Raw genomic sequence first — 57671 nt, 5'->3', positions numbered from 1 at the left:
GTCATCTCTCAATCATGAAAGGTCTGCAAGGGCCGAACATCGCTGTGACGACCGCCTGTACCACTGGTACCCATGCCATCGGCATGGCTGGCCGGATGATCGCTTACGGTGATGCCGACGTGATGGTCGCCGGCGGTGCCGAGAAAGCTTCCACCGCGATGGGGATGGGTGGTTTTGCTGCCGCCAAGGCACTCTCCAACCGCAACGACGAGCCGCAAAAAGCGAGCCGCCCGTGGGATAAAGATCGCGACGGTTTTGTGCTGGGTGACGGTGCCGGGGTACTGGTACTGGAAGAGTACGAACACGCCAAGGCCCGTGGCGCCAAGATCTACGCCGAGCTGGTCGGTTTTGGCATGAGCGGTGACGCGTACCACATGACTGCGCCTCCCGCAGATGGCAACGGTGGCGCTCGTGCCATGAAAAATGCCATCAAGGATGCTGGCATTACCCCCGAGCAGATTGGTTACATCAACGCGCACGGTACCTCCACCCCGCTGGGGGATGTGGCCGAACTGCGTGGCATGAAGTCGGTGTTTGGTGAGCACGCCAAATCTTTGATGATCAGCTCCACCAAGTCCATGACCGGTCACCTGCTGGGCGCCGCCGGTGCCATCGAGGCGATCATCACTGTGTTGGCCCTGCGTGATCAGGTGGCTCCGCCTACCATCAACCTGGACAACCCGGATGATGAGTGCGATCTGGATCTGGTGCCCCATGTGGCCAAGTCAGGCAGCTTCGAGTACGCCCTTTCCAACTCGTTTGGTTTTGGCGGCACCAATGGCTCACTGATCTTCAAACGCGTATAATTTGCCGCAGGGCAAAGACACAGGCCCGATACTGCCGGTATCGGGCCTTTTTTATCGGAGGGATCCCTTTGCTTATCAATGGAATGAAGCTTGATACCATCTCGGCCCATGATCGAGGGCTGGCCTATGGTGATGGTCATTTTACCACCATGGCGGTCAGGGAGGGTCGCGTGTTGCAGTGGCCTGCCCATCTGGCACGGTTGCAGCTGGCCAACAACCGGCTGGGATTGGTTGAACCGGACTGGGATCTCTTGACCCAGGAGGTTGAAGAGATGGTGGCCGAGCAGCCACAATGCGTGGCCAAGGTGATCCTGACCCGCGGTGAGGGGGGGCGGGGCTATGACGGCAGCGGATGTCAGCACACAACCCGGATTGTCACTCTGGCGCCATTTCCGACTCACTATGGCCAGTGGCAACAGGAGGGGATCGAGATGGTGGTGTGCCGCCAGCGGATCGGTGATGCCCCCATGCTGGCCGGGCTTAAAACCTTGAATCGTCTGGAGCAGGTATTGCTGAAAAGCGAACTTGTCAGCCGAAATGCAGTCGAAGGGATAGTGCTTAACAGTCGCGGTTTTCTCATTGAAGGGGTCAGTGCCAATCTGTTTTGGCGTCGGGGCAAGACGGTGTTTACGCCCGATCTCGCCCGCGGTGGTGTCGATGGCATCATGCGTCGCCAGGTGATGGCGATGTTGAAACAGATGAGTATTGAGTTGCGTGTGGTAGAGGCTCCGCTGGAGTCACTATGGCAGGCGGAAGAGGTGTGGCTCACCAATACCCTGATGGGGGTCGTGCCGGTCAATGGCATCGAGGATATTCATTATCCCCCAGCGGTATTGAGTCGCCGTTTACAGGAGCGTTTGGTCATTGAAGTTTAATCGGCTTTACACCCTGCTCGCGGGGGCGGCGCTGACGGTAGCCGCTGCCGGGGCCTATGTACATTACAAATGGCAACAGGTAGAGACGCTCACCAACAAGGGGCCTACCCGGCTCTTTACGGTGGAGAAGGGCGCCCATGCGGCGCGCCTCATCGCCGAACTGGGTGAGGGGGAAACCAGCCCCTGGGCGGTGCGGCTCTGGCTGCGCAGCCATCCCGAACTGGTGGCCATCAAATCGGGCACCTATGAAATCAAGGAAGGTGCCCCCCTCAAGGAGACCCTTTCCCTGTTCGCATCGGGCAAGGAGTTTCACTTCAGCCTCACCTTCGTCGAAGGTTCCCGTTTCGAGGATTGGCAGAAGCAGCTCTCCAGCGCCCCATATCTTGAGCGGTTGACCGTCGAGCAATCCGAAGCCGACCTGGCGCAGGAACTCGGCATCGAGAATGGCAAGCTGGAGGGGTGGTTCCTGCCGGAAACCTACGCCTATACCACCCATGCCAGCGATCTCTCGATCCTGCGTCGCGCCCATCAGGATATGGAGACCTTCCTGCAGCAGAGCTGGGAAAAACGTCAGGCTAACCTGCCTTACAAAACGCCCTATGAGGCGCTGATCATGGCCTCCATCATCGAGAAAGAGACCGGCCAGCCGGACGAGCGGGCGCAGATCGCCTCGGTGTTTGTCAATCGACTGCGTCTGGGTATGAAGTTGCAAACTGATCCCACCGTCATTTACGGGGTGAAAGATCGCTACGATGGCAATATTCGCCGCAGCGATCTGACCGACAAGAATCCCTACAACACCTATGTGATCGACGGCCTACCGCCCACGCCCATCGCCATGCCGGGCAAGGCCTCCATCGAAGCAGCGCTCAACCCCAAATCGACCGACTATCTCTACTTTGTCGCCAAGGGGGGCGGTGCCCACTATTTCTCCAAGACCCTCGATGAACACAATCGGGCGGTTCGCGAATACATATTGAAGAAACCCTAATGTCTAAATTTATTGTGATCGAAGGATTGGAAGGGGCAGGGAAGAGCTCGGCCGTTCGTTATGTGACCGACTATCTGCAGCGCCACGGCATCAACCGGATCGAGTGCACCCGCGAGCCGGGTGGTACGCCACTGGCCGAGCGGATGCGGGCCATCGTCAAAGAGGTGCACGACGAGCGCCTCACCATCGAGGCGGAATTGCTGCTGATGTATGCCTCCCGGGTACAACTGGTGGAGACCCGCATCAAACCCGCACTGGCCGACGGTGTCTGGGTGGTGGGGGATCGCCACGATCTCTCCTCCCAAGCCTATCAGGGTGGTGGCCGTGGTATCGATGCCCAGCTTATCGGTGCCATCAAGCAGGCGGTGCTTGGCAACTTCAAGCCGGATCTCACCCTCTATCTCGATATCGATCCCGCCCTTGGCTTGCAGCGTGCTCGCCATCGCGGCGAGCTGGATCGCATCGAACTGGAGCAGCTGAGCTTCTTCGAGCGTACCCGAACTCGTTATCTCGAACTGGCCGCCAAGGATGATTCCATTGTGGTGATCGATGCGGCGCAAACGCCGGAACAGGTCAAAGCTGCCATCGAGCGTGCATTGGATCACTATCTGTCGAACGAGCCGCTATGTATCCCTGGCTGATCCCCGACTGGCATGCCCTGAGCCAGACGGCCCAGTCCGGTCGTCTCGGCCATGCCTGGTTGTTGCTGGGCGATCCCGGTCTTGGCAAGGAGCAACTGGCCGAGCGGCTGGCACGTTTGCACCTTTGCCAGCAACCGGATCGCGGAGAGCCGTGCGGCCACTGCCACTCTTGCCAGCTGTTTGACAAGGGCAACCACCCGGATCTCGGCACCATAACGCGCGACAGCAAGACCATCGGGGTCGAGGCCATTCGCGAGATCTGCACCCGGCTGCAGGGCTCTGCCCAGCTCGGCCGTGGCAAGGTGGTGATCATTCCTGATGCGGAGCGGATGACCGAATCGGCAGCCAATGCCCTGTTGAAAACCCTGGAAGAGCCGGCCGGCGACAGCTTGCTGTTGCTGATCGCTTCCCAGGTGTCCCGGTTGCTTCCCACCATTCTCAGTCGCTGTCACAAACATGTCTGTCAGTTGCCTGCGGAAGGGGAGACAGTACGCTGGTTGGCCGAGCAGGGTCATCAGGCCACTCTGGCTCAGGTGCGGATCTGTCAGGGGGCCCCGCTGCGGGTACTCGACTATATCGAGCAGCAACAGGACGGTACTCGCCGCGAATTGCTGGAACAGTTTGTCGCCCTGAGTCAAAGTCCGGTCAAGGCGACGGCACTGTGCAGCCAGCTTGGTCAGGAGATGCAGGTCAGGTTGCACTGGTTGCAGCTCTTCTTGTGCGATGCCCTGAAAACCCAGGCTGGCTGTGGTCACCATCAGCTGGCCATGCCTGATCTGGCCATCTTGAGTCAACGGTTGGCGGAGCAGCACTCCAGCGAAAAACTGCTGGAGGCAGAACAAGATCTGGTAGCCCTGAAAGCGGCATGCCAGCCGGGCCAGCTCTCCAATCCCACCATCCATCTGATGAACTGGCTCAGTCGCTGGTTATAAGTACCGACAAGCAGAAAGGTTTTATATGTTACTCGTTGATTCCCACTGTCATCTCGATCGCCTCAGCTATGGCAGCAAGCAGACCAGCATGGCTGATGTACTTGTCAAGGCCGCGAAACTGGACGTGGGATATTTTCTCTGTGTCAGTGTGACTCAGGCACAGTTCCCGACCATGCTCGAGGCGATCGCTCCCTATCCCCAGGTGTTTGCCTCCTGCGGGGTACATCCGCTCAATCAGGAACCCGGTGTGGATGCTGCCTTGTTGCTGACCCAGGCGGCGGACGAAAGAGTGATCGCCATCGGCGAAACCGGGCTCGACTACTTCTACTCCCCCGAGAACAAAGAGATGCAGCAAGCCTCTTTCCGCGAACATATCCGGGTTGCCCGCGCGCTGAACAAGCCGCTGATCATCCACACTCGCGATGCCCAGCAAGATACCTTGCAGATCATGCGCGAAGAGGGAGCGGAGCAGGTAGGTGGTGTGCTGCACTGTTTCACCGAATCTCTCGAGATGGCGCAAGCGGCGATGGCGATGGGGTTCTATATCTCCATCTCGGGGATCGCTACCTTCAAAAATGCCTCTGCACTGCAAGATGTGGTCAAGGCTCTTCCCCTCGACAGATTGCTGGTCGAGACCGACTCCCCCTATCTTGCACCCGTGCCGCATCGGGGGAGGGAGAACGAACCCGCTTTTGTGCGAGACGTTGCCCAGTTTATTGCCGACCTGCGCCATATACCGCTCGCTGAATTGGCAGAAGCGACCAGCCGGAATTTCTTTGAACTGTTCAAACTGGCGAAAAAATAACACAGGAGCCCCGTTGCTCGGGGCTTTTTATATTTCAAATACCAAGCGGATTGCCCACCTGAATATCAACATCGCACCGTGTTATCTCTCACTGGCCCCAGACAATGTAACCTGTTCATACATACAAACTGGAGTCGAATGATATTCCGATGTTTCGTTTATCAAATGAGGCCAAAGGGTATAAAAACATCAGGCTATAAGTATCGATAATATTCATTATCGATACTTGATGTATGGGAAGGATCCTGTAAGATCCTCTCAAACTTCATATGAATCATATAGTTCCGTGGCATATCCATCCTTGTCCAATCCAGCTCATCAATCACTGCAGACTGTTTTCGATGCACAGCTTAATAGTCGGGCACGCCGCTTTTTGCGCAGTGCAAAAGCGGATTCCACCCTCAATGCCTATCAGGCGGATACCCGTATTTTTGTCTTCTGGTGCCAATTGCACGGGCTGGATCCGCTGCAAACGACCCATCACGACATCATGAACTTTCTCGCAGATCAGGCTGACGGCGTATTGGCCGACTGGGTATGGCTGGATAAAGAGGAGGGGAAGGGGGAGCTGCGTAACGGTGAACCTCGTAAACCGGCAACCCTGGTGAGACGTTTGGCGGGGATCCGCTATGCCTTCAAGCAGAAAGGGATTCACCCCATGCCCACCGAACATCCCGAAATCAAGGAGATGATGCGCGGTATTGTCAGGTTGGGGGATAACCGCAAACGCAAAACCGGTGCCCTGACGCTGCAACCTTTGACCCAGGTGCTGGATGGCATCGACACCAATGACCTCGCGGGTTTGCGTGATCACACCCTGATACTGCTGATGTTCAGTGGCGCCTTGCGCCGTTCGGAAGCGGCCCGAATTGAGGTGAGCGATCTCGATTTTATGGGGCAGGGGATCCGCCTTCGCCTCAAACCGAGCAAACATCAGCTGCATGAAACCGAGATCGCCCTGATCCCGGGCAAGCACTACTGTCCCGTGTCGGCACTGCAAAAGTGGCTACACAAAAGTCGGATCAGCGAGGGGCCGCTATTTCGGCGCATGAATCGTTGGGGTCAACTGATGGCCGAACCACTCGGCCCCCAGGGCATCAATCTGATGATCAAACGCCGAACCGGTCAAACCATCGACGATCTTTACGTCAGTGGCCATAGCCTGCGCCGTGGATTTATCACCTCTGCCGTGACTGCCGGCAAACCTATGAACAAGATCATTGAGGTGACGCGCCACAAGGATATGCGAACCCTGCAGGAGTATTTCGATGACGCCCATAAATTCTCCGATCATGCCCTTGATGGCTTGCTCTGATATAACTGCGCCACTGAATTATTTATGTTAAATGATATCCTGTTGATCTAATGATATATTTGTCGCGTAGCCAGCAGCCCAAAGGGGAAGGGCATCTTCCAATGGATAATGGCATGAGATGAGAGATAACAAACTCGGAAACGTAATATCGCAAGGACATATGAGCCAAGAAATGACAGTGCGTGAAGAGCAAGAGGCGGGACCCCAAAACAATGCCGAGCGGCAGCGCCAACATGTAAAACGCAAGCAGGAGACCCATACCCGGCTGCAATGCTGGATCAGCAATCGCCACGCAGAGCGATTGGCCGCACTGGGTCTTCATCTCGAAGACAGTCAGGCGTCACTCATCGAGCAGGCGATCGATCTGCTCTACCAACATGAGCTGGGTAGAGAACCTCCGTTTGAAAACAGAGTCGCCATACAGGTCGAAGAGACTGTTGAATAGACACAAAAGTGAAGTAACAGCGATAGGTGAAGAGATAAAAAAAGCCAGGTACGAATTCCTTGTACCTGGCATAGGGGAATTGGCTCCTTGCAGAGCCGTGCGCTAACTGGTGTTCGGATTGCCTTAAGCTTAGACAAGGCTCAAGGCTTTTCAAGATCCGAAGAAAAGTTCAACCAGAGTGTGGGTATTTCAGACTCGTTCAAGTGCTGATGCACCGAAAGGCCCACTACGCATTGAACAGATTGTTGTCACGCACCAGCTCGCGGGGGAGGGCATTCTTGACCCGACTCCCCACCCATTTCCCCATGCCCAGGGTATGCCCCTGATAGCGGACGATCACCTCGCCAGTGCCAGCATCCTGTTCTGGCCAGACATCCCGCCCCATCATGAATTCCCGCGCATTGGCGCTATCCAGCTCGACTACGCCCTTGCTCGCTTTATCGCCATAGGCCAATGCCCACTCATGAGTGAGGCGATAACCTTTCTTGAAGGTTTCGGCCAACTTGATGCCGATGCGATCGAAACGCAGCTTGCCCTGCACCTGATCAAACTGCTGGGGAAAGAGCCAGATCTCGTCATTGCGGCCAAACAGCTGACCCTGCGGTGCCACCCCGAAGTTGGCTTCAATCTCGCGCAACATGGTTTCAGCCTCTTTGGCAGGAAGCGGCGCAAAGGGGAATTTACCCAGCTTGCCCGGCTTGAACATGGTGTTGGGCACCGAGTGATGCTTGCGCAATCTGGCGACGAAAAAGCCTTCACTGTCGAAGATTTGGGGCCAAACGTGCAGGTATCCCTCGGATGTACAAGCTTGCTCTGCATGAGGGAACAGGTCAGCCAGCGAGTCAAAACTCAAGGCGTCGCCAAACTTGTCCAGCAGGGATTGGCAGACCGCCTGATTCTCCTGCTCACTCAAGGTGCAGGTGGAGTAGACCAGCACACCACCCGGTTTCAGGGCATGGAAGGCGCTCTCCAGCAACCCTTGTTGCACTGCCGCAATCTCGTCGATGCTCTCGATGCTCCAGTTGCGCAGCGCATCTTCATCCTTGCGCACCGTACCTTCACCGGAGCAGGGGGCATCGAGCAGGATGGCATCGAATGTCTCCGGCAACCACTGGCCAAATACCTTGGCATCAAAATGGGTCATACCTACATTGGTCACGCCGCAGCGCTGGATATTGGCGCTGAGCACTTTCAACCGGCTGCTGGAAAACTCGTTGGCAACCAGCATCCCCTGATTGTTCATCAGGGCGGCTATCTGGGTGGTCTTGGAGCCGGGGGCCGCCGCCGCATCCAGCAACATGCCATCCGCTTTGATCTTGTCGCTGGCAAAGAGTGCCGTCACCGGCAGCATGGAGCTCGCTTCCTGAATGTAGAAGAGCCCGCTCAAGTGCTCGGCGGTGTTGCCAAGGGGGACAGTTTCATCGCTGCGGGTCAGCCAGAAGCCGGTATCACACCAGGGCACAGGGTCGAGCTGCCAACCCAGTGGCTCCATCAGGGCGACGAAATCCGAGACGGCTATCTTCAAGGTGTTGACCCGAATGCTGCGGCGCAGCGGACGTCGACAACTGGCCACAAAGTCTTCCATCGAGAGATGGGCCGGCATGATGGCCGCAATGTGGCGTAAAAAGTAATCGGGAAGGAAGGTGTTGTCGTGCACTGTGCCGTCTCGTTGACCGAAAAAGAGGGGCGATATCCTACCACAAGGCTAAGAATATTCTGAATCTGAACCCTATCAACAAGCACCGGAATATAAAAAAGCCCGGCACAGTGCCGGGCTTTGATGAGATACAAAGTGAAGAGATCAGGGCTGGATACGCGGACTCCACTCCAGCCACTCTTTCTCGGCCTTGCCGTAGAGCGGATAGCTGTGTCCTGCCTTGACGGTTGGACCCATTTCTCTCTCCGGCGTATTGAAAGCAATGCCGCCAGCCAGCAGGCTCTGCACCGTCTCCACTTCGATGGTGCCGCCGGTCAGCCCGATATCCGCCTTGACCCCGGAGACATTCCAGAAACGGGAGTTGGCCCGCACCAAATGGGCATACTCCTGATCCACGTTAACGTCGATCACCACCTCGCTACCATCCCGAGCCAGCGCCACCTTGGTGACACTGCCCACAACCATCTTGCGAAACAGCAGCGGGCTGCCGACGCTCAGGCCATTGACGGAGGGGCTCTTGAGGGTCAGGGCCAGACCCACCGGGCCGACCTGACTCAAGGGGAAGCGATTTTTGCCAGCGCCTTTACCGGGTTGTGCCTCTACAAACGCCCCCTTGATCAGGGTGTCGAGGTGAGCGACACCGCCCAGCCCCAGCTTGGCCTGCACCAGAGTAAAGCGGGCACCGGACTGCAGGAAACGCTCGGCATAGTGGCCATCTAGTTCGGCCTTAAAGATCACCTGACCCAGAGACGGCTCCAGCTCGATCTCTTCAATTTTGCCGATATCGACCCCACGATAGCGGATCGGGCTGCCAATCCCGAGCCCCGGATTGCTCTCTGCCACCAGTGACAGCTGGCGCACCTTGGCCTTGGCTTGCTCCCTGGAATCGAACAGTTGATGGCTGCTGCGGCCATTGGCCAACCGATCGAACTCGATGGCGCCGCGCAGCAGGGTACCGAGGTTGCCCACCTTGACCTGCACCCCATCGACCCGCACCTTGGTGTCGATGGCCGGTTTTTTCCAGAATTGGGGTTGCTGGGCGAGGAGGGGAGCATAGACTCCATCAATCTCGAGTTCGATCTCGACCCCCTCTTTGGCGGCGCGCAGCTGTTTGACCTTGCCCGCTTCCAGCCCCAGATAAAGCACTGGCGAGCCAATGCCAATGCCATCGGCCTGATCTGCTTTGAGCAACCAGCGCTGCGGCTTGGCATCACGGGTGCCGAGCAGTGCCAGCTCCTGACTCGGGTAGAGACGATTAATCCGCTCGCCACTGCTGGCTTGCACCAGCTTGATCCCGCCCCCCAGCCAAGCACTGGCCGGACTGGTTTCTACTTTGATGCCACTCAGATCGGCATCAATCTGCAGCGGCGCGGCGCGATAGAAGCGGGCACGATTGAGCAGGTGACCATAGTTTGGCGCCATCACCAGCTCGACGCTGACATTACCGCGTGCATCCAGGGTGAGCTGGCTGATACGGCCCACCTGCAATCCCTTGTACCAGACAGGTGCATCCTGATTGAGCCCCGCCAGATCGTCAGCCTGCAGCGTTACCTTGGTGCCGCTCTGGGGCGCGCGATCGGTCAGGGTCATCTTCTGTACCGGTTTACCCGCCACATAGTCGAGGCGAATGGCCGGGCCTGAGAGCAGGCGATCTGCATGCTGCACGCCGGTCGCGGAGAGGGAGATGCTCTCCCACACCAGTTGACTCTTGTCGGTAATGCGATAAGCCTGCTCCGGGTTGATCAGCGCTGTGACTACGCGGCCTTTGTCGGTAAGGCGAATGGGGTCGACACGACCAATCTCGATCCCCTCATAGAGGATGGGCATCCCCTCCTTGACCGGAAGATCGCCAGCCGAAATGTCGATACGCTCGCCGCGCGCTGCTTCCGCCAGCCCTTTATAAAGGACGAAAGTCTGTCCCTTCTCCGGCTCCGGTGAATCTTTGGGCGAGTCAAAGGCAATGCCGCCGCTCAGAATGGAGGTGAGGCTGCCAGCCTCCACGCTCACCCCGGCCAGACTGAAGGAGCCCTTGATGCCGCTGATATTCCAGAAGCGGGTATCGGCTTTGACCAGATGTTCGAAACGTGGCTCGATCACCAGATCCAGAATGACGTTCTGGTTGTCCTGACCCAGACGGGTATTGATGACGCTGCCCACCTCGATACCGCGGAAATAGAGCTTGGCGCCAATCCCAACCGCACCCAGCGAATCGGCGGTCAGGTGCAGCATGCGCCCCTGAGCCTGATAGCCGGGAGGAGGGCCCTCCAGTGCATCGAAGGTCTCCTCCAGCGGATTGCTTTCACGCCCCGGTTGCAGGTTGATGTAGTTGCCGGAGACCAGGGTATCGAGGCCGGAGATCTCGGTGAGCGACGCCTTGGGGCTCACCAGCCAGAAGTCGGATCCCTTGCGGATAAGCGGTCTGGCACGGCTGTCAATCTTGGCCATCACCGCAATCTTGCGGCCATCTTCAGCCAGCTCCAGCTCTTGCACCACGCCGATGGCCACCCCCTGATAACGAACCTGGGTTTTACCCGGCAAGATGCCGTTGCCCTGGGCGAAGTTGATCTGGATAAGCTGGCCACGGCTCAATACCTGCTGATAGAGAAAGCCACCTGCCAGCAGCAGGGCTATCAGGGGTAACAGCCAGACCGGCGATAACCAGCGGCGCTTTTCGATGACGGGTTCAGCCCCGATCATAGTGACTCCTTATTGGCTGGATTAAACAGCACATCAGACAAAAACAGAGAAATCATCAACGGGCCGCCTTGTCCCACAGTAAACGGGTATCGAGCATGCGGGCCGACATCATGGTCAGCACCACCACACCGGCAAAGGCGGTGGCCCCCGGGCCTGCGCGGACACTCAGCAGCACACCCCGATCGACCAGTGCCACCATCAGCGAAATCACGAACAAGTCCAGCATTGACCAGCGACCGATAAAATCGATCACCCGATACATCACTAGCTGGCGCTTGCGCCGCACCGGTTTGGCCCGCTGCAACTGCCAGCAGATCCAGCCCAACCCCAATATCTTGCCCACGGGTACCAGTATGCTGGCGGTGAGGACTATGGTGGCAATCCCGCTCATCTTGCTGCGATAGAGCATCATGATACCGCTGAAGATGGTATCTGACTGCAGTAACCCCTTGTTGTAGAAATGGGTAATGGGCAACAGATTGGCAGGTAGCAACATGAAGGTGGCGAGCGCCAGCAAGCCCCACGACCAGGCGAGGGAACGGGGAATGCGCACCTGCAATTTGCTGCTGCAACGGGGGCAGACTGCCCCGGCTTGATAGCGCACCAGCAAACCACAGGTATGGCAGCGGCAGAGTCCCATCTCACGGGCGCTGGTCATGTTCCGGCTCCTTTAACGGGATCCGCGCCCAGTAGGGGGCGGGGTCAAACAGGATCAGCAGGGTCATGTTGAGCAGCATCAAAATACCGAGGCTGAGCAACCCGCCACCGAGGCGCACATCGGCGATGTCGATCAGTTTGAACAGGGCAACCAGCAGGCTGACGATATAGACCTCCAGCATGGCCCAGTGGCGAAACACCTCGACCAGCTTCAAGGTGACGGGAAGAATGTGCCAACGTTTGGCCAGACCCGAAGCCAGCACAAAGATCCCCGCCAATAATCCTACCGGTGCCAGTACGGCGCACCAAAGCACCAAAGAGGCCACCCAAAACTCACTTTCGCCAAACAGCACCAGGATACCGCGCAGCAGGTCGGCGTCGGTGTTGACCCCAGCCAGCCGCAGATAGATCAGCGGTTCAAAAAAGGCGGAGGGTAGCAGCAGAAATCCGGTGATGGTCAGGGCCATCAACTGGGAGGGACGAAAGGCATAACGGCCATAGAGATGTTGGTGACAACGCGGGCAGTGGGCATGGCGACGCAGCGGCAGTGCTTTGCGCTGGATCAGCAAGTCGCACGCCGGACAGACAATTACGGAACCGGGCTCCATCATACAATTCAACCTGTTGAAGGAATTGGTGAAATTTACCCTAAAACCGGTTTCCTGTCTTGCCTGCAGCCGGAATGTTACGAAAGTATAATTGACGTTAACGTAAACGTGATATTAGATAGCCAGACTAGACAGGTGAAAGGAGTCATGATGTCCAGTTTGTCCCCCTCGGCAGGCCTGCGCTTTCGCACCGCCCTTGCCAATGAACATCCCCTGCAGATCGTCGGCACCATCAATGCCTATATGGCGCTGATGGCCGAGCGCAGCGGTTTTCAGGCGCTCTACCTCTCGGGTGCCGGAGTCGCCAACGCCTCCTACGGTTTGCCGGATCTCGGCATGACCTCCCTCAACGACGTGCTGACCGATGCTGAGCGGATAACTGCTGCCACCCGGGTGCCGCTGTTGGTCGATATCGATACCGGCTGGGGCGGGGCATTCAACATCGCCCGCACCATCCGCGCGTTCGAGCGGGCCGGAGTGGCAGCCGTGCACATGGAAGATCAGGTGACTCAGAAGCGTTGTGGTCATCGCCCCAACAAGGCGGTGGTCACGCTGGAGGAGATGTGCGATCGCATCAAGGCAGCGGTGGATGCCCGCGAGAATAGCGAGTTCGTCATCATGGCCCGCACCGATGCACTGGCGGTGGAGGGGATGGAGTCGGCTCTTGAGCGCACCGCTGCCTATGTGGCCGCCGGTGCCGACATGATCTTCGCCGAGGCGGTGACCGAGCTGGCCCAGTACGACCAGTTCAAGCTGGCGGCCAACGTGCCGATCCTCGCCAACATGACCGAGTTCGGCAAAACCGCGCTGTTTGACAAAGAGCAACTGGCCGCCCACGGGGTCGACATGGTGCTCTACCCCTTAAGTGCCAACCGCGCAGCCAATCAGGCCGCCCTCAACGTCTATCAACATATTCGCCAGGATGGCCATCAAAGGGCTGTCGTGGAGACCATGCAGACCCGGGAGTCGCTCTACGACTTCCTCGGATATCACCACTACGAGCAGACCCTGGATCGTCTGTTTACAGCCAAGGAATAGGAGGCAGCTTATGGGACAGCAAAAACCGTTGGGCGGGGCCGGTCTGCGCGGTCAAAGCGCAGGGGAGACCAGCATCTGCACCGTGGGCAAGAGCGGCACCGGTCTTACCTATCGCGGTTACGACATCAAGGAGCTGGCCGACAGCGCCCAGTTCGAGGAGGTCGCCTATCTGCTGCTCAAGGGGGAGTTGCCCGGTGAGCAGCAGCTTGACGCCTACAAGCGCGAGCTGCGTCACCTGCGCAGCTTGCCCCAGCCGCTGTTGGAGGTACTGGAGCGCATTCCCGCCGATGCTCACCCCATGGATGTGCTGCGCACCGGTTGCTCCATGCTCGGCGATCTGGAGCCGGAAGATGGCTTCGAGCATGAGCATGAAGTGGCGGATCGGCTGCTGGCCGCCTTCCCGGGCATTCTGATCTACTGGTACAAGTTCAGCCACGAGGGCGTACGCATCGCCCTCGATACCGATGAAGAGTGTATCGGTGGCCACTTTCTGGCGCTGCTGCACCAAAAAGCACCGAGCGAGCTGGAGCGCCGGGTGATGCATGTCTCCCTCATCCTCTACGCCGAGCATGAGTTCAACGCCTCCACCTTTGCCGCGCGAGTTTGCGCCTCAACCCTTTCCGACATGTTCTCCTGTATCACTGCCGCCATCGGTACCCTGCGCGGCCCACTCCACGGCGGAGCCAACGAGGCAGCCATGGCGATGATCGAACACTGGCAGGATGAAACGCAGGCAAGGCGCGAACTGCTGGCCAAGCTGGCGGCCAAGGAGAAGATCATGGGCTTTGGCCACGCCATCTACCGCACCTCGGATCCGCGCAACGTCATCATCAAGGAGTGGTCGGCCAAGCTCGCCGAGGCGGTGGGGGATGATCGCCTCTATCGCGTCTCCTGCGAGGCGGAGAAGGTGATGTGGGAAGAAAAAGAGCTCTTTCCCAACGCCGACTTCTTCCATGCCAGCGCTTATCACTACATGGGGATCCCGACCAAGCTGTTCACGCCTATCTTCGTCTGCTCGCGGGTCACCGGCTGGTGCGCCCACGTGATGGAGCAGCGCGAGCACAACCGGATCATCCGTCCGAGCGCCGATTATGTCGGCCCAGCCCCCCGTCACTTTGTCTCTCTACAACAACGATAAGGAAGTCACGATGTCCGCCAACGTCGACGTCAACCACAGACCAGACCCCGATCAGGTGCTGGTCGATATTGCCGATTATGTCTGCAACCACCCCATTACCAGCAAGGCGGCTCTCGACACCGCCCGTTACTGCCTGATGGATACGCTGGGCTGTGGCCTCTTGGCTCTGCGCTTCCCCGAGTGCACCAAGCACCTTGGCCCCATCGTACCGGGCACCCTCGTGCCCCATGGTGCCCGGGTGCCCGGTACCCAGCTCTGCCTCGACCCGGTCAAGGCAGCCTGGGACATCGGCGCCATCATCCGCTGGCTCGATTACAACGACACCTGGCTGGCCGCCGAGTGGGGTCACCCCTCCGACAATCTGGGCGGTATTCTCGCCACTGCAGACTGGCTCTCCCGTACTCGCGTCGCCGATGGCAAGGCACCGCTCACCATGGCCGATGTGCTGGTGGCCATGGTCAAAGCCCACGAAATTCAAGGGGTGCTGGCGCTGGAGAACTCCTTCAATCGGGTCGGTCTCGATCACGTGGTGCTGGTCAAGGTCGCCAGCACCGCCGTGGTGACTCACATGCTGGGTGGCACACGCGACCAGGTGATTGATGCGGTCTCCCAGGCCTGGGTCGATGGGCAAAGCCTGCGTACCTACCGTCATGCCCCCAATGCGGGGTCGCGCAAGAGCTGGGCGGCGGGGGATGCCACCTCCCGCGCGGTGCGCCTCGCCCTTATCACCATGAGCGGCGAGATGGGCTATCCCGGTGTGCTGAGCGCCCCCAAGTGGGGCTTCTACGATGTGCTGTTCAAGGGCAACCAGTTCGCCCTGCATCAGGGGTACGGCAGCTATGTGATGGAGAACGTGCTGTTCAAGATCTCTTATCCCGCCGAGTTCCATGCCCAGACCGCGGTCGAGTGCGCCATGAAACTGCACGGTCAGGTGAAGGGGCGGCTGGATGAGATCGACCGCATCGAACTCACCACCCATGAGTCGGCCATTCGCATCATCAGCAAGGTGGGTGCCCTCAATAACCCGGCCGATCGGGATCACTGCCTGCAGTACATGGTGGCGGTGCCGCTGATTTTCGGTCGCCTTGTCGCCGAGGATTACGAGGACGATGTAGCCGCCGATCCCCGTATCGACGGGCTACGCGACAAGATGGTGGTGCAGGAGGACAAACTCTACAGCCGTGAATATCTGGAGGCGGACAAGCGATCCATTGCCAACGCCATCCAGATTTTCTTCAAGGATGGCACTAACACTCCTAAGGTCGAGGTGGAGTATCCGGTCGGCCATCGTCGCCGGCGGGAGGAGGGGATCCCGCTGTTGGTGGAGAAATTCCAGCACAATCTGGCCACTCGCTTCCCGGCCAAACGGGTCCGCGATATTCTCGCCCTCTGCCAGGATGGCAAGCAGCTGGCCAGCACACCGGTCCACGCCTTTATGGATCTGCTGGTGATCTGACCAATATCTACCGGCAAACAGCGATAAACGAACAGCGGGCCCATCGGCCCGCTTTGTTATTCTGGCGGTTTATCCCTCACCGCAACACTACGTCAGCACACTGCTGTCGCCGTTAAAGAGCGCCGTCATGATCGCCGTCTCACGACTGGCGATGGTCTCGAGAAACTCGTTGGCGCGCCCCATCTGATGGCAGACCCGATAACCCCGCTCGACAAAGGAGAAGAGTTCACCAAGCCCCGCCAGATGGGCGGGCCCTGACACCAGCTTGAGGGTTGCCCCCAGCAGCGGTTTTCTCGCCAGCCTGTCCAGCGTCATGCCAAGCTCGCTCACCAGAGCAATCTGATGTTCCCGGCGCGCCTGCTCGCCTACGGCACGATAGGCGATGGTGTAGTGGTCCGGCGTGATGGGAGCTATGCCATCAATGCGCCGTAGCGCCACCACCATCAAGTAATCGAGCTCTTCGGAGAGAGCATCAAGCTCGATCGCCTGCGCCAGCACCTTGAGACCGGACTCCGGCAACAACCGCTCGGCGGTCGGCATCACCCGCATCACGTCCGCATCGCGGCGGGCACAATCCCCCGGGCCATAGAGATCGGTCAGGAAAAACTCGGCGGCAGGGCCGTAGCGGTCACTCTCCAGCAGATCACGATGGGTTCGCCCCAACCGGTCGGCCTGCCACTGGCGTAGCCGATCCCGATCCTGCTGATCTTCCGGGTGGGCACGCATCTGCTCGCGCAAGGCTGCAACCCGCTTGAGCTGGCGGTATAGCCGACCCAGGGTGCTATCGTCGTCGTGGGCATGTTCTTGATGCGTCATCTACAGCTCTCTGGCCTTGGGCCCATTGATGGGAATTGGGTGATACGAAGATACAAGTGAATGAAAAACAAGCAGCTTTTGCTGACCGTTCCGTGACAAGTGTAGCGCGCACGGGGGAGGGAATAAATGCCATGCCCCGCTGATGGCCTGCATCCCTCTCGACTCTGTTAAGTGAGCCCCATTTATGTGAACCATCCTTTCATTTTTTGTGAACATGTGTTTAATATCAATAACTAACTTATGACCCAGAGTAACGACCATGTTCTTCAACTCGCTCGCTGGCAGCAGCGCACTCTCTACCATCCAGATCAGCCGTCAGCATCCGCTGGGATTGGCCGCCGCCCGGATCGCGGCTGAAGCCATTGCCGCGGACATGAGCGAGAGCTATCAACTCGATTGCGAATGGGCAGATGAAGAGGAGACCGAGCTTCGTTTTCGCGGCTCAGGGGTACATGGCACTCTCACCCTGGACGAAGATACCCTGGAACTGGAAGTGCATCTTGGTTTGATGCTGTTGCCTGTACGCAGCGTACTGGAGCAGGAGATCCTCGATTATGTCGACAATCGCTTACCTTGCCCCAAACGTGTTTGAAACTCTTCGTTGCACTGGTTTTAAATAAACCAGCTGTAAACGATGGCTGTTTGAAATAAGTTGGCAAGCCATATAGTTTGTCAGATTTATTATTCGGCGAGGTCTCAATTCTATTTTTTAAGTAATCTTTCATCTTTATTTCATATTTCGAGTCGGCACTCATTAATGTCATTCTGATTGCATCAAGTCTTCATCCGGATATGAGGGCAGGAGCAATTTGCCGCCTCGGTAAATTCATTTTGTAGGGAAACAACCATGCCACTGAGTGAATTTATCTCCTGCGTCGATACCGCCTGGTTACGCATGGACAGACCCAACAACCTGATGCAGATCATCGGTGTCCTGATGTTTGAAGGAGAGCTTGATGAAGCGCGTCTGCGGGCCGGATTGCGCCACACCATTTCGGTGCAACCCCGCTTCCACCAGCGGGCCGTGCTGGAGGGGGGCTCCTACTACTGGCGCCATGATCCCGATTTCGATCTCGATCAGCACCTCAAGCGAGTGATCCTGCCGGGTGAAGCAGGCAAGCTGGAGCTGGAGAAGCTGGTGGCCGATCTCGCCTCGACGCCGCTCAACCACCAGCGCCCCCTGTGGGATATGCACCTGACCGACACGTCGCTGGGTGGGCAAGCGCTGGTGGTGCGCATTCACCACGCCATGGGCGACGGCTTCTCGCTGGTGCGGGCCATGCTGACCATGATGGATAACACCCCGGAAGGGGCGCCGCGACCACCGTCACCGGAGCCACTGGATGACAGCGATGACGAGGATGAGGAGGATTGCCACCAGGGCAGCCGTCTGGTGCGGGCCGGTCTCAAGCTGACCGGTAGCCTCTGGTCCAAATATGTCGAAGTGGTCACCCATCCCACCAAGGCGGTGGATTACCTCAAGACCGGGCGGGATGTGGCGAGCGAGCTGTGCAATATCGCCACCCTCGGTGATGATTCACCCTGCCGCCTGCGGGGCAAGACCACCAGCACCAAGCGGGTGGCCTGGTCGGAGCAAATTGATCTGCCGGATATCAAGGCAGTGGGCAAGGTGCTGGGCTGCTCGGTCAACGATCTGCTGATCGCCGCCACCGCAGGGGCGTTTCGCCACTACCTGCAGGAGAAGGGGGATGATGCCAACAAGGTCAAGATCCGCGCCCTGGTGCCAGTCAATATGCGTGCGCCGGACGATGAGGGTGCGCTTGGCAACCGCTTCGGGCTGGTGGCCCTGGACTTGCCACTGGATGTTGAACACCCGTTGCAACGGCTCTATACCGTGCGTGACCGGATGCAGGCGCTGCGCACCTCGCTACAACCCGTGGTGGTGCTCAACTTGTTACATGCCCTTGGCATGGCACCCAATGCGGTGCAGCAGCAGGCAGTCGAGCTGCTCACAGCCAAGGCCAGTGCAGTGATCACCAATGTACCCGGCCCGCAGCAGACCCTCTATCTGGCCGGTGCAAAACTACGCCAACCACTGTTCTGGGTGCCGCAATCGGGGGATATCGGCGTCGGCGTCTCCATCCTCTCTTACGATCACAAAGTGCAGCTGGGCCTTATCACAGACAAGAAGCTGGTACCGGATCCGGATCGGGTGGTCGAGCGGTTTGCGGTGGAGTTCGAACAACTGCTGTTGCTGGTGCTGATGGAGCCGGAGCTGTTGTTTGACCCCAACGGACTGGATGCGCTGCTCGGTTGAGCGTGCATTTGATAGACCGGTGGCGGCGTATTCCAACCGGTCAGAACCCATCATAAAAGAGGCCAACCCGCGGGTTGGCCTCTTGTTTTGTTATCTATCAGTGGCAAGAGTGGCGGTTAATCCTCCAACTCTTCCCGCGCCGCCTCCACATCGAGGCGCTCCATGGCATCCATGGGTTCGCACTCGGCCGCTTCGGCATAGATGGCTTCGGCGGCTTTCAGGCGGCTTTTGCCGTGCAGCATCACCTGAGCGTTGGCGTACTCCATGCGGGCGATAGCCGAGTCGGGGATCAGCGCCAGCGCTTCCTTGAAGTGACGCTCGGACTCTTCCTTCTTGGCGCCATAGGTAAGGCCACCGATCATGGCCCCCAGCTTGTCGACGATCTCCGCGTGCCAGGCGCCAAAGGCAATATGGGCCTCGGCGTGATCTGGCGCCAGCTCCAGCGCCTTCTCAAGGCTTACCTTGATCTTGTCGCCAATTCCTTGCGAGAGGGCCTTGGAGATGGAAATGACCTGACTGTAGCGCCCGAGGGCCAGCGCGTGGAAATACCAGGCGTTGGCGTTCTTGGGCTGGCTTTTTTGCAGCTTCTCGGCATGACTGGCCGCCCGCTCGAAGGCGGCGCGCTTGGCATACTTGTCTTCCAGCAGATAGCTGGCATGGATCACCAGCGCTTTGTTCGCCACATTGAGGCCCGCCTCACCGGCCGCTTCGCCAAGGGCGACGGCCTGGGCAAAATCCCCGGCATGATAGGCCCGCCAAGCATCCTGTACCTGTTCATCCTCGGGCCAGGGTTCGGCATCCCCCTGATGGAGTCGATCCCAGTTGTGCGCCAGCTTCTGGCCGGCATAGTCATAGGCCGCATCCGCGTAGGGGAAGGGGACAAATTCGAGTTGTGAAGTGGTCATGCTTGTTCTCCCTGTAGCATGTGAATCAAACCTTGTCGGTGTAGTGGTGGGCGAGGGCGCCCAGATGAGCGCGGACATCGGCCCGCAAATAGGGTGCGACCAGCTGCATGACCTGAAAGACGCCGAGGGCGATATCGGCGTCCGCCTTGGGGTGCAGTGCCCGCTGGTAAGAGATCCAGAATGTGCCCACCAGCGCCACATTGGCTGCCAGCGTGCGCATCTGTTGCGTCGTGCCCTCCATCAGCCCGACCGTTTGCAGATGGTTGCAAATGGCGATGGCGGTCTGCTCCTTGCGGCGCAGCAGGGCGGAAAAGCGCTGTTCCACCTGATGATAACCACTCATCAGGGTCGCGATATCGTAGTAGAGGAAACGGTACTGCCAGATGGCTTCAAACATCAGGTGGAGGAAGAGCCAGATATCTTCGGGCTCATCGGACGGGGAGCTGACCGCCTCCAGCAGGCGATCCATCTGCTGTTCAAATTCGCAGAACAGGGCGTTGACGATCTCCTCCTTGTTGTGGAAGTGGTAGTAGAGATTGCCCTGGCTGATCTCCATCTCGGCCGCAATAGCCGAGGTGGTGACGCTGGGTTCCCCTTGTCGATTGAAGCAGGCGAGGGCAGTGGTCAGGATCCGCTCCCGGGTACGACGTTTGGGTTTGCGATCCATGCTACTCCTTTGGTGATGAACGGCGCACGCCGTGGCGATAGCGTTTGGCAAGCCAGTGCTGCAACTGCTCCAGCGACTTGTCGAGGGCGGCGACCGAGCCAATGCCGGGGGCCAGCAGGGTGCGATCTTCATCGGCCAGCGCGGCCAGATTGAGCTCGAGGCCATGCTTGGCCAGCACCGGCGCCAGCTCGTCACGACGCAGCCAGAGATCGCGGCGGGTATGCTGGTAAGCGTGCTCGCAGAGGCGGCGACGATCCCGGTAACTGAACACATTGGTGAAGAACATCTCGCCATCGGCAGAAGAGGGCTCAAACAGCAGGGCGTCGGCGTCGGGATATTGGTGCTTGTAGCGATCCATCCCCACATGCATGCGGGAGTGGATGATGGCGCGAAAAGTCTGGGCCAGCACCACCGGCAGACCGCTGTCCACCAGATTGGTCGGGGTGCCGTCGGCCATGTCCGCATCATAGGGCACCAGCGGATTGATGCAGAACACCAGATCCGCTCCCTCTTCCAGCGCTACCGAAGCGTGCAGAGTCTTGATCAGCGCCCCGTCCACATAGTAACGCCCGTTAATCAATGAAGGGGGAAAGAGGCCGGGCAGGGCGGCCGACGCCTGTACCGCCGCCGAGATGGGCACGTCATCGAGCCCTGGGCTGCCGAAGGCAACCGGATGACCGGTGTCGAGTTCGGTGGCTACCACAAACAGTCGACTGCGCAGCTGGCGGAAATCGTTGCTGCGGCCGGGGCGAGAAAAAAACTGGGTCAGGGTGCGATCCACCCCGCGATTGTCGAACAGTCCGGTCGGAATGGCCTTGGAGAGTCCCTGCAGCGATTCAAACAGGCTGCGCTTCCAGGGCGCCGCCAGATAGTAGGTCAGGCTCTGCCACGCCAGTGGCGGGATCGAGGTCAGGCGGTCGGCATATTCACGAAAAGCGGGTCGCAGCAAGGTGGCCGGGTCAAACATCTCCCCCGAATCATCGCTGAGCAGGATCCGCACCAGCTTTGCCGGCGAGATGCCGTTGGCCAGCGCCGACGCCACCACGGCCCCCGAACTGACGCCAACATAAATATCGGCATGGTCAAGGCGCAAGCCGTTGATGCTGTCAGAGAGGGCTGCGCAGGCACCGATCTCGTAGATGCCGCCGAGCGGCCCGCCGCCAGCAAGGGCAATTGCGATGGTACTCATAGCGTCGCCTCTCTATCCATGACATTCACCATGACAAGACCGGCCCAGCGCAGGGCATGGGCCGGTATCAATCACCTTCCGTCACCGCGAGGGATCAGGGCAGGACGCTCTCTGCTTTGGCCTTCACCTCTTTCACCGCATCTTCAGCGGCGGAAAGGAGATCGGCGGCCTGCTCAACCACGGCCTCTTTGGCCTTGGCTACCGGAGCCTTCTTTACCGGAGGCTTGCGGGCAACGGGCTTTTTGGCGGCAGCCGGTTTGGCTTCAGCGGCAGGGGCCTCCTCTTCCTGCGCATCCAGCAGTTGCTGGACCACGTCGGTCAGCTCGGCCATGCGCTTGGAGAGCTTGTCGATATCCTTGCGGGTCGGAATGCCGAGGCTGGCCACAGCGCGGGCCACGCGATCTTCAAAAACCTGCTCCAGACGGCCCCAGGTATTGGCGGTCTTGTCGGTCACAGCTGCAATCTTCTCATCTGCGCTCTGACGGGTTTTTGCTTGCAGCGCTTCACCTTCCTGCACCAGGGCTTCAAAGATCTTGCCACCCTCTTCCTGCGCCTTGGCATAGGCGCCCAGACCGGCCAACCAGATCTGCTGGGTAGACTCCTTGATGGTGGAGGTGAGTTGGTTGTCGGTCACTGACCCTGCCAGCGCTTTCAATTTCTTAGCCATGATCTTCTCCTTGAATAACGACTGTTAAATGTAATGGCGACAACGAAACTGCAATCGGGTTGTGGCATTACTGATTTTTCGACTTCAGTCTAGGGACAAAAAATAGAGGGTTCTACCTAATAACGGAACAGGCACACCACCGAAATTAGGGTTTGCTCACGAACCGACAATCAAATTGCAGATTCCCATATGAATCGTGATATATCTAACAACCTAGTAACACCCTAATCAGTAGCAGGATTCTCTTTATGAACTATTTCATTACTGGCGGTAGTGGTTTTATCGGGCGTCGATTGATCAAAAAGTTATTCCAACAGCATCCCGACTGTACCGTCTATTTTCTGATGCGCGCCTCTCATCAGGAGAAATTGCCAGAGCTGTTCTCATTCTGGAATGTGGATGAATCGCGCGCAGTCCCGGTTTTTGGCGACATGACACAACCGCTGCTGGGGGTATCGGTCGAGATGCAGGAGCAGTTGATCGGCAAGATCGACCACTTCTTCCATCTGGCTGCCATCTATGATCTCAACGCCAAGGCGGGGATCCAGCAGCAGGTCAACACCGAAGGGACCCGTCAGGCTGTTCAACTTGCCGAGCGGCTGGGGGCGGGGCAGTTCCACCACTGCAGCTCCATCGCTGCAGCGGGCCTGTTTGACGGTCTGTTTCGCGAGGACATGTTCGATGAGGCCGAACACCTCGACATGCCTTACTTCCAGACCAAGCACGAAGCGGAAGGGATTGTGCGAAACGAGTGCACAGTTCCGTGGCGAGTCTATCGACCGGGGATCGTTGTCGGTGACTCCAATACCGGCGAGATGGACAAGATCGACGGCCCTTACTACTTCTTCAAGACCATTCAGAAGCTGCGCCGTCTGCTGCCGCCCTGGATGCCAGCCATCGGGGTTGAGGGCGGGCGCATCAATATCGTGCCGGTCAACTTCGTGGTCGATGCCATGGTGCATATCGCCCATCAAGAGGGCGAGGAGAACAAGACCTTCCACCTGACCGACCCCAACCCGATGCGGGTCGGCGACATGCTGAGCACCTTCTCCCGCGCCGCCCATGCGCCGGAGCCTGCGATCCGCATCAATGCCTCTCTCTTTAATTTCATTCCCCGCCACCTGACCGCCATGCTGATGACCATGGCGCCGGTGCGCCGCATCCGCGATGCCGCCATCGCCGATCTGGGTCTGCCCAAGGATGTGTTCCGCCTTATCAGTTATCCCACCCGTTTCGACAGTCGCGAAACCCAGCGAGTACTGAAAGGGACCGGTATCGAAGTGCCACCACTGCACAGCTACGCCTGGCGGCTGTGGGATTACTGGGAGCGTCACCTCGACCCGGAGCTCTTCATCGATCGCTCCTTGCGTGGTCGGGTAGAGGGCAAGGTGGTGCTGGTGACCGGGGCCACCTCCGGCATTGGCCGAGCAACCGCACGCAAGCTGGCGGGGGCAGGGGCCAACGTCGTTACCATCGCGCGCGACGAGCAGAAGATTGCCGAGACTAAAGCTGAGTTTGCCGAGCTGGGGCTGACCATCGAGATCTATCAGGGGGATCTCGCCAATCTGGCGCAAGCCGAGGAGATCACCGCTCGCATCGTGGCCGATCACGGCGGCGTCGATATTCTGGTCAACAATGCCGGCCGCTCCATCCGCCGCTCCATCGAGGACTCCTTCGATCGCTTCCACGATCTGGAGCGCACCATGCAGCTCAACTACTTCGGCGCACTCAAGGTGATCATGGGGGTGCTGCCCACCATGATTGAGAAGAAAAAAGGGCACATCATCAACATCTCCTCCATCGGGGTGTTGACCAATGCGCCGCGCTTCTCCGCCTATGTTGCCTCCAAGTCGGCCCTCGATGCCTGGGTGCGTACCGCCGCCTCCGAGTTTGCCGATAAGGGGGTCAGCTTCTCCATCATCAATATGCCGCTGGTGAAAACGCCGATGGTAGCGCCGACCAAGGTCTATGAGCAGGTACCTATGATGACGCCGGAAGAGGCGGCCGATCTGGTGTGCGATACCATCATCAACAAGCATGTGCGACTGGCCACTCGCCTCGGGGTGTTTGGTCAGGTGGTTCACGCTCTGGCACCGCGCGTCGCCCAGGTCATCATGAACACCAGCTTCCGCACCTTTGCCGATCCCAAGGATGGCGACAAATCCAAGGCCACCGCCGATCAGGTTGCCGTCTCGACCCTGATCAAGGGGATACACTTCTAACCGGATGATGGGATAAAGAGATCAACAGGGGCCTGAGCAATCAGGCCCCTGTTTTATTTGGAATAACAGTTGAAGGACGAATAAGGAGGGTCAGACTCGGGACAACAACTCAAGCAGCAGATCTGTCGTGCGAGGGGAGTAGAGCAGAGAGAGATGGCCAATGGCGGGCAACTCGATATCTTCCATTCCCGCCAATCGTTGCCGCTCCTGCGGCATCACCACATTGTCGTGACTGGTGCGCACCGAGATGCCGGGCACGCAAAGCGGCACCGAAGCAAAACGCTGCAACCAGCCGGAACCGGGTTCCATCTCGCGGGCATTGGCCCCAAGCCCAAGGGCGGCCAACTGACTGCCCTGATGAGGCGTAGCCAGAGTGATCAGGCGTGCGACCTTGTCACCACCATGGATAGCCAGATAGTCGCGGCAGACCAGCCCACCCATGCTGTGACCGACCAGCACCAGCTTGTCAGCCCCGGTTTGCGCGAGCACATCGTCAATTCGCTTGGCCAGTAGCGGCACCATCTCATCGATATGACCAAATGGTGGCATCAAGGTAATGGTGGCGACCACATGGCCTGCGGTCTCCAGTCGGGTGCGCTGGGTACGCCAGATCCCGCGACTGCAACCGTAACCATGCACCAACAATACGGGGCGCTGGCATGGCCGCAGCCGATCGGGTGCCATCAGCAAAGGCTCGAACGGCAACAGCAAGGTGAAGGTGTAGAGGTAGGCCAGCATCTCCTGCGCCATCATCTTCACCCTGCGCCAAGGGCCGATAGCCGGGGAGGGGTAGAAGCGGGTAAACAGCCAGCTGCCGAGCACCACCAGACAACGCAACCCAAGCAGGGCAAACACCACAAACAGCAGGGTCAGCAACCAGGGGAGTCCCACGACCAAATGGGCGATACTCCCGAGGAGCAGCGCCTCTACCATCAGCAGAATAAACAGGTGTCGTACGATCGTCATAAGGCCATGATCCGACCAGTCTGGCGTGGAAGTCAAATGACACTTTGAGACAGCTTGATCCAGCGCGGCTTTTGTCGCTAAACCCCGGCGAACTCTTTTCCGGTGAGGTTATTTGCAATACTGTATATCCATACATATACTCTATCCATCATCACCAAGAGGAGACCATCATGGCTGTCGAGATCAAATATGTGGTTGTTCGTGGGGGAGTGGAAAAAATGACCTTTGCCAGCAAAAAAGAGGCCGATGCCTATGACAAGCTGCTGGATACGGCCGATGAGTTGATGACCCTGTTGGCTGGCGCCCCGATCGAGCTGGCACCAGAGCAGCAAGAGAGTCTGGCATTCTACCTGGCAGAACAGCGCGATGTGCTGCAAACCCTGCTGCGCGGCGGCAAGGTTCAGGCAGGCACGAAAGAGGAAGAGGCCCCAGCAGCCAAGCGCAAGGATAAGCCACTAAAGCAGGTGGCCTGATTGCACAGACCTGCTATTTCTCGGGATAAACAGCTCTCGGCATTCACTTTATTTGCATTTAAAACCATTTTCACAGCTATTTACCCCGAGAATTTTTTAACCATACTGCATATCCCATGCATAACTGAATAGCGTGCACCACTGAGCGACACCAGCCAGGTCTATGAGGAAATAATGAGCAAACAGTGGAGAGAACGTTATCCAGATCGCTCCCGGTTACCTTAATCAGCAACAACAAGAGGCAGTACCAACCCCAATTGAAGCCGCATTCATCTATCACGAGCCCTTTTCTAGCAACTCGGCTCACAGGCTCATATCGACTCATCTCATCATCAACAAGCAACACCATGACTCAACAACCATTATCCTTGCCGCCAGCCATGCCGCTGTTTGACAGCCTTATCTATCTGGAAGCTGGTAATCCGCAGGTCAATCAGTACCTTGCCAACCTCAGCCTCAATGATGTGCCCGATGCCGGGCTGGTTTACGAACTGGCGGTTGATTGGCTGCTGGAGCAGCGCAACAGCGAAAACAACTACAAAACCTATCGCAGCGAACTGACCACTTTTTTACACTGGTGCTTTCGCGAGGCAGCCATCAGCCCGAAAGATCTCACTCGCCGCATCATGATCCGCTATCTCGACTACTGTCAGTCGCCCCCTGACGAGTTGATCGCCTACCGCAACGTGGCGCAGTTTGTCCTCGACAAGGAGTGGGGAGAGCGGTTGCCCAACCCGCAATGGCGACCGTTTCTCGGCAAGCGGGAGCTGGGCCGCACCTTGCCCTATCGCCTGAGCGAGCAGGCGATGAAGACCAAACTCGCCATCTTGTCGGCCTTCTTCCAGTTTCTGATCCAGGAGGAGTACATGGACAGGAATCCCGCTCTGCTGCTGCAGCGGGTCAAACGGCCGCAACAACAGGAGGCCGATGATCAGGTGCAGGCCTTCAGCGAGTTGCAGTGGTCATATGTGATGCAGGCCGCCGATACCCTTGCCAACGGCCATCCGGAGCAGCACGAGCGCAGCCGTTTTCTCACCATTCTGATGTACGCCTGCTATCTGCGGATCTCTGAAGTTGCAGCTCGGCCGGGCTTTACCCCTGTGATGGGGCAGTTCAGGCGGGATCGCAAAACCGGCGTCTGGGGCTACTTTATTCCGCAAAGCAAAGGGGGCAAACGGCGTACCGTAGCGGTATCCCAAGCACTGTTGGCGGCACTTGAACGCTACCGCCGCTTCCTCGGTCTCTCTCCCTTGCCGACACCGGATGAACAGACGCCACTGTTCGTTCGCCATAAAGCGGCAGCCCACGGCCGCGAGCAGGGGGAGATCAACGCCAACCTCGGCATTCGCCAGCTACGGGATTTGATCATGGTGATCATCGGTAAAGGGGCAGAATTGGCAGAGCAGGATGGATTTGCCCAGGATGCAGCCGAAATGCGGCAACTCTCTCCCCATGCGATCCGCCATACCGGGATCACCCATGACATCAACCTGCATGGGAGACCGCTTTCCCACGTACAAGCCGATGCAGGACATGACAGCATCGACACCACTTCGAAATACCTGCACACCAGCAACAGCGAACGACATGAGAGCGCGCAACAAAAACCGCTAGACAGATTGAGCCAACAAACGAGAGATAATCGTTCAAAGGGCGGGTGAGCATCGTGACCAAAAAAAGTGATTCATTAAGGTCTCATTCAAGCTGGTGCCGTTATTTTGTACTTCTCTGGATGGCAACCGGTTCAGGGAACAGCAGGGCTGTTAAGAACGAGCAGGTAGCCATCCGCGGGATCAATATTTATTCCGTATCAGAGAGAAAAATAACCAAATCGCTTGCTCAAACATCGAGACAACCCCCTATGCCGATAGACATCATCAAGAAGACCTACAAGATTGTCGGACAAGGCGATCTGATGGCGCAATTTACCCTTATCCCCTCAGGCACGTTGAATATCTGGTTTCCCGAAACAGGATTGCAGATGGAGGCACCCTGTAGCCAACTTCATTTTGCAAATGACACCCTGCTCTATACCAACGGCATGCACTACAGCCAGGCGAGAGCATTCTGGTCGTTAACACTTCACGCTGTCGATATGAATGAACTGAAGAGGCTAATCATGGATATGTGCAGCAATGCCCACATATCCCATCCGCGAACGCCCATGCCCAAACGCAAACATTGGCTAATAGCCTGATCAGCCGGATTGAAAGAACAAGACTAGTCTCGCAAAAGGCGGGTCTTTTTCATTCTCTCTGTAGAGTGCATTGAGGTCTAAAAAGGTGATTTGATGACTTATACGAATGGTCATCATCGTGGGCTACCGAAAACACTCAGGAGCCAAACACAACATAACGAAAATATATAAATGGTTACGTTAAATGCACCATTATAAAAGTCACGAAAACCAAGAGGGGAGGGAGCGCTTATTGCATCAAGGGCATTAATGATCCGGCACTGTTGTAAGTGTGAACTATTCAATACGGGAAATTTGCATTTTTAGCATTTTGAGTAAGGGCAGGGGATCTGTCCACCCATTAAGGCGACTACTTTAACCAGGTCAAGACAGCCTCTAATCGTGGACTCTTGTCTCAAGATGGGACATTTGTGGTTTCAGAATATCGACTAAGGGGAGGGGACATGGTCCCAAGACATGTTCGGGTACAGCTAAATGAGCAGTTGGTGAACTAGCCAATTCTATTGCCAACGCTATGGCACCAAGCACGATGCATTGCCTGCTTTAGGTGAGGTTCTTCTGCATTTGGCTGCAAGATATCAATATGGCACCAAGCACGATGCATTGCCTGCTTTAGGTGAGGTTCTTCTGCATTTGGCTGCAAGATATCAAGATGGTTCTTCATCATGGATCGCATTGACCGGAGTTGTGTCGCCGTAGTGGTTAAATTCACTCAATGTTATCTCTCACAGAGATGCCGATAAATGGGGTTATCGGCATAATTTGTAAAGACTCTGTTATTCTTGACCTTCAACATGTCTCACCCAGAAATGACCGAGATCATCAGCGTCCTGCAAACCGGCAGCGCCTGGCCTGTGGATGTGGTGCGGCGCATCAGCCCAGGGGAAATGTCCGACGAGCTCCATGCTGCACGCCGCGAGGTCGCGCCAATCGATCATGCCTGAGCCATCCAACCCGGTGAGCAATGTTTAGGGCTGGCCTATAGCACTAGCGTTCACCGACAGGCCACGGGCGCGGGCCTCCCGCAGGCAGCGCTGCCAAAAGTACCTGCCACTGGGCGAATCCCATTTAACCTGGTAACGACTGGATAGCCAACAAATCGCCTCCAGCGGCAGATGGGCAAAATCCTGTTGATGGGTGTACCAAAAGGCCCGCCAGTCGTGGATAACCGCCACACGGTTGACCAACTGCCAGCGGCAGATCCACAACGGGGTGTCCTTATGAATCAACACCAACGCACCGGCCAACGGGAACACGTCGAACCACAGCAACTGGTGGTCAACGGGCACACTGATATCTAGCTGCCGAAACCGATGGCGCCGCAGTGGTGTCAACAGATCGACACCGGCGGTAACGCATCCAGCAGGAGTCGATCCTGTGGGCGACGGCTGTGTTTCATCGAAAATAACTCCAAAACGTAGAAACCAATCACTGCGCATAATTCATGATTACGTTAAAGCCGCCGATGCCGTGCGTCCTGACAATGTTGTCAGATTCGAGCGGTACGCGAATAATGCGCAGGAATATAACAAAAAACTTTATCTTTCGATGGTTTGAGTGCGGTTTGAGTCCAGAGGAAACAGCGAAACTTTGTTTTGTTTCCGTGACAGAGGTCACACTATGGGACGAGGGAAAACCCATACCGCCTGTATGCAAACGAGTCATGAGGATGGCAGTTGGACGGGAGCTGCCAACCGTTTTTACCCGCTATTGGGATGGCTGGCGTATGTCCGGGCATCACTTAATCACCCCTGCTGGCACCTATCTTAGCCGCCAGCGTCTGGAAATCATCGAGTCGTTCGGGAGTGAAGACCTAAAGGCGCTGAAAGACAACGCGGCGCTGAGGCGTTTGCCTACCTCAGAACGCTGAAAGCCTTAAAAGCCGGTTAATTAAGGGATTGAGGGAGAAGTGATCCCCTCAATCCCCTGCTCAAGGGTATGTTGGGGTGGTGTAGTCAATCACTAAATCGGAACCCCACGAGTGGGGCCCCCACGATTTAGCGTTTGACTAGGTTAGTGCCATTGTGGATTGGCTTTGTAGAGCTTGTCAGTGAAGGTGCGGAGTGCTTTGAACTGTATCCACTCAACTGGTGCGCAGGAGTTCCAAGGCACTGGGAGGTCGAACAGGCGCTGAAGAAGCTGGAGCATGAAGAGATAGGAATAATCTGTATTGGTCGCTTTGGCCAACTTGAAATAGTTCTCCTCAAGCAGGTGTACGCCCTGACGACTACAACGAAGATCCCAAAACACCTCCCAAGCATCAGCAACAGGGTTTGACCTGGTGGCGGTCTTCGCAGGGGAGGAAAGAGGCAAATCAACCTGCTTGTGGCGATCGCCAGATTCTGGGGCAGGGGACGCAGTTGCGGGTTGCCCTGGCTGTTGGCGTGATACCTTCTCGATCATGGCGTGATGCCAAGCCAGATACCTGACTGCTAAGGCCGTGCGGCGCTCTATGGCCATTTGCCCATTCTCCATGCGCACAACGGTGTTGCGAGCAACGGCCAGCTCGTCAGCCATGCGCTGTTGTGACCACTCAAGGCGGGCGCGAATGTCTTTCAGTTCTGCGGCGCTCAAGCTCAAATCGTCCATGCTTCCTCCTTGTTTGTGCAACATCATGTTGCATACTTCGATTATAGTTTGAGCAGGCATAAATGCAACATCATGTTGCACTTTCTTTTCGAATGTCCGTGTTTTGGCTACGGGCTGGAGCAACGCTACACAGGACGCCGCGGATGTTGTTCAGCAAGACGCGCCAGCAGATCCATCGCCATCACGTCCGGCGGGGCTTGGTTTCGCAGAGGCCCGCAGTTACCCACCGCGCGCCCCCACTTCTCCACAGGCGAATACCCCTAGCCCCTGCAGTCACCCCTTAAGCAACAGGTTTTCTCCTCTTTTTTTTTGTTTTTCAAGAAGAAGGAATCACACCCCTCGGCGGTGGCTCAGGTGGAATGAACCCCCTACGCAGGCTTCGGGGGAGGCCTGCGGCCTGAGGGTTGATTGACTGTTCCATCTGGAGGTGTGTGTTAGAAAAACACGCCCCGAAGGGGCGAGGGGTTCAACTGCTGGGACTTCCCTCTTCGAGGGATCGGGGTATTGCCTGATGGATAAGTGGGGGCGCACCGTGGATAACTGCAAGTGCGAGGCATCTACTCAACCAAACCCCTCCGGACGTGCTGTCTCAGGAGTGGCGCATGCTGAACAACACCCACGCCGAGCGGGGACGCCAAGGGACGCGTTGGAGGGACGCGTCACACTTGGACGGGGTGAATTGCTACAAAGCCTTTTCAACTGATGAAGCAACGCCTGCGGTCAAACTATCCTTCTTGCCAGGCGGTATGGTGTTGCGCTCACGGATGAGCATGGTCACTTTGCCTTTGGTGATAACCAAGCCGTAGGACTTCATGACAACAGTCCAGCCCAACTGGGTGAGGTCTCCCGAACGCCATGTTGTTATGTTGTTGTCCTTGTCGTCCCACACCTCGATCCATGCATCAAGCAAATGGCCGTTGACGATGGTCTGAGAGGTCAGGACAGGCTTGCCGGATTCAAGGGTCTGAGTGAAGAGATCATCGACCTTGGGTTTCGGGGGCGGCTCCGGCCTTGGGGCTGGTTGCCCAGGTGAACTGGGTGATGCAACTTCATGTTGCTGTGCCTCCTGCTTGGCCAAGTCTTCGGCACCCGTCTTGCTGTTGAAATTGAGCATGGTATCGACGGCGAACCAGAGGCCACCGATGAACAGCAGGGCAGCAATGGGGAGCCCGTACTTGAACTTGGCGGACTTGAAGATGTTCGTCCGGTCATCTTCATAGACCCCCATCTCATTGTCTTCTGACGTGGTGCTGGCGTAGCTGCCGAAATACTTGGAGTCATACTGCCGAATGCCGCCTGTGAGCTTCTCGAACTCGATACGGCTACGCTGCCCGTCTGCCCTGAGGGAACCACTGTAGGCCGTCCAAGAGTAGCGTTTGGCTTGGCCTACGGCGTCGAGCTTCTTGAAGACAAACTTCTTGTCGATACGGTTACGCCACATGCTGTGTACGTCGTTGAGGTTCTGCCCCATCAACACGATATCAAGGCCACGGTGGCGGTGTTCTGTTATCAATTGGATGATCGGGTCAGGTAATTTCTGGCGACCAGACGGCCAGAAGTTCTGGCTCTCATCGATGATGACAAGGCTCTTGTCCCTAACGTGTTCGTGGATGGCCGGCACCTGTTCGCGGGTGATCTGCTTGAGCTGTTGTTGGCATTCCTCAAGCGTTATCTCGGCCAGCTCGGCTATCTTCTCGAAGTTCAGACCCTCGATATAGGCATCCACGGTGCGGCCGTCCTTAAGCCGCGGAATAATATGGGACACCAATGCTTCATAGCTTTTACCGGAGCCCGGCAATCCCTCGTGAAATATCAGCATGTTAAGACTCCATTTAACATAAATAATCGCGTCACGCAGTTATTACCACTGGAACAACGTTGCCACTTTACGCACAAGACGGAAGGCGACACCCATGGATATAAACAGGAAAGCCTGCGATATCCCCGACATATTCAGGAAGTAGACAACATCCGAAGGAATGTAGTTAAAAAGATCCTGCAAGCTGTATTGCAAGAAGTCCGGCATAGGGATACTCGATATAACGAACCGTATCCCCTCCAATAACTTTTCCAGCGTGGTCAGCAGGATATCCTCGAACCACTGGAATATGGCCTGAAAGAACTTCACCACCCACATGATGAAGCTCTCAATCATATCCTTGAGCCAGTTCCTGAAAGAATTAAGCAATTCCATGGGTTGCATCCTTAGTCCAGCAGGGCAATTCTAAACGCGGCATAAAGCCCTAATAGCTTCACGCACAGCGCGATTATCTCGAATATCTTTTGCAGGTCGGCATTACAGAACACATCAAACACCAGACTTCCGCCGCCTACGCCGCCAATATCCGGCACGTCGATACTGAACTGAGGACAGGTGCCCGCGCCCATATCGACCTTGAAGAAGTCACCTATGGACGAGAACAGCGGCAACTGATTCATGGCTGTAACATGATGTTGCATAACGGTGCCGTAGTTACGTTGGCCCCAGTCGTTGGGATTGGGGTTAACTGAGTTCGGGTCGGTCTTGATGTTGGTATCGCCCGGGGGGAGGGGCTCTTGGCCTTCTCCCTCGTCACCCTTCTCGATGGCGTCTTTGATGGCGTCCAACTTGGTGCCGAGCTGGGCGTTACCGTCCTTGATGGCGTTGGCCGTCTGTATCTGGCCCATGCTGGCCCCTGCGCTGCCCTGTGAACTGGCGAGCTGGGACTCATAGATCTGTTTCTGGATATCCTTGCCGACCTCTTGAATCACCTTCCCCATCGCGGCGTTCTGCTCGGATGTAGCCTTGATCTCTTTGTTGCTGGTCTCGGCTATCTTGTTGACGACATCGTTAAGCGTGGCCGTGCCCGTTGCGCCTGACGTGGTGTTACCGAGGGCATCGCTGACAGCGCCATCAAGGTTGTTCTGGGCGTTGTTTGATGAGTCTGATGAACCTGGGGGAGTGACTGGGGTATCTACACCCGCTGTTGATGAATCTTCGGCATTACCGTTTGTCTGTATCGGGCAGTTTTCGCCTGTGAACTGAATGACACCCGTCCAGATATTGGGGTTTGAGCCAAGGTTGATAGCACCGCCGACAGACTTAACCGAACATTGGCCATAACAGGTAATTTTGACCGAACCGAAATTGCTTGTGAAATAGCTGACTGGCTCTTCGGCTGTGCCATAGGTATTACCAGCGATGCCTTCACATATGGGGCGACAAAACTCTTTGCCTGTTATTGCGTTGGTGTCTTTGACTGAACCTAGCAAACACTGAAGAGGTTTCTTTTCACAAACAGTGCCGTTGCTTGTGACTTTAGGGCCAAAGGTGAATTCTGGTTTGCCATCTGGAGGGCAGTAATAACCATCAGAAACGGAAGTAGCTACAAATCTACCCATAAAAACAAATGAACCCGTGGTGGATACATAGCCGATATTCCAAGATTTATCCTTGTCATACACTGATATAACATTTCTAGAGCCAGAGCCCTTGGTATAAACAACACACTCCTCGACAGATATATCTGATTTAAGGGGAAGCCCCGTTGGATAACAGGTACCCAATGAAGGGACTGGTTTTTTAGGCGCTGCAACCCATTCCGCAGCGTGGGCATAATTACCGATGGCCAACGTGAGCATTCCCAGCGCGATGGCGCCGAACACGATATAAAAGGCCCACTTGAACAGGCGGAAGATGAGCTTAAAGAAATTCAGCGGGTTGATGCAGTACATCAATGCCTTGAGGGTCTTGTTGGTTATCCAGCGCCAGTTAATGGCGCGAATTGTTTCCCGATATGATCGCATATGCCAGCACCAACCCTGTGATGAACATTATGGGAGCCCAAATCATGGCGTCCTCTCCAATGAAAAAGGGGCAGCGATGGCCGCCCCTTGTGGTTGCAACATGATGTTACTTGCTGCCTGCGAGGCCTTGAATTTTACGCCAGCCCCAGATGGCCGCAGCCAAACCCGCCTTGGCCAGACCGACAGCAGCCACGAACCCGAGCAGGGCAGTAACGGCAGCCAGAACGGCAGTTTGAACACCGGTAACATCCAAACCACCTTCGGCATGGGCGACACCAGCGGCCAGCAGCATGGAGGCGATGATGGTCATCTTCGGGGCATTACGGATCATGTTATTCATGTGACTTTCCTTATCTCATTCCAGTGATTGAGCGCAATCTGGCCCATGCCCAAGCGGCGTAGTACACAGATATGACACCCGTACAAGAGGCGGCCAGAATGGCCCCCAAAGCTCCATAGCCCACCGTCGCGGGGTCCAGCCAAGCGGCGATGGATGCTATGTCATGTTGCTCGACCAGATACGCGCCTTGGCACTGGTCAAGCGCCACATTGGCGACTTGCAAGAAGCCGTCAGCAGTTACCTGGACGCAGCGCATTAGTTACCCTTCTTCTCAGGTGAGGGGAGAGCGAACAGGCGGAAGCCGTTGAAGGTCTTGTGCAGACCGCCGTTGCCCGCATAGCTGTTGTCCACGTATTCGAGTTGCAGGTTGACCTTGCGGCCTACAATGTTGGCCAGCTCGACGTGGTAGTTGGCTTTGACCTGATCTTCGCTCAGGCTGAACTCAATCACCGCCGTCGGCTTGGTGGTCATGAATTTCACGGTACCGATTTGCACATCGACCTCGTTGCGCTTACGGGTACTCAGAACGATGTCGTCGGCATCGAGGATGGTTCCTACAATTTCCATATTCGTTATCTCCGGTTGTTTGGTTTGGTAAAGACAGGACAGTTAATGACACGGGTCCAAGCCGCCGCCGAGCGGCTCGCACCCCTGAGGGGGCCCCGCGAGGCGCTCGTCGTCGGAAAACAGGAGCCATGCGCGGGACTGATAATCACAAATAGCCATCTGGCGGAGTGCCTCATACTCTTCGTACTCCATGTAGGCGTAAGCCTTCTCGTCGCGCATGACCTCGAACTGGTCGCGGACGCCCTCCATGGTCTTCCGGCAGGCCGCTTCCCATTTCTCCTTGGAGGTCACGAGCCATTCCTTGGCGCGGGTGAGCATGAAGATGTTCGCGTACATCAGCCCCATGGCGCGGGCGGGCGCATCGTCGCCGTACTGGGTCTTGCTGCGCGGGGTATGCAGGGCAACGCCGTCCTCGTCACACAGCAGTTTCATGGTCTCGGGGATGCCGTAGTGAACGCGCACGGTCTGGTCGTTGCGACGAACTTGAACGCCGCCCATGGCGCAACAGAACGCGGCCCAGTCTCCCGCGTCAGCGGCTTTGCGGACGTTTTCGAGCGCGAAGTGCTGCTCTTTGGTGAGTTGTTGGAACATAGGGTCTTCCATATCGAGTTCGTCGCGGATGGTGCGGAACTCGCGCCATGCAGTGACTGAGGGGCCGCCAATCTGTTGGAACTGGCGGATGCGGTTATCGGATTTCCACGCGTCAACGCGGGCGGCGGTGTCAACGGCCTTGGCTCGTTTTCCAGCTTCGTGGTCGAGGCCTACGGCAAAGCCGTCGATGTTCTTGGCCACGTACTTGGAGCAATAGCCCACAGCGGAGCCCTTGCGAGGGTCGATGAAGACCACTTTGAAGCGATGTTGCTTGGCGCCTGGCTCGTTGCCGGAGTCGGCCAGCATCTGGGCACGGCAAATGGCGATGTACTGTTTAGCCTGCTGGGTTGTCATGAACAACACAGCGTGCCAGTGGGGCGTACCATCGTGATGGGGCTCGGCGAACCGGAAACCGTACGGCTTTATTTCAGCCTCTCCGGCGCGCTTGCGGATGTTGTTCCAGCAGTTGGTCAGCCATGCTTGGGCGTCACGTACGGACGGGCGGCCCGCCTCGATCCATTTCTGGTTCTGCTGGCCGTTGCGGTGTACCGAGTGGAAACGGCTGGGACACGTAAAGGTGAGGAAGATTGCAACATGACGTTGCTCTTTGGCGCACTGCTCGAAGCCGGCCAAGCGGGTCATCAGCTCGGCACGACGGTTCTTGGGGTTGCTGACGCTGGCGTCTACGGCGTCTTTCATGCTTACCGCATCGAACACATCCTTTGCATTGTGTGCCACAAGTGCTGACAGGGTTTCGTCATTACGAGCGCGGCGGAAAGCCCGGCGAGCAACAGAGAGGTCGGTCGTATAAGCTGCCAGTCTTGCGCTGATAAGCCCGAATCGGCGAGCGGCGTCATAAAGGCGGCGAGATGAAACGCGGCGTACGACACGACGAACCCATTGAGCATCGGCCCAACGATTAAGCGTGGGATACGGGTCTTGCCTCTGCGACTGGGTGACTGTAGCCACCGGAGAAAGACCATAGTGATGGGCAAGCTCAAGAACAAGGCACAGGGCCACGTCATGAGCCCGAGTAGCAACCAAGCGGCCCACGTGTTCTGAAAAGCGTATGGAGAAAGTGTCAACAGACTCATCGTCAGCTGAAAAGCGGAACTCTCCAAGATCACCCCGTACGCAAAGAGAAGCATCAAGCTCAAGGGCTGCTGCATTAGCAGCTTGTATACCCAGTAGCGCATTACGCGATTGATAGACATGTGTGAACCACCCAGTGCAAGCAGGGTGACGCAGGATTACGCGCTCCCGCAGTTTGGCATCTTCGGCACCACCAATCGGCAGGGCCGCGAATTTGTCCGCTTGAGCCTCAGGGCTGAACGGGACGGGGTTGAAGGGCAGGGCAGGGATGGGCCGCTCAAGTGCTACAGTTGTGGCCTGATACCCATCTGAGTAAACACGGTGCAGAATGGCTACATCATCTTCGCAGAGGCCGCGCTCGTTCTGGAGCTTCTCCAGATACTCCTCGGGGGTCAGCTCGTCGGCAGTTTGCACCGGAGCAGACAGCAAGGAGAGGGGAGCCTTGGCCTTGCGGGAACCATCAAGGGAACGGCGAGCGGCGTAGGAAGTGAAGGATGCCATGGGAATTAAACCTCCCACTCGCCAGCAAGGCGAAGCTCATCTTCACGGCGCTGATACATATTCCGGTCATCAAAACTGATGTCGTATTTAAGGCCTGGAGTGAGAGAGCGAACGGTCATCTGATTAGAAAGCGGATAATCAGGCATGGTGCCGATAACACCATTTATCGGCGCCATGGCGGTGAGCAGCTGGACGCGCTCGGAGAAAGCGTCGAGCCATTCGAGCTGCTCTTCTACGGTGTGCTGGGGAAGATCATCATTCCACTCGGGGTCGAGCTGGATATCACCATCGAGAATCAACAGGTCAGAGCAAGCAGCGCAGCCAGCGCCGTTACACTCTTGGCACACGTGGTAAACCGGAACTTGTTGCTGTAGGGTCTGCGCTTCCATGTCGATACACCTAACTAACCTGTTGGATAGCTGGAGTGTTAACCAGCCAGATGGTTAGGTGCAAGTGCTGAAAAATAGTGCAAAATGGTTGTAGCAAACCAACGAGATAGCTAACAGGAGAAACTTTTATGGACTCTAAAACGCTGATGGAGGCCTACATGAGGGCCAAAAACTACAGCAAGTACAGCGAAGTGTGCCAAGACCTAGGTTTTAGCAGCGCATACATTGCAGACATCAACAACGGGCGAAAGCAATTCACTGATGAGACAGCAAAATTTCTCGCTGTTGGCGCTGGGCTGGATCCTTTGGAAGTCATCATTTCCCTAAACGCTGTCAGAGCCAAGACGCCAGAGATGCGGGCTACTTGGTATGACATCCTAAAAAAGTACTGCGCGGGCACGGGAGCCGCTCTGGCCGTGGCCTGCATGATGATGGGAAGCCTTAATTCAGAGCCTGTTACGACTGCGCATAATGTATATTATGTTAAATAAAGTGTCTTGTTTCCTGTCACCGCTTATTGAACTGTGTATAATGGCAACAATTGATCCTATCTTCGACCGGATGTCTTAAGTGGCTGAATTAACATCAGAACAATTAAAACCCGCTTTTGCGATTGAACAGTTCCCCAGGCTTTGTGAGCTTGAGCCCATCCCCTTTGCCGCTCTGCAACCCAGAGCAATCTCCGGTATCAAACGTCTGGCCAGTTTTGATGGTGATTGCCCGGTTATGCTGCTCAACGGTTTCCCCGGTGCCGATTATGAAGATGTGTGCCGCACTCTGATTGCCGACTCCAATGGTAAGGATGGCGATCTGTTCGACCTCTGCTATACCGAGAATCTCAACAACCCGTTCAAACCTATCTGGCTGCGACTGCAACCCGGTACTGGCGTTGAGTTTTGCGAAATGGTTGGCGAGCTACTCAAGTTGCTTAGCCACCATCTCGATGCCGAGCGAATCGTAACCCGCATCATGCGCAAGCAAAACAACGATCCAAAGATCGATGACTTTCTCTCGGATCTGGCGGCCCATGTGGCATTGGGACTGGAGTTTCAGCATCCGGTGCTGATCAACCTGCTTATTCATCACGAAGAGCAGGAAGCACCGGTAATTTACGGTCGTGATCTCAACTGGGATACCCTGTTTGGTTCCATCAACTATCAGACAGAACAGGGTTCTGTCTACGCGAATCAGCACTTGCTGGAACCAGGTTTGCTACGTCAGGCCAATGGTGGCTACCTTATTCTTCAACTGGATGAGCTGCTCGACCAGCCTCATCTTTGGTTTAAGCTCAAAAATGCTATGCAAAAAGGCGAGCTGGACTGGAACGCCTATCAGGAAGGCAAGACACTAACCCCCTTCTTTGCACCTGAAGCGACCCCCATCAAGCTCAAGCTGATCCTGGTGGGTGACCGACTGGACGTGGCTGAGTTCCAGATGCTGGATCGTGACATGTCAGAGCGTATATTCCTGCGCGCCGACCTAGTATCCGAAGTAAACATAGAGGAAGACCTGCAGGAGTTTCTGCAGTATCTGGCCTGGTTACGTGAACGCTGGAACTTGCTGGATTTCACACCGGCAGCCCTTGTCGCACTCTGTCGCCATGCCAGCAGACTCTGTGATCACCAGGAGTGGCTCTCTCTCTACGCGGTACAACTCTCCGCCATCATGCGGATGGCTGACAGTCTGGCACGGGAGCTGGAAGCGGAAGAGGTCACCGACGAGCACATTCGTGGTGCGCTGGAGGAGCAGGATTATCGCCTCAACTATCTGGTTGAGCAGTCCGATCAGGGGGTTATCGACGGCCAGATCCTGCTGCAGACTGATGGTGAAGAGATTGGCCAAATTAATGGTCTCTCCGTCATTCAGGTCTCCGGTCACCCATATGACTTTGGCGAACCGGTACGCCTGACCGCCACTGTTCACTTGGGTGATGGCGACGTGGCGGATATCGAGCGCAAGGCTGAACTGGCTGGCCATATTCATGCCAAGGCGATGATGATCATTCACGGCTACCTCTCCAACAAGTTCGGTGCCGAGAACCCCTCCCCTCTGTCGGCCAATCTGGTATTCGAGCAGTCTTACCACGAAATCGATGGCGACAGCGCATCCCTGACCGGCCTGTGTGCCCTGCTCTCTGCCCTCGCCCGCCAGCCTATCTATCAGCACTTTGCCGTGACCGGCGCGGTCGATCAGTTTGGCAATGTGCAGGCCGTTGGTGGTGTAAACGAGAAGATTGAAGGCTTCTTCCGGGTATGCAAGATCCACGGACTTACCGGCAAACAAGGGATTATTCTGCCAGGCACCAATGTGCAGCAGTTAAACCTTTCTGATGAAGTGATCGCAGCGGTCGAAGCAGGCCAGTTCCACATCCATCCGGTGGACCATGTTGAAGAGGCCATCGAGCTACTGACCGGTTGTGTGGCCGGTGAGCCTGATATGCCTGACACCTTGTTTGGCCGTATTCAGGAGCGTCTGGATGAACTGAACGGCACCACAGCAAAAGCCGGGCTACTACGCTCGCTGCTGGAGCGCTGGTTGGGCCGTTAATGAAGTGATCGGAGTTGTTTAGCTAACAACTGTACGCTAGATTGACGCAGCTTTATTCATTTGAAGGAAACTCAGTGTGACCGTAGACAATCCAACCATGGAAGCCCGCCTTTCCCTGTGCGAACAGGGCAAGAACTCTTTTACCCGTGAGGAGCTGCTGGCTTGCAGCCGTGGCGAACTGTTTGGTGAGGGTAACAGTCAGCTGCCCGCCCCCAACATGTTGATGATGGATCGCATCGTCAAGATTAATGACCACGGCGGCGAGCACGGCAAGGGAGAGATCCTCGCAGAGCTCGACATTACCCCTGATCTCTGGTTCTTCGATTGTCACTTCCCCGGCGATCCCGTGATGCCTGGCTGTCTCGGTCTGGACGCCATGTGGCAGCTGGTTGGCTTCTTCCTAGGCTGGAAAGGCGGTCCTGGCAAGGGTCGTGCTCTGGGCGTGGGTGAAGTGAAATTCACCGGCCAGATCCTGCCGACCGCCAAGAAAGTGACCTACAAGATCACCTTCAAGCGGGTCATCAACCGCAAGCTGGTGATGGGAATTGCTGATGGTGTGGTCGAAGTCGACGGCCGTCCGATCTACAGCGCCACCGACCTGAAAGTGGGCCTCTTCAAAGATACCACCGCATTCTGATCTCTCTGATTGGTGGTAAAACAGCATTAACGCAAAGGGGCCACAACGGCCCCTTTCCTTTTGTAATGAGTGATGAAGTACCTGCTACTTCATGAAGAGGCCTGAGCCCCGCCCTTCCATGGCGTCACGCCAACCACCAAGCCAATGCCCACGGGCATCCAGGCATTGATACGGACACGCTTCTTTCTGTTTGCCGACCACGCCAGCCTGATAACCACGAGCACGAGCTCTTTCCAGACGGTCCCGCTTCTGTCTCTTCATCATCTACGACCCTCTTCGTGGAACAAAAAAAGCGACCAAATTCTCATCGGTCGCTTTCATCTTTACTCCTGCGAGCGCACTCGGTCAAACAAAAACTTCCACCCTAACCGGGCTATGTGACACAAGGCACTGAACTGGATTAAGTTTTAATTACAGGGAACTTACTCCTGATTTTTGAGTCCTTCCAGCTCTTCCCAACGAGCAAATGCCTGCTCCAGCGCGGCTTCAGCGGCATTGAGCGCATCCAGTTTCGGCTGGGTTTTATCTGCCGGCAGCGAGAAGAACCCGGGCTGGTTGATCTCGCTTTGCAGCGCATCCAGCTCGGCTTCCAGCTGCTCAAGACGCGCCGGCAGACCATCCAGTTCAAGCTGTAGCTTGTAGGAGAGTTTTTTGCCTTTCTTCGGCGCTTCGCTCACTGTGGCTACCGGCTCGGGAGCCTTCACAGGCGTGCTCTTGGCCTGTTGCTGAGCACGCTGCTGCTCGCGGGTCGCAATCATGTCGGCATAGCCGCCCACGTAGTCGCTGATGCGGCCATCCCCCTCAAACAGCCAGCAACCGGTTACCGTATTGTCGATGAAGCGACGATCGTGACTGACCAGCAGCAGAGTGCCTGGATAGTCCGCCAGCAGCTCTTCCAGCAGCTCCAGAGTCTCGACGTCGAGGTCGTTGGTCGGTTCGTCGAGGATCAGCAGGTTGCTGGGTTTAAGGAACAGCTTGGCCAGCAGCAAACGGTTTTTCTCACCGCCAGAAAGCGCCTTGACCGGCGTTCTGGCCCTCTTGGGTTCAAACAGGAAGTCCTGCAGATAGCCGAGGATATGGCGGGAGCGACCGCGCACCATCACTTCCTGCTTGCCCTCCCCGACGTTGTCCACCACCGTCTGCTCGGGATCGAGCTGTTCACGGTACTGATCGAAGTAGGCCACTTCCAGATTGGTACCCTGACGCACCGAACCACGAGTGGCATCTAGCTGACCCAGCAGCAGCTTGATCAGGGTCGACTTGCCGCAACCGTTGGGGCCGACCAGCGCAATCTTGTCGCCACGCAGCACCTGCAGATCCAGCCCCTCGAACAGGGTGCGATCACCAAAGTCGAGTCCCAACCCTTCAGCTTCAAATACCAGCTTGCCGGAGCGGCTCGCCTCGTCGAGCTGCAGCTTGGCTTTGCCCTGCAGTTCGCGACGCTGGGTACGCTCCATGCGCATCGCCTTGAGGGCGCGCACTCGCCCCTCGTTACGGGTACGGCGCGCCTTGATCCCCTGGCGTACCCATACCTCCTCCTGCGCCAGCTTGCGATCGAACTCGGCATTTTTCAGCTCTTCGACCCGCAGCCACTCCTCTTTGCCCTGCTGGTACTCGTCATAGTTGCCGGGCCAGGAGGTGATCACGCCGCGATCCAGATCGATGATCCGGGTCGCCAGCTTGTGGATGAACTCACGGTCGTGGGAGATGAAAACGATGGCGCCACGGAAATCCTTGAGGAACTCTTCCAGCCAGTTGATGGCCTCGATATCCAGGTGGTTGGTCGGCTCATCGAGTAGCAGCAGATCGGGATCGCATGCCAGTGCACGGGCCAGCGCTACCTTACGCAGCCAGCCACCGGAGAGACTGTCGAGGGTCACGTCAGGATCAAGACCAAGCAGGGTCAGCACCTGATTGATGCGGGTCTCGTACTGCCAGCCATTCTGATAATCGAGCTGCTCCTGCAGCTGGCTCATCTTGCGAATGTTGGCATCGGACGGGTCACTCGCCAGCGCCATGGAGACGTGGTGATACTGCTTGAGCAGCTCACCGACTCCGGCCAGCCCTTCGGCGGCGTAATCAAACACGGTGAGCTCGCTCGAGGTGGGCGGATCCTGCTCAAGACGAGTCACTTTCAAGTCCTGCTGCAACACCAGACGGCCATCATCGAGGGGCAATTCACCGGCAATTACCTTCATCAGGGTGGACTTGCCCGCCCCGTTGCGGCCCACCAGACAGAGGCGCTCGCCTCGCTCTATGGTCAGCTCGGCCTTGTCGAGCAACGGAAAATCACTGAACGACAGACACGCGCCGTGCAATGTTAAAAGAGCCATGTTCGTTCCTTATCTCATATGAAAAAACGGGCAACAGACTGGGTCTGCTCCCGTTTCATCGTCAAATCACTCTCACCCCTGACGGGCGGCCCAGCTTTTGAGCTCGACCAGCGTGAAGGGCCAGCCGAGCTCGCGGCCCGCCTCGTCACGCAGCACCGGAATGCGCACCCGATAGGCGGCAAGCCACTGCTCATCATCCATGATGTCGCACTGGCGGGTGGCGGCGGCAAGGCCGGCCTCCTCCACCAGCGCCCAGGCCTGCTCGCACAGGTGGCAACCGTCGGTATGAAACAGGGTCAGCATCACGCCTCGCCTTGCTCCGGCGCATGGGTGATGATCCAGCAGTTGTGGATGTGCTGGTTGCGCTCGAAATCCTTGGGCCGGGTCTTGCCGGTGATGTTCTGCGCTTTGAGACCGATGGCCTCGAGACCGGCCAGATCCATCTTGAAGTGGCGCTTGTTGTTGGAGAACACCAAGGTGCCACCAGCAGCCAGCAACCGCTTCAGGTGCTGCATGAGCAGCAGGTGATCGCGCTGCACATCGAAGCTCTCATCCATCCGCTTGGAGTTGGAGAAGGTGGGCGGATCGATGAAGATGAGGTCGTACTGCTCGTCCGCTTCAGACAGCCACTTCAGGCAGTCAGCCTGCACGAACTTGTGCTGACGGCCCACCAGCGAGTTGAGGCGCATGTTGTCCTGTGCCCAGTTGAGGTAAGTGCGCGACATATCCACTGTGGTGGTCTCGCTGGCACCGCCAAGACCCGCGTGCACGGTGGCACTGCCGGTGTAGGCAAAGAGGTTCAGGAAGCGCTTGCCATTGGCCATCTGACCCAGCATGCGGCGGGTCTGACGATGGTCGAGGAACAGACCGGTATCGAGGTAGTCGTAGAGGTTGACCCACAGACGGGCACCATACTCCTGCACTTCCATCCGGTGCTGCTCTTCGGATAGCTTCTGGTACTGCTGCTTGCCCTCCTGACGCTCGCGTACTTTCAGGATCACCTTCTCGCCGTCCATCCCGGTCACCTTGATGGCGGCTTGCACCATGTCGAGCAGACGCTGACGGGTCTTCTGGGCAGGAATATCCTTGGGCGCCGCGTACTCCTGCACCACCAGATAGTCCTGATAACGGTCGATGGCGGCGTTGTACTCAGGCAGGTCGGCGTCGTAGAGACGGTAGCAGTCGAGATTCTCTTTCTTGGCCCACTTCTCGAGCGCCTTCAGATTCTTGCGCAGACGGTTGGCAAAGTCCTGTGCCACCTCTTTTTGCGAGGCCACGGAGTCCAGTGCGATTTGATAATTGCGCAGCTGACACTCGAGAGCACCGTTGAACAGGCGATACTGCTTGTCGGCGCGCAGGCGCAGACAGCTCAGCAGCTCGGGCGATGCGGACAGAATGGAGACTTTCCAACCCTGGAAGCTGCGACGCAGAGCATCGCCCAGCGCCTGGTGCACTTCCAGCAGCGCCGGAAATTCGCCAAGACGCTCGCCATAAGGCGGGTTGGAAATGAGCATACCGACCTGGCGGGCCTCCCCTTGACCTTCTTCCCCTTCAACAGGGGCAGGCATCGGCAGCGGGTTTTCCAGCTTGGTGACATCGGCTTGCTTGAAGGTGATGAGGTGCGCCACACCGGCCGCTTTGGCGTTATCACGGGCTTTGAGGAGCACGCGCTGGTCGGCATCACAACCAAACAGTTTTACTTCGCAACGCTGCATGCCGCGTTTGGCACGCACTTGTGCTTCCATCATCAGGCTCTGCCACAGCTCGCTATCATGCTGCAGCCAGCGATCGAAACCGAAGCGCTCGCGACGCAGCGCCGGCGCCATGTCGGCGGCGATAAAGGCCGCTTCGATCAGCAGCGTACCGGAACCGCACATCGGGTCCATCATGGGCTCACCGGCCCAGCCACTACGGGCAATCATGGCGCAGGCCAGGTTTTCTTTGAGCGGAGCTTCACCGGTGCCCTGACGATAGAAACGCTGATGCAACGCCGGGCCTGACAAGTCCAGCGTGATATTGGCCTTGCCTTTGCCCAGGTGCGCCATGATGCGAATATCCGGCGACTTCTTGTCCACGTCCGGACGCACGTGACCGCGCTTGGTGAAGCGGTCGACGATGGCATCCTTGATTTTCAGCGCGCCATATTGGGTATTGCGAATGGCAGGGTTGGTACCGGTAAAGTCCACCGCGATGGTAGAGGTACCGGAGAAGTGCTCTTCCCAGGGGATTGTGTGGGCGCCCAGATAGAGATCCAGATCATCGTTCATCTGGAATTCGGAGAGCACCAGCACGATGCGGGAAGCAAAACGGCTCCACAGGCAGGCCTTGTAGCCAATCGCCAGTTCGCCTTTGAAGTGGACGCCAGCCACGGTCTCACGGACCTGCTCTGCGCCAAGATTGGTCAGCTCATCGGCCAACAGGTTTTCCAGCCCCTTGGGGCAGGTTGCAAAAAATTCTTTCATCACGCTCACGGGGAACCCATAAAAATAGTGCCGCATTATACCCCATCAGGCGGGCTGGAGCATGCAAAAGTCGGCGCAAACAGCAGGATGGAAACAGATTGATAGGTGGCGATAAAGGTAAAAGACCCCATGACTACCCGATGGCGAGATCATGGGGTCAAACATCATTTAGCGGCTCACTTCATACGAGCCTTGAAACGGGGATTGCTTTTGCAAATCACGAACAATTTGCCGCGGCGGCGTACCAACTGACAATCGGGATGACGCGCCCGTGCGGATTTGAGTGAACAGACGACCTGCATTCAGGACTCCTTCTTGCTTGAAAATGCGCCAAAGCGTTTGTTGAAACGGGCCACACACCCCTCGCTCGATACCTGCTTCTGCTTGCCGGTATAAAACGAGTGCGACTGGCTGGAAACATCGAGCGATACATAGGGATACTCCTTCCCGTCTTGCCACGTATAGCGGCGATCGCTCTTGATGGTTGACCCGACCAGGAAAAAGGCATCTGCCGCCGTGTCATGGAACAGCACCAAACGATAATCAGGATGAATATGAGGCTTCATGGCAGCTCCATTTTGTTATGTTATAACAAAATGTAAGTGAGAATAGCTCTCGTTTCAAGCAAAAAATGTCGTATGAAGAAAATCGCTTCAGTGAGTGATGTGTTGATGCTGAGGTGGAGGCACTACACAAGCAGAACGAAACAAGAGGGAGACACCATGCTTGCAGCACGGAAGACCAAGATACTGCGTGGGTCAGAACACAAGGTGCAAGTGGATGTAACAAGCCTCAAGAGAGGCTGAGCCACAACCATGAAGATCAATGAGAATGGTCAAGATGTTCGCGGATCAATGAAGTATCAGAAACGAGGAGCGATTGAGGTGACCACAGTAAAAACAGGCAGCGGTGTAATCACAGAGATAAAACGATTGATGAAAAGATATCAACTGACCTGACGATATTGCTCGGTCACGGTAATACGCGGTTTCATCCGGTTATTCATCACCTTGATCACCCCGAAACGCGGCAAGGTTTTACTGGTGGTCAATACCAAATCGGCTGTGAGGTTCAAACAGACGCTGGCCTGCTCCCCTGCCTCAATGACCATAAATTCGCCGTTACCATGGGGTGTATTCATCAGGACCAGATCACCGTTTTGCGGGATCACTTGCGGATGTTGTTCACTAAAAAACCAGCTTTGCGGCATCAGGGGTTTATAAAAACGACTGACCGCGATGGCATTAAGCACCAACTGAACCTGATGGGGAATACTCCACTCAAGTTCGGCTGCTTTATCCATCAACTGATAATAGAGGGCGGCATCATCGACACAAAAAGGCTGGGTCGCAAACGAGCTGGGCACCAATTGTCGCCCTTTATACTCGGTCGCAAATAACATGTTATCAGACAGGTCCAACATCAGACGGTCACTCTGGGCATCATAGTGCCATTGCCAGCTATCGGTCGGTTGGATAAACATGTTGGAGCCCTTACTTGATAATTACCAGTTGACTTTATTCCATATGCAGGAAATCAGCAACGTCAAATAAAGGGCTCCGCCATCTATTTCTTAAATATTGGTCACAATCTCTTTGACCAGCCCCGGCCCTTTATAAATAAAGCCGCTATAAATTTGTACCAGACTGGCACCGGCGGCCAATTTTTCACGGGCGGCCATGGCACTATCAATACCACCCACCCCGATAATTGGCAGAGCACCATTGAGCGCCTTGGCCAGATGACGGATCACCTCGGTACTCTTGTGCTGCAGCGGACGACCACTCAGGCCACCAGCTTCACCGGCGTGGGGCATGTCATAAATCATCTCGCGCTCGAGAGTGGTATTGGTGGCGATAACCCCATCAATACCATTTCGTACCAGCGAAGCGGCCACCTGATCTATTTCTTCAAGGCTTAAATCCGGGGCAATTTTAACCGCCAGCGGCACATACTTTTTATATTGAGCGGCCAGCTCTTGCTGACGCACCTTGAGGGCGGCCAGCAATTCATCCAGCGCCTCGCCATATTGCAGTGAACGCAAACCCGGGGTGTTGGGGGAAGAGATATTGACGGCAATATAACCAGCATGATCATAAACCTTGTCCATGCAGATCAGGTAATCATCCTTGCCCTGTTCGATGGGAGTGTCTTTGTTTTTGCCGATATTAATGCCGATGACTCCCTGATATTTGGCCTCTTTTACCTTGGCCACCAGATGATCCACCCCCTTGTTGTTGAATCCCATCCGGTTGATGATCCCCTCTGCCGGAATAACCCGGAACAGGCGCGGCTTGTCATTGCCGCTTTGGGGTCTGGGGGTGACGGTACCGACTTCGATAAAGCCAAATCCCATGGCGCCCAGCGCGTCAATGCACTCACCATCTTTATCCAGACCGGCCGCCAATCCCACCGGATTGGCAAAAGAAAGCCCCATGACAGTGACGGGGCGTTTCGGCAAATTCTGGCGGAAGAAACAATCGAGTGGCGTACCGAGAAGGCGGGGCAAATATTTCATGGAGAGATCGTGAGCCTGTTCCGGATTGAGTTTGAACAGGAAATGCCTGGCGATGGGGTACAACATCTTTGCTCCTTAAAGAAAGCCCCGGCAACTGGCCGGGGCTTTGGGTGTAATGTCGGTGTCATGCCTTAATCTGGCAATTAAAGCGCCCGACAATTCAACTGGAGCAGGTTCAACTCTCGCAAGGCCACCGAGAACTTGGCGAACTCGTGGGTACTGGTGGTCTTGAAGTCGGCCAACATATGGGTCCAACGGGACAAGAGTTGCTCATGCTCCGAAATCCAGTCGGCCAGTATGGTAGCGCATTCTCCCTGATCTTTGCACCCTTCCAGTACCACAGAAGTGAGACTGCGTTGCTGCCAGTCAAGATCTTCGCGGAAGGAGGCTCGCGCCATCGCCTGCCAGTGGTTGCCGACCGGCTGATGGTTGATCTGGTCGAGGAACCAGTGCAGATCCAGTTTGGCTCCGAGGCGATAGTAAACGTTGGCGGCACGCAGGATATCGGTCTTGTGCTCGGCGGCAATCTGCGCCAGATCCAGACTGGAGAAGAGGCTGCTCATATGGGCGACCTGACGGGCAATGGCTTCAGGCACCTGTTGCTCCATCCACTTGGCAACAGCCTGACGATGCTCGGCCACTTCGCTCTCATCCATCACCTCGTAGAGGTGCTTCCCTAAGGTCTCGAACGCCGGACGGAAGAAGGCGATGTTCTCGCTGATGCTCCAGCTGCGATTGCGGGCACGCAGGAACCAGCGGGTGGCACGGCGCACAATGCGGCGGCTGTAGAACATCAGCTCGAGCTGAGTCTGGGCATCAACCAGGTTGTCGCACCCTTCGATATCGCGCCACAGCTGGTTCATGCCAAACACTTCGCGGGCCATGGCGAAGCAGCAAGCCACTTCGGCGACCGAGGCACCGGTCTCGTCCTTCATCCGGCTGGCGAAGTTGAGTCCCATGTCGTTAACCAGCATGTTGGCCACCCGGGTAGCGATGATCTCGCCACGTAGCGGGTGATCGGCCAGCTGGGCACCAAACTGCTGCTGTACTTTGGCCGGGAAGCTGGTGACCAGCATGTTGGCGAGGAAGGGCTCGTCGGTCACTTCCGGGCAGTTGAGCTGCTCTTTCAGTACCATCTTGCCGTACGCTACCAACACCGCCAGTTCGGGGCGGGTCAGCCCCTGCCCTGCCGCCATCCGCTCGGAGAGCTCCTCATCGGATGGCAGGAACTCCAGTGCACGATCGAGCTTGCCTTCCCGCTCCAGCCCCTGAATAAAGCGCTGCTGCTCTTTAAGTTGTTCAGAACCGCGGAAGCTGGTGACCGAGATGGACTGGGACTGGCGATAGGCATTGGTGATCACGATCTGCGCCACGTCGTCGGTCATCTCGTAGAGCATCTGGTTACGTTGCTTGAGAGTCAGATCCCCTGCCGCCACCAATTGGTTCAGCAGGATTTTGATGTTCACCTCGTTGTCGGAGCAATCCACCCCGCCCACGTTGTCGGTAAAATCGGTGTTGATGCGACCGCCCTGACTGGCGTACTCCACTCGGCCGAGCTGGGTAAAGCCGAGGTTGCCCCCCTCTCCTACGATACGGGCCCGCAGATCGCGACCATTGACCCGCAATGCGTCATTGCTGCGATCGCCCACTTCCCCATCGCTCTCGCGAGCGCTCTTCACATAGGTGCCAATGCCGCCGTTCCACAGCAGGTCGACATTGAGGCAAAGCAGTGCCTTGATCAGCTCGTTCGGGGCCATGCTGGCCTTGTCGGTGCCGAGCAGGGTCTGCATTTCCGGGCTCAGCTTGATGGACTTGGCCGAGCGCAGGAAGATGCCGCCCCCCTGTGATATCAGCTCACGGTTGTAGTCATCCCAGCTGGAACCCGGCAGATCGAACAGCCGCTGGCGCTCGACAAAGCTCTTGGCCGCATCCGGGGTCGGGTCAACGAAGATGTGCATGTGGTTGAACGCGCCCACCAGCCGGGTGTGTTCAGAGAGCAGCATGCCGTTGCCGAACACGTCGCCGGCCATGTCCCCAATCCCCACGCAAGTGAAGTCGGTGGTCTGGCAGTTGACGCGAATTTCACGAAAATGCCGTTTGACCGACTCCCAGGCACCGCGGGCGGTGATACCCATCTTCTTGTGGTCGTAACCGACCGAGCCGCCGGAGGCGAATGCATCGCCGAGCCAGTGGCCGTATTCGAGGCTGATCTCGTTGGCAATATCCGAGAAGGTGGCAGTGCCCTTGTCTGCGGCGACCACCAGGTAGTAGTCATCCTCATCGTGGCGCACCACGGATTTGGGCGGGATCACCTCGCCGCCGATGATGTTGTCAGTCACATCGAGCAGACCGCGGATAAACAGGCGATAACAGGCCTTGCCCTCCTCCTGGATAACGGCGCGAGGCGCCCCCACCGGCATCTGTTTGCAGTAGAAACCGCCCTTGGCCCCCACCGGCACAATGACGGTGTTCTTGACCTGCTGGGCTTTCACCAGACCCAACACCTCGGTGCGGAAGTCCTCTTTGCGATCTGACCAGCGCAGACCGCCACGAGCTACTTTGCCCCAGCGCAGATGCACCCCTTCCACTCGTGGCGAATAGACGAAGATCTCGAATTTCGGCAACGGCAGCGGCATGTCGGTGATGCTGGACGGCGCCAGTTTGAAGGAGATGTAGGGCTTGATGTTGCCCGCCTTGTCCAGCTGGTAGTAGTTGGTGCGCAGGGTGGCGTCGATCATCTCCACATAGCGGCGAATGATGCGATCGTCGTCCAGGTTGGCCACCTGATCCAGCTTGGCGGCAAGCTCCTCGTGCAGCTTGGCCTGTACCTTGGCGTCCTGCTTGCCGGCAGGATCCAGGCGCTGTTCGAACAGGGTAAACAGCAGTTGGGCGATATCGGGGTAGCGGGTCAGGGTCTCTTCGATATAGGACTGGCTGAAGGAGACGCCGGTCTGGCGCATGTATTTGGCATAGGCGCGCAGCACCGAGACCTGACGGCCAGTGAGGCCCGCCCCCAATACCAGCCGGTTGAAGCCGTCATCTTCCAGCTGCTTGTTCCAGATGGCGGCAAACGCCTGCTGGAAGCGCTGCTGGCTCTGGGCCAGATCAAAGGGCTGCTCGCCGTGCAGCAACATGGAGAAGTCGAGGATCCAGAACAGATCGCCAGCCGGAGTGCGTACCTGATACGGGGTCTCGCCGATCACCCGCAGCCCCATGTTCTCCAGCATCGGCAGCACATCGGAGAGGTGAATGGGCTCGGTGCGATGGAACAGCTTGAGCCGTACCCGACGGTCGTTCTCCTCCTCCTGCGCGCGATAGAACAGCATGCCCAGCGGCTCGGCTTCGCTCAGGTTATCGAGCGCCATAATATCGGCCACGGCAGAGCCAGGCAGCACATCCTCCTTGTAAGCGCGGGGGAATGCAGTACTGAAACGGCGGCGCAGCTCGTTGCCACGAGCCTCGCCATAATGGGAAAGCAGCACGGAGTCGAGTCTGTCGTCCCAGCTGCGGGCCGCTTCAATCAGGTTGTTCTGTACTTCGTTCACATCCACATCCACGTTGTTGTTGTTGACCCGCACTATGTAGTGGGTCCGCGCCAGCACGCCTTCGGTGAAGTAGACGTTGAACTCCACCTCTTCATTGCTGCCAAAATATTTCTGCAAAATTTGCTGGGTCTTGATCCGCAGCGCCGTGTTGTAGCGCTCCTTGGTGACATAGACCATGCAGGAGAAGAAACGGCCGTACACGTCGCGGCGCACGAACAGCCGCAGCATGTCCCGCTCCTGCATCTCCAGCACGCCAAGACCGGTGGCCAGCAGCTCCTCTTCACGAGCCTGGATCAGTTCGTCACGGGGATAGGTTTCCAGCACGTTGAGCAGCGCCTTGTAGGCGTGGGAGCCCTTTTCGTGACCGGAGGCGGCCATGATGCGCTCGAGTCGATGGCTGATGAGCGGGATCTGGGTCGCGCTGGTGTTGTAGATGGAAGAGGCGTAAAGACCGATGAAGCGATCTTCCCCGATCACCTTGCCGTGCTCGTCGAAGCGCTTGATGCCGATGTAATCCACATAGGCCGGACGGTGCACCCGGGACTTGCTGTTGGATTTGGTGAGGATCAGCAGGTCAGAACTCAGAGCAGCGTGACGGGCGCTGGCTGGCATGTTGCCAAGGCGCTGACCCACCTCCTTGATGGAGTTCTTCATCAGCCCCAGGCTGGAGCTCGCCTGCGGCAGGATCTCGTGATCCCCCTCCACGGCCTTGACGTCGTAACGGCGATACCCCATCAGGGTGAAGTTGTGGGCAGCCACCCATTTGAGAAAGGCAACGCAGGAGGCCACCTCCTCCTTGCTGACCGGGTGCTTGCGCTTGGGCAGTTCGTCGATGATCTCATTGAGCTTGGCCAGCATGGGCTGCCAGTCGCCGACTGCCAGCGCCACTTCACCGGCCACCGAGTTAAGCTCGGCAGCCAGCGCGGCCATCTGCTCCTCGCTGGTGAGGTGATCGATCTCGATAAGGAATGCCGTTTCAACCGAGGTCTGCCCGTCGGTGTTGTCGAGTTCCAGAATGGCGTCAATCTTGCCATCCGCACCACGAATGAGGTGCAGCGGTTGGTGCAACATCATGTGGGCGGTGATATTGAGTCGCTTGAGTGCCATCCGGATGGAGTCCACCAGGAAGGGGGAGTCCTGCAGGATCACCTCGACGATGGTATGGGGCGATTGCCAGCCGTGACGGGTCAGCTCGGGATTGTAGACCCGGATGTAGGGATCGGTACCGGTGCGCAGATTGAGGGCATTCCACAGGCTAAGGGCCGCGCCGTAGAGATCGCTGTCATTGCGATCGTGCAGGTCGGAGCTCGCCATGTTGCCGTAGAACTTGGCAACGAAGCGCTCGACCAGAGAGGCGCTGTTTTTGGGCAACTTCTGATGGATCAGACTGAGAACGTTTTCGAGCAGAACTGAGGTAGGGGCGTCTTTCAATGCCATTTTTATATTCCTTATCGGACGACATTAACCACCGACGCAGAGGCAACCACCCTGGTTACCCGCTGGTGCAGAGTTGTTGCGAAGTGTAATGGCTTGGATAAGGGAAGGCGAGGAAAGGTGCTAACGAGATGTTAAAAACAAGGTGCAGATCACGGCTTAAACTGTGATAAATTTTGCAAATAACCAAAAATACAGAAATTCACACTACCTTTGTGCCAGTTTACCGGATAGATAGTGACATAAAGCAGATAAACAGTCGGTAATCTGTTCTATTTTTGTTAATTTATGCGTTCGAGGCTGATAAAGCGGTAATCGTCCTGGGTTTTCAGCCGAAAGTAGCCATGCACACCATTGATGGCGACAAAGGGGCGTATTTTTTCTATGCCAAGTTCCAGGGTCAATCCCTGTTCGCTGCGCACCACCAGCCGTCTGGCATGGCCCTGATACATCAGCATCACCTCATCACTATTCAATGAGAGCCGAAAAGTAAACTGCTTCACGCTTGCTCCTGACCACACGACAAATCACACAATAGGGGCAGGCGCATTCACGCCCCTGCCCCGTCGACACTTACTGCTGCAGCGCCTTGCTGACCTTCTCGAACAGATCCCGCGCCAACCCCTCAAGGTTGGCAAGACGAGTCAGCTCGGCGCGGATCAGCGCCTTGCGCGCCTCATCCAGTCGCTTGAACTGGATAAGCGGAGTGATAAGGCGGGAGGCCACCTGCGGATTGACCTCGTTGAGCTCGATCAGCAGATCGGTCAGGAAGCGGTAACCGCTGCCATCCACCGCATGGAACTGCACCTGATTGCTCATGGCGAAACTGCCGATCAGCGCCCGCAGCCGGTTCGGATTGCGAATGCTGAAAGTGGGGTGATTCATCGCCTGTTTCACTTCACTCAGCACATCGGCAGCCGGTTTGCTGCCAATCAGCCGCAGCCAGTTGTCCAGCACCAGTCCATCCTTGGCCCACTTGCCTTCAAAATCGGCCAGCAGCGCAGCGCGGCATGGCAGCAGATAGCCGTTGGCCACCTGCAGCGCCGCCAGGGTGTCGGTCATATTGTCGGCGGTTGCGTACTGCTCGCGCACCAGCGCATCGGCATGCTCCGCATCCAGCGCCGCCAGATAGCCGAGCACCACCCCTTTGAGGGCCCGTTTGGCCATGTCGGCGTGCACTACCTGATAACAGTTCAGACGCAGGCTCTGATAGGTAGTCGCCAGGCGCGCGCCAAACGCCTCGGCAAGACGGGTGTGGATCGCGTCGCGCACCTGATGGATGGCATCGATATCGGCCACCTCGAACAGCTCGGCCAGGGTCGCTTCGCCGGGCAGCGCCAGGATCTCCGCCTTGAGGGCCAAATCGAGATCGCTGTCGTCCAGAATAGCGACGAAGGCGGCCAACAGGGTTTGGGAGAGCTCAACCCCCTGCCCGTGCTGTACCCGCGCCACCCCGTCGATGACCGCCTTGTTGATCAGCATCTGGGCTGCATCCCAGCGGGCAAACTCGTTGCGGGCAAAGCGCATCAGGAAGGCGAGCGCTTCGTCGCTGTAGTCATAGTGCAGCTTGACCGGCGCGGAGAAGTCCCGCAGCAGAGAAGGAACCGGTTTGACGGGCACTTGATCGAATTCGAAGGTCTGCTCCGCTTCCAGCACGTCGAGCACGTTGCCGATGGCCTTGCCCTGATATTGCAGCGCAATGACGGCACCCTGCTCGTCATAGAGCTCGATATCGAGAGGGATATGCAGCGGCAGCTTCTGCGGTTGATCCTGGGTCGGCGGAGTATGCTGGCTCACATGAAGGCGATAGATACCGCTGGCGGCATCATACTCGTCGGTCACGGTCAGCTCGGGGGTGCCGGACTGACTGTACCAGCGGCGGAAACGGCCAAGATCGACACCGGACGCATCCTCCATCGCCTGCACGAAATCATCGCAAGTAGCGGCCGAGCCGTCGTGACGCTCGAAGTAGAGACGCATACCGGCTTGGAAGGCATCTTCCCCCAGCAGGGTGTGCATCATGCGGATCACTTCCGACCCTTTCTCGTAGACGGTGAGGGTGTAGAAGTTGTTCATCTCGATCACCACATCCGGACGGATGGGGTGTGCCATGGGGCCGGCATCTTCGGCAAACTGCGGGCCGCGGACGGTACGCACGTTGTTGATGCGGTTGACGCCACGGGAGCCGAGATCGGAGGAGAACTCCTGATCCCGGAATACCGTCAGCCCCTCTTTCAGGCTGAGCTGGAACCAGTCACGACAGGTGACGCGGTTGCCGGTCCAGTTGTGGAAATACTCATGACCGATCACCCGTTCGATACCGTGGTAGTCGCTGTCGGTGGCGGTGGCTGGATTGGCCAGCACGAACTTGGAGTTGAAGATGTTGAGCCCCTTGTTCTCCATGGCGCCCATGTTGAAGAAGTCCACCGCGACGATCATGTAGATGTCGAGATCATACTCAAGGCCAAAACGCTGTTCGTCCCAACGCATGGAGTTGATGAGGCTCTCCATGGCAAAACCGGCGCGATCGAGGTTGCCCTTGTCGACGAAGATCTCGAGGGCCACCTTGCGGCCGCTCTTGGTGGTGTAGTGGCTGCGCTCCACATCGAAATCACCGGCCACCAGGGCAAACAGGTAGCTCGGTTTGGGGAAAGGATCCTGCCACTGTACGAAATGACGGCCGCCATCCAGATCACCGCAGTCGACCTTGTTGCCATTGGAAAGCAGGAAGGGGAACTGGGCTTTGTCGGCGGTAATGCGGGTGCTGTAGCGCGCCAGAATATCGGGGCGATCCAGATAATAGGTAATGCGGCGAAAGCCCTCCGCTTCACACTGGGTACAGTAGGCATCACCCGATTTGTAAAGCCCTTCCAGCGCGGTGTTGGCAGCCGGATCCAGCAGGGTGACAATGGTCAGTACACATTCGGCAGGCAGGTTGAACAGGGTCAGACTGCTCTCGCCTTGCTCGTAGTGGTCACAGGGAATGCCATCGATGGCAACGCTCTTGAGGGTCAGCTGCTCGCCATCGAGGACCAGCGGCGCATTGTGCTCGCCGTTGCGGCGAATGCGGGTGATGGCAGTGACCTGGGTCAGCGGCTCCTGCAGTTGGAAATCGAGGTCGATAGTGTCGATCCAGTAGAGCGGCGCCTGATAATCCTGGCGATATTTGGCCGTCATGGCCTGGGAGTGATCGGTCATTATTGTCTGCTTCCACGCTTGTTAAAGGCGAGAAAGAGGCTGTCACAACCAACTGGCGGGGTCAAACAATTTGCATGACGTCAGATGTGCCAGACAAAAAGAAAGGGCGACCGCAGTCGCCCTTGTGTATTAGAGTCGCCTTGTCAGCTGGGTTTGCTGATCTTGGCCAGATCCGCCGTGATATTAGCTGCTTCGATGAGATACTCATCGGGCGCCTCAAAATCCGCAGGCAGTTCGTCCAGACTCTTCACCGCCGGTTTGCCAAGGCGAGCCAGCCGCTCGTTGGTGCGTTTGAGCGCTTGCTCATCCTGTTTCGCCTGCTCGGCAACACGCTCCGCCTCGTTGAGGGAGACCGACTTCTTCTCCTTCTCCACCTTGTAGTCGGCAATATCTTGCATCACGTAGGCGAACTCGGGATCCTTGGCGATGCGGGCATCATGAGCCGCCTGCAGCTTGGGCAGCAGAGTAGTGAAATTGCCCAGAGTCTGATAGTTGGCAGAGGCTATCTTGTCCCACGGCAGCGCATTGAACTCACGGCTTTCACCCGTCTCTTCCGGCGCAACCGGTGTAGGGAAGCTGATATCCGGCGCAACGCCCTTGTTCTGGGTACTGCCACCGTTGATCCGGTAGAACTTGGCGATGGTGTACTGCACGTGACCCAGCGGCTGCTCGTAGAAGTCATAGACCTTGGCGAGGCTGCG

Annotated in this window: 53 protein-coding genes (1 of these 53 running past the window's edge); 22 read left to right on the top strand and 31 right to left on the bottom strand. The window is 57.0% G+C overall.

Translation table 11 applies throughout. The features are described 5' to 3' along the window. The 8 genes from fabF to G5253_RS05810 all read left to right on the top strand — a co-directional run. A protein-coding gene (gene fabF / locus G5253_RS05845) for a beta-ketoacyl-ACP synthase II (RefSeq protein WP_266134659.1) crosses the window boundary here: on the top strand, positions 1-806 show its 3' portion. Its footprint begins 436 nt before the window's first position; only the last 806 of its 1242 coding nucleotides appear in the window; the start codon falls outside the window, past its left edge; the stop codon is at positions 804-806. 68 nt (positions 807-874) lie between these two features. Next, the gene (gene pabC / locus G5253_RS05840) at positions 875-1681 is read left to right on the top strand and encodes an aminodeoxychorismate lyase (protein WP_266134658.1); all 807 of its coding nucleotides are present in this window, start codon (positions 875-877) and stop codon (positions 1679-1681) included. Then, entirely contained in the window at positions 1671-2672 is a 1002-nt protein-coding gene (mltG, locus tag G5253_RS05835) for an endolytic transglycosylase MltG (RefSeq protein ID WP_266134657.1), read from the top strand. The genes pabC and mltG overlap by 11 nt, the downstream gene beginning before the upstream one ends. Continuing rightward, a complete protein-coding gene (tmk, locus tag G5253_RS05830) occupies positions 2672-3313 on the top strand; it encodes a dTMP kinase (protein ID WP_005345536.1) in 642 nt (213 codons plus the stop codon). Before mltG ends, tmk begins: the two co-directional genes overlap by 1 nt. After that, positions 3298-4245 carry a DNA polymerase III subunit delta' gene (gene holB / locus G5253_RS05825; RefSeq protein WP_219594255.1) on the top strand — a complete coding sequence of 316 codons (948 nt, stop codon included), beginning with the start codon at positions 3298-3300 and terminating at the stop codon, positions 4243-4245. The genes tmk and holB overlap by 16 nt, the downstream gene beginning before the upstream one ends. A 25-nt stretch (positions 4246-4270) precedes the next feature. Further along, positions 4271-5050: a TatD family hydrolase gene (locus G5253_RS05820; RefSeq protein ID WP_266134656.1), complete on the top strand. Its 780-nt coding sequence runs from the start codon at positions 4271-4273 to the stop codon at positions 5048-5050. A gap of 373 nt (positions 5051-5423) precedes the next feature. Further along, complete coding sequence (locus G5253_RS05815; RefSeq protein WP_227342943.1) at positions 5424-6365, top strand: site-specific integrase; 942 nt, start codon at positions 5424-5426, stop codon at positions 6363-6365. A 160-nt stretch (positions 6366-6525) separates the two neighbouring features. Then, positions 6526-6810: a RepB family protein gene (locus G5253_RS05810; RefSeq protein WP_043820019.1), complete on the top strand. Its 285-nt coding sequence runs from the start codon at positions 6526-6528 to the stop codon at positions 6808-6810. 226 nt (positions 6811-7036) lie between these two features. On the opposite strand, the gene rsmF is transcribed toward G5253_RS05810, so the two are convergent. From rsmF to G5253_RS05790, 4 genes are all read right to left on the bottom strand, one after another. Then, the gene (rsmF, locus tag G5253_RS05805; RefSeq protein WP_266134655.1) at positions 7037-8467 is read right to left on the bottom strand and encodes a 16S rRNA (cytosine(1407)-C(5))-methyltransferase RsmF; all 1431 of its coding nucleotides are present in this window, start codon (positions 8465-8467) and stop codon (positions 7037-7039) included. A 144-nt stretch (positions 8468-8611) separates the two neighbouring features. Beyond that, positions 8612-11164, bottom strand: a complete 2553-nt coding sequence (locus G5253_RS05800) for an MlaD family protein (protein ID WP_266134654.1) — start codon at positions 11162-11164, stop codon at positions 8612-8614. Between the two features lie 55 nt (positions 11165-11219). After that, positions 11220-11822: a paraquat-inducible protein A gene (locus G5253_RS05795; protein WP_005333132.1), complete on the bottom strand. Its 603-nt coding sequence runs from the start codon at positions 11820-11822 to the stop codon at positions 11220-11222. Continuing rightward, positions 11806-12432, bottom strand: a complete 627-nt coding sequence (locus G5253_RS05790; protein ID WP_069526833.1) for a paraquat-inducible protein A — start codon at positions 12430-12432, stop codon at positions 11806-11808. The genes G5253_RS05795 and G5253_RS05790 overlap by 17 nt, the downstream gene beginning before the upstream one ends. A gap of 147 nt (positions 12433-12579) precedes the next feature. On the opposite strand from G5253_RS05790, the gene prpB reads away from it, so the two are divergent. Genes prpB through G5253_RS05775 form a run of 3 tightly spaced genes read left to right on the top strand, consistent with a single transcriptional unit; the run spans position 12580 to position 16061 of the window. Then, complete coding sequence (gene prpB / locus G5253_RS05785; RefSeq protein ID WP_266134653.1) at positions 12580-13467, top strand: methylisocitrate lyase; 888 nt, start codon at positions 12580-12582, stop codon at positions 13465-13467. 10 nt (positions 13468-13477) lie between these two features. Next, a complete protein-coding gene (gene prpC, locus G5253_RS05780) occupies positions 13478-14605 on the top strand; it encodes a bifunctional 2-methylcitrate synthase/citrate synthase (protein WP_266134652.1) in 1128 nt (375 codons plus the stop codon). A gap of 10 nt (positions 14606-14615) precedes the next feature. Then, entirely contained in the window at positions 14616-16061 is a 1446-nt protein-coding gene (locus tag G5253_RS05775) for a bifunctional 2-methylcitrate dehydratase/aconitate hydratase (protein ID WP_266134651.1), read from the top strand. 87 nt (positions 16062-16148) lie between these two features. On the opposite strand, the gene G5253_RS05770 is transcribed toward G5253_RS05775, so the two are convergent. Next, a complete protein-coding gene (locus tag G5253_RS05770) occupies positions 16149-16877 on the bottom strand; it encodes an FFLEELY motif protein (protein WP_266134650.1) in 729 nt (242 codons plus the stop codon). A gap of 259 nt (positions 16878-17136) precedes the next feature. On the opposite strand from G5253_RS05770, the gene G5253_RS05765 reads away from it, so the two are divergent. Together G5253_RS05765 and G5253_RS05760 are read left to right on the top strand one after the other, a co-directional pair. Beyond that, positions 17137-17469 (top strand): polyhydroxyalkanoic acid system family protein, encoded by a 333-nt coding sequence (locus G5253_RS05765; RefSeq protein WP_100645872.1) that lies wholly within the window; start codon positions 17137-17139, stop codon positions 17467-17469. A 255-nt stretch (positions 17470-17724) separates the two neighbouring features. After that, positions 17725-19155, top strand: coding sequence for a wax ester/triacylglycerol synthase family O-acyltransferase (locus tag G5253_RS05760; protein WP_005333122.1), 1431 nt, complete (start codon positions 17725-17727; stop codon positions 19153-19155). Between the two features lie 116 nt (positions 19156-19271). Here G5253_RS05760 and G5253_RS05755 read toward each other — a convergent pair whose 3' ends face one another. From G5253_RS05755 to G5253_RS05740, 4 genes are all read right to left on the bottom strand, one after another. Then, positions 19272-20060: a hypothetical protein gene (locus G5253_RS05755; protein WP_266134649.1), complete on the bottom strand. Its 789-nt coding sequence runs from the start codon at positions 20058-20060 to the stop codon at positions 19272-19274. A gap of 25 nt (positions 20061-20085) precedes the next feature. Next, positions 20086-20727, bottom strand: a complete 642-nt coding sequence (locus G5253_RS05750; protein WP_266134648.1) for a TetR/AcrR family transcriptional regulator — start codon at positions 20725-20727, stop codon at positions 20086-20088. Position 20728: 1 nt separating this feature from the next. Further along, positions 20729-21916: a patatin-like phospholipase family protein gene (locus G5253_RS05745; protein WP_113739550.1), complete on the bottom strand. Its 1188-nt coding sequence runs from the start codon at positions 21914-21916 to the stop codon at positions 20729-20731. 94 nt (positions 21917-22010) lie between these two features. Next, a complete protein-coding gene (locus G5253_RS05740) occupies positions 22011-22583 on the bottom strand; it encodes a phasin family protein (protein WP_139462516.1) in 573 nt (190 codons plus the stop codon). A gap of 248 nt (positions 22584-22831) precedes the next feature. On the opposite strand from G5253_RS05740, the gene G5253_RS05735 reads away from it, so the two are divergent. Continuing rightward, entirely contained in the window at positions 22832-24805 is a 1974-nt protein-coding gene (locus G5253_RS05735; protein WP_266134647.1) for an SDR family oxidoreductase, read from the top strand. A 90-nt stretch (positions 24806-24895) separates the two neighbouring features. Here the strand turns inward: G5253_RS05735 and G5253_RS05730 are convergent, their stop codons facing one another. Continuing rightward, positions 24896-25771: an esterase/lipase family protein gene (locus G5253_RS05730; RefSeq protein ID WP_266134646.1), complete on the bottom strand. Its 876-nt coding sequence runs from the start codon at positions 25769-25771 to the stop codon at positions 24896-24898. A 170-nt stretch (positions 25772-25941) separates the two neighbouring features. Between G5253_RS05730 and G5253_RS05725 the strand changes: the two genes are divergently transcribed. The 4 genes from G5253_RS05725 to G5253_RS05710 all read left to right on the top strand — a co-directional run bounded on the left by G5253_RS05725 (position 25942) and on the right by G5253_RS05710 (position 29385). After that, positions 25942-26244 (top strand): YebG family protein, encoded by a 303-nt coding sequence (locus G5253_RS05725; protein ID WP_216953581.1) that lies wholly within the window; start codon positions 25942-25944, stop codon positions 26242-26244. Positions 26245-26624: 380 nt separating this feature from the next. Beyond that, on the top strand, positions 26625-27905 hold the full coding sequence (locus G5253_RS05720; protein ID WP_266134709.1) for a tyrosine-type recombinase/integrase: 1281 nt from the start codon (positions 26625-26627) through the stop codon (positions 27903-27905). A 5-nt stretch (positions 27906-27910) separates the two neighbouring features. After that, positions 27911-28441 (top strand): hypothetical protein, encoded by a 531-nt coding sequence (locus G5253_RS05715; RefSeq protein ID WP_266134645.1) that lies wholly within the window; start codon positions 27911-27913, stop codon positions 28439-28441. A 794-nt stretch (positions 28442-29235) separates the two neighbouring features. After that, complete coding sequence (locus tag G5253_RS05710; protein ID WP_216953579.1) at positions 29236-29385, top strand: hypothetical protein; 150 nt, start codon at positions 29236-29238, stop codon at positions 29383-29385. A 24-nt stretch (positions 29386-29409) separates the two neighbouring features. Here G5253_RS05710 and G5253_RS05705 read toward each other — a convergent pair whose 3' ends face one another. Then, positions 29410-29880, bottom strand: coding sequence for a hypothetical protein (locus G5253_RS05705; RefSeq protein WP_266134644.1), 471 nt, complete (start codon positions 29878-29880; stop codon positions 29410-29412). A 230-nt stretch (positions 29881-30110) separates the two neighbouring features. Between G5253_RS05705 and G5253_RS05700 the strand changes: the two genes are divergently transcribed. Next, entirely contained in the window at positions 30111-30311 is a 201-nt protein-coding gene (locus G5253_RS05700; protein WP_236317073.1) for a DUF3653 domain-containing protein, read from the top strand. Positions 30312-30454: 143 nt separating this feature from the next. Here G5253_RS05700 and G5253_RS05695 read toward each other — a convergent pair whose 3' ends face one another. The 8 genes from G5253_RS05695 to G5253_RS05660 all read right to left on the bottom strand — a co-directional run bounded on the left by G5253_RS05695 (position 30455) and on the right by G5253_RS05660 (position 38296). Continuing rightward, on the bottom strand, positions 30455-31030 hold the full coding sequence (locus tag G5253_RS05695) for a helix-turn-helix transcriptional regulator (RefSeq protein ID WP_421202853.1): 576 nt from the start codon (positions 31028-31030) through the stop codon (positions 30455-30457). Between the two features lie 682 nt (positions 31031-31712). Then, positions 31713-32849, bottom strand: a complete 1137-nt coding sequence (locus G5253_RS05690) for a zonular occludens toxin family protein (protein WP_421202852.1) — start codon at positions 32847-32849, stop codon at positions 31713-31715. Between the two features lie 42 nt (positions 32850-32891). Beyond that, positions 32892-33224, bottom strand: a complete 333-nt coding sequence (locus G5253_RS05685; protein WP_421202850.1) for a DUF2523 family protein — start codon at positions 33222-33224, stop codon at positions 32892-32894. Positions 33225-33235: 11 nt separating this feature from the next. Beyond that, positions 33236-34816 (bottom strand): hypothetical protein, encoded by a 1581-nt coding sequence (locus G5253_RS05680; protein ID WP_421202848.1) that lies wholly within the window; start codon positions 34814-34816, stop codon positions 33236-33238. A 106-nt stretch (positions 34817-34922) separates the two neighbouring features. Continuing rightward, positions 34923-35156, bottom strand: a complete 234-nt coding sequence (locus G5253_RS05675; protein WP_421202846.1) for a hypothetical protein — start codon at positions 35154-35156, stop codon at positions 34923-34925. A gap of 255 nt (positions 35157-35411) precedes the next feature. Next, a complete protein-coding gene (locus G5253_RS05670; RefSeq protein WP_421202844.1) occupies positions 35412-35723 on the bottom strand; it encodes a hypothetical protein in 312 nt (103 codons plus the stop codon). Positions 35724-35765: 42 nt separating this feature from the next. Then, positions 35766-37907 (bottom strand): replication endonuclease, encoded by a 2142-nt coding sequence (locus G5253_RS05665; RefSeq protein ID WP_421202842.1) that lies wholly within the window; start codon positions 37905-37907, stop codon positions 35766-35768. A 5-nt stretch (positions 37908-37912) separates the two neighbouring features. Further along, entirely contained in the window at positions 37913-38296 is a 384-nt protein-coding gene (locus G5253_RS05660; protein ID WP_421202840.1) for a hypothetical protein, read from the bottom strand. Positions 38297-38424: 128 nt separating this feature from the next. On the opposite strand from G5253_RS05660, the gene G5253_RS05655 reads away from it, so the two are divergent. From G5253_RS05655 to fabA, 3 genes are all read left to right on the top strand, one after another. Then, entirely contained in the window at positions 38425-38787 is a 363-nt protein-coding gene (locus G5253_RS05655; protein ID WP_421202838.1) for a DUF3693 domain-containing protein, read from the top strand. 79 nt (positions 38788-38866) lie between these two features. Then, a complete protein-coding gene (locus tag G5253_RS05650; protein WP_266134643.1) occupies positions 38867-40843 on the top strand; it encodes a Lon protease family protein in 1977 nt (658 codons plus the stop codon). A 97-nt stretch (positions 40844-40940) separates the two neighbouring features. Then, entirely contained in the window at positions 40941-41480 is a 540-nt protein-coding gene (gene fabA, locus G5253_RS05645) for a 3-hydroxyacyl-[acyl-carrier-protein] dehydratase FabA (protein WP_216954370.1), read from the top strand. Positions 41481-41564: 84 nt separating this feature from the next. On the opposite strand, the gene rmf is transcribed toward fabA, so the two are convergent. From rmf to G5253_RS05585, 12 genes are all read right to left on the bottom strand, one after another. Further along, the gene (gene rmf, locus G5253_RS05640) at positions 41565-41744 is read right to left on the bottom strand and encodes a ribosome modulation factor (protein WP_005315693.1); all 180 of its coding nucleotides are present in this window, start codon (positions 41742-41744) and stop codon (positions 41565-41567) included. 158 nt (positions 41745-41902) lie between these two features. Continuing rightward, positions 41903-43813, bottom strand: coding sequence for an ABC transporter ATP-binding protein (locus tag G5253_RS05635; RefSeq protein WP_266134642.1), 1911 nt, complete (start codon positions 43811-43813; stop codon positions 41903-41905). A gap of 72 nt (positions 43814-43885) precedes the next feature. Next, complete coding sequence (locus tag G5253_RS05630) at positions 43886-44116, bottom strand: glutaredoxin family protein (RefSeq protein ID WP_047435069.1); 231 nt, start codon at positions 44114-44116, stop codon at positions 43886-43888. Continuing rightward, on the bottom strand, positions 44116-46311 hold the full coding sequence (gene rlmKL / locus G5253_RS05625; RefSeq protein WP_266134641.1) for a bifunctional 23S rRNA (guanine(2069)-N(7))-methyltransferase RlmK/23S rRNA (guanine(2445)-N(2))-methyltransferase RlmL: 2196 nt from the start codon (positions 46309-46311) through the stop codon (positions 44116-44118). Before rlmKL ends, G5253_RS05630 begins: the two co-directional genes overlap by 1 nt. Before the next feature lie 140 nt (positions 46312-46451). After that, on the bottom strand, positions 46452-46577 hold the full coding sequence (gene ykgO, locus G5253_RS05620; protein ID WP_005336596.1) for a type B 50S ribosomal protein L36: 126 nt from the start codon (positions 46575-46577) through the stop codon (positions 46452-46454). Then, complete coding sequence (locus tag G5253_RS05615) at positions 46578-46841, bottom strand: type B 50S ribosomal protein L31 (protein ID WP_266134640.1); 264 nt, start codon at positions 46839-46841, stop codon at positions 46578-46580. 380 nt (positions 46842-47221) lie between these two features. Beyond that, positions 47222-47758 (bottom strand): cell division protein ZapC, encoded by a 537-nt coding sequence (locus G5253_RS05610; RefSeq protein WP_005360526.1) that lies wholly within the window; start codon positions 47756-47758, stop codon positions 47222-47224. Positions 47759-47848: 90 nt separating this feature from the next. Beyond that, the gene (gene pyrD / locus G5253_RS05605; protein WP_005336601.1) at positions 47849-48859 is read right to left on the bottom strand and encodes a quinone-dependent dihydroorotate dehydrogenase; all 1011 of its coding nucleotides are present in this window, start codon (positions 48857-48859) and stop codon (positions 47849-47851) included. 77 nt (positions 48860-48936) lie between these two features. Next, on the bottom strand, positions 48937-53775 hold the full coding sequence (locus G5253_RS05600) for an NAD-glutamate dehydrogenase (protein ID WP_266134639.1): 4839 nt from the start codon (positions 53773-53775) through the stop codon (positions 48937-48939). A gap of 278 nt (positions 53776-54053) precedes the next feature. Then, positions 54054-54275: a DUF2835 family protein gene (locus tag G5253_RS05595; RefSeq protein ID WP_005351919.1), complete on the bottom strand. Its 222-nt coding sequence runs from the start codon at positions 54273-54275 to the stop codon at positions 54054-54056. Positions 54276-54345: 70 nt separating this feature from the next. Further along, complete coding sequence (gene pepN, locus G5253_RS05590) at positions 54346-56970, bottom strand: aminopeptidase N (RefSeq protein ID WP_266134638.1); 2625 nt, start codon at positions 56968-56970, stop codon at positions 54346-54348. Positions 56971-57113: 143 nt separating this feature from the next. After that, positions 57114-57671, bottom strand: a 558-nt coding sequence (locus tag G5253_RS05585; protein ID WP_421202834.1) for a carboxy terminal-processing peptidase, incomplete at its 5' end; no start/stop codon positions are given.

The organism is Aeromonas sp. 602658 (assembly GCF_049173005.1).
Lineage (GTDB): Bacteria > Pseudomonadota > Gammaproteobacteria > Enterobacterales > Aeromonadaceae > Aeromonas > Aeromonas veronii_A.
Note: the sequence above shows the minus strand (reverse complement) of the source record. Positions and strands in the feature narration are given on the sequence as shown.

Bases quoted from the DNA above. Each gene is read 5' to 3' on its own strand.
- tmk (WP_005345536.1), top strand. From the start codon at position 2,672: ATGTCTAAATTTATTGTGATCGAAGGATTGGAAGGGGCAGGGAAGAGC.
- holB (WP_219594255.1), top strand. From the start codon at position 3,298: ATGTATCCCTGGCTGATCCCCGACTGGCATGCCCTGAGCCAGACGGCC.
- G5253_RS05820 (WP_266134656.1), top strand. From the start codon at position 4,271: ATGTTACTCGTTGATTCCCACTGTCATCTCGATCGCCTCAGCTATGGC.
- G5253_RS05810 (WP_043820019.1), top strand. From the start codon at position 6,526: ATGAGCCAAGAAATGACAGTGCGTGAAGAGCAAGAGGCGGGACCCCAA.
- G5253_RS05800 (WP_266134654.1), bottom strand. From the start codon at position 11,164: ATGATCGGGGCTGAACCCGTCATCGAAAAGCGCCGCTGGTTATCGCCG.
- G5253_RS05795 (WP_005333132.1), bottom strand. From the start codon at position 11,822: ATGACCAGCGCCCGTGAGATGGGACTCTGCCGCTGCCATACCTGTGGT.
- G5253_RS05790 (WP_069526833.1), bottom strand. From the start codon at position 12,432: ATGATGGAGCCCGGTTCCGTAATTGTCTGTCCGGCGTGCGACTTGCTG.
- prpB (WP_266134653.1), top strand. From the start codon at position 12,580: ATGTCCAGTTTGTCCCCCTCGGCAGGCCTGCGCTTTCGCACCGCCCTT.
- prpC (WP_266134652.1), top strand. From the start codon at position 13,478: ATGGGACAGCAAAAACCGTTGGGCGGGGCCGGTCTGCGCGGTCAAAGC.
- G5253_RS05775 (WP_266134651.1), top strand. From the start codon at position 14,616: ATGTCCGCCAACGTCGACGTCAACCACAGACCAGACCCCGATCAGGTG.
- G5253_RS05770 (WP_266134650.1), bottom strand. From the start codon at position 16,877: ATGACGCATCAAGAACATGCCCACGACGACGATAGCACCCTGGGTCGG.
- G5253_RS05765 (WP_100645872.1), top strand. From the start codon at position 17,137: ATGTTCTTCAACTCGCTCGCTGGCAGCAGCGCACTCTCTACCATCCAG.
- G5253_RS05760 (WP_005333122.1), top strand. From the start codon at position 17,725: ATGCCACTGAGTGAATTTATCTCCTGCGTCGATACCGCCTGGTTACGC.
- G5253_RS05755 (WP_266134649.1), bottom strand. From the start codon at position 20,060: ATGACCACTTCACAACTCGAATTTGTCCCCTTCCCCTACGCGGATGCG.
- G5253_RS05750 (WP_266134648.1), bottom strand. From the start codon at position 20,727: ATGGATCGCAAACCCAAACGTCGTACCCGGGAGCGGATCCTGACCACT.
- G5253_RS05745 (WP_113739550.1), bottom strand. From the start codon at position 21,916: ATGAGTACCATCGCAATTGCCCTTGCTGGCGGCGGGCCGCTCGGCGGC.
- G5253_RS05740 (WP_139462516.1), bottom strand. From the start codon at position 22,583: ATGGCTAAGAAATTGAAAGCGCTGGCAGGGTCAGTGACCGACAACCAA.
- G5253_RS05735 (WP_266134647.1), top strand. From the start codon at position 22,832: ATGAACTATTTCATTACTGGCGGTAGTGGTTTTATCGGGCGTCGATTG.
- G5253_RS05730 (WP_266134646.1), bottom strand. From the start codon at position 25,771: ATGACGATCGTACGACACCTGTTTATTCTGCTGATGGTAGAGGCGCTG.
- G5253_RS05725 (WP_216953581.1), top strand. From the start codon at position 25,942: ATGGCTGTCGAGATCAAATATGTGGTTGTTCGTGGGGGAGTGGAAAAA.
- G5253_RS05720 (WP_266134709.1), top strand. From the start codon at position 26,625: ATGCCGCTGTTTGACAGCCTTATCTATCTGGAAGCTGGTAATCCGCAG.
- G5253_RS05710 (WP_216953579.1), top strand. From the start codon at position 29,236: ATGTCTCACCCAGAAATGACCGAGATCATCAGCGTCCTGCAAACCGGC.
- G5253_RS05705 (WP_266134644.1), bottom strand. From the start codon at position 29,880: ATGCGCAGTGATTGGTTTCTACGTTTTGGAGTTATTTTCGATGAAACA.
- G5253_RS05700 (WP_236317073.1), top strand. From the start codon at position 30,111: ATGGCAGTTGGACGGGAGCTGCCAACCGTTTTTACCCGCTATTGGGAT.
- G5253_RS05695 (WP_421202853.1), bottom strand. From the start codon at position 31,030: ATGGACGATTTGAGCTTGAGCGCCGCAGAACTGAAAGACATTCGCGCC.
- G5253_RS05690 (WP_421202852.1), bottom strand. From the start codon at position 32,849: ATGCTGATATTTCACGAGGGATTGCCGGGCTCCGGTAAAAGCTATGAA.
- G5253_RS05685 (WP_421202850.1), bottom strand. From the start codon at position 33,224: ATGGAATTGCTTAATTCTTTCAGGAACTGGCTCAAGGATATGATTGAG.
- G5253_RS05680 (WP_421202848.1), bottom strand. From the start codon at position 34,816: ATGCGATCATATCGGGAAACAATTCGCGCCATTAACTGGCGCTGGATA.
- G5253_RS05675 (WP_421202846.1), bottom strand. From the start codon at position 35,156: ATGAATAACATGATCCGTAATGCCCCGAAGATGACCATCATCGCCTCC.
- G5253_RS05670 (WP_421202844.1), bottom strand. From the start codon at position 35,723: ATGGAAATTGTAGGAACCATCCTCGATGCCGACGACATCGTTCTGAGT.
- G5253_RS05665 (WP_421202842.1), bottom strand. From the start codon at position 37,907: ATGGCATCCTTCACTTCCTACGCCGCTCGCCGTTCCCTTGATGGTTCC.
- G5253_RS05660 (WP_421202840.1), bottom strand. From the start codon at position 38,296: ATGGAAGCGCAGACCCTACAGCAACAAGTTCCGGTTTACCACGTGTGC.
- G5253_RS05655 (WP_421202838.1), top strand. From the start codon at position 38,425: ATGGACTCTAAAACGCTGATGGAGGCCTACATGAGGGCCAAAAACTAC.
- fabA (WP_216954370.1), top strand. From the start codon at position 40,941: ATGGAAGCCCGCCTTTCCCTGTGCGAACAGGGCAAGAACTCTTTTACC.
- rmf (WP_005315693.1), bottom strand. From the start codon at position 41,744: ATGATGAAGAGACAGAAGCGGGACCGTCTGGAAAGAGCTCGTGCTCGT.
- G5253_RS05635 (WP_266134642.1), bottom strand. From the start codon at position 43,813: ATGGCTCTTTTAACATTGCACGGCGCGTGTCTGTCGTTCAGTGATTTT.
- G5253_RS05630 (WP_047435069.1), bottom strand. From the start codon at position 44,116: ATGCTGACCCTGTTTCATACCGACGGTTGCCACCTGTGCGAGCAGGCC.
- rlmKL (WP_266134641.1), bottom strand. From the start codon at position 46,311: ATGCGGCACTATTTTTATGGGTTCCCCGTGAGCGTGATGAAAGAATTT.
- ykgO (WP_005336596.1), bottom strand. From the start codon at position 46,577: ATGCAGGTCGTCTGTTCACTCAAATCCGCACGGGCGCGTCATCCCGAT.
- G5253_RS05615 (WP_266134640.1), bottom strand. From the start codon at position 46,841: ATGAAGCCTCATATTCATCCTGATTATCGTTTGGTGCTGTTCCATGAC.
- G5253_RS05610 (WP_005360526.1), bottom strand. From the start codon at position 47,758: ATGTTTATCCAACCGACCGATAGCTGGCAATGGCACTATGATGCCCAG.
- pyrD (WP_005336601.1), bottom strand. From the start codon at position 48,859: ATGTTGTACCCCATCGCCAGGCATTTCCTGTTCAAACTCAATCCGGAA.
- G5253_RS05600 (WP_266134639.1), bottom strand. From the start codon at position 53,775: ATGGCATTGAAAGACGCCCCTACCTCAGTTCTGCTCGAAAACGTTCTC.
- pepN (WP_266134638.1), bottom strand. From the start codon at position 56,970: ATGACCGATCACTCCCAGGCCATGACGGCCAAATATCGCCAGGATTAT.